The 55,395-nt window shown below is 67.6% G+C and carries 51 protein-coding genes (1 of these 51 only partly in view); 23 read left to right on the top strand and 28 right to left on the bottom strand.

The genetic code is table 11. The features are described from left to right. Window positions 1-267, bottom strand: the 5' portion of a protein-coding gene (locus AC3FJ6_RS11160) for an MFS transporter (RefSeq protein ID WP_488771917.1). Its footprint begins 966 nt before the window's first position; the window shows 267 of its 1,233 coding nt (coding positions 1-267); the start codon lies at window positions 265-267; its stop codon lies beyond the left edge, outside the window. A gap of 128 nt (window positions 268-395) precedes the next feature. On the opposite strand from AC3FJ6_RS11160, the gene AC3FJ6_RS11155 reads away from it, so the two are divergent. Continuing rightward, entirely contained in the window at window positions 396-1,325 is a 930-nt protein-coding gene (locus AC3FJ6_RS11155) for a LysR family transcriptional regulator (RefSeq protein ID WP_488771916.1), read from the top strand. A gap of 267 nt (window positions 1,326-1,592) precedes the next feature. Then, complete coding sequence (locus AC3FJ6_RS11150; protein WP_488771915.1) at window positions 1,593-2,162, top strand: hypothetical protein; 570 nt, start codon at window positions 1,593-1,595, stop codon at window positions 2,160-2,162. Window positions 2,163-2,190: 28 nt separating this feature from the next. Here AC3FJ6_RS11150 and AC3FJ6_RS11145 read toward each other — a convergent pair whose 3' ends face one another. Together AC3FJ6_RS11145 and AC3FJ6_RS11140 are read right to left on the bottom strand one after the other, a co-directional pair. Further along, window positions 2,191-2,505 carry an H-NS histone family protein gene (locus AC3FJ6_RS11145; RefSeq protein WP_092598452.1) on the bottom strand — a complete coding sequence of 105 codons (315 nt, stop codon included), beginning with the start codon at window positions 2,503-2,505 and terminating at the stop codon, window positions 2,191-2,193. Window positions 2,506-3,078: 573 nt separating this feature from the next. After that, window positions 3,079-4,461, bottom strand: a complete 1,383-nt coding sequence (locus AC3FJ6_RS11140; RefSeq protein ID WP_488771914.1) for an NCS2 family permease — start codon at window positions 4,459-4,461, stop codon at window positions 3,079-3,081. A 479-nt stretch (window positions 4,462-4,940) separates the two neighbouring features. On the opposite strand from AC3FJ6_RS11140, the gene AC3FJ6_RS11135 reads away from it, so the two are divergent. Then, window positions 4,941-5,903, top strand: a complete 963-nt coding sequence (locus AC3FJ6_RS11135; RefSeq protein ID WP_400394102.1) for a chemotaxis protein — start codon at window positions 4,941-4,943, stop codon at window positions 5,901-5,903. Window positions 5,904-6,257: 354 nt separating this feature from the next. Here AC3FJ6_RS11135 and AC3FJ6_RS11130 read toward each other — a convergent pair whose 3' ends face one another. The 5 genes from AC3FJ6_RS11130 to AC3FJ6_RS11110 all read right to left on the bottom strand — a co-directional run bounded on the left by AC3FJ6_RS11130 (window position 6,258) and on the right by AC3FJ6_RS11110 (window position 11,446). Then, window positions 6,258-6,914, bottom strand: a complete 657-nt coding sequence (locus AC3FJ6_RS11130; protein ID WP_153946026.1) for a peroxiredoxin — start codon at window positions 6,912-6,914, stop codon at window positions 6,258-6,260. A gap of 155 nt (window positions 6,915-7,069) precedes the next feature. After that, on the bottom strand, window positions 7,070-8,203 hold the full coding sequence (locus AC3FJ6_RS11125) for a dihydrolipoamide acetyltransferase family protein (RefSeq protein ID WP_488771913.1): 1,134 nt from the start codon (window positions 8,201-8,203) through the stop codon (window positions 7,070-7,072). 23 nt (window positions 8,204-8,226) lie between these two features. Continuing rightward, the gene (locus tag AC3FJ6_RS11120) at window positions 8,227-9,207 is read right to left on the bottom strand and encodes an alpha-ketoacid dehydrogenase subunit beta (protein ID WP_488771912.1); all 981 of its coding nucleotides are present in this window, start codon (window positions 9,205-9,207) and stop codon (window positions 8,227-8,229) included. After that, window positions 9,200-10,291 carry a pyruvate dehydrogenase (acetyl-transferring) E1 component subunit alpha gene (pdhA, locus tag AC3FJ6_RS11115; protein WP_488771910.1) on the bottom strand — a complete coding sequence of 364 codons (1,092 nt, stop codon included), beginning with the start codon at window positions 10,289-10,291 and terminating at the stop codon, window positions 9,200-9,202. Before pdhA ends, AC3FJ6_RS11120 begins: the two co-directional genes overlap by 8 nt. A 171-nt stretch (window positions 10,292-10,462) precedes the next feature. Next, window positions 10,463-11,446, bottom strand: a complete 984-nt coding sequence (locus AC3FJ6_RS11110) for an aliphatic sulfonate ABC transporter substrate-binding protein (protein WP_488771909.1) — start codon at window positions 11,444-11,446, stop codon at window positions 10,463-10,465. A 210-nt stretch (window positions 11,447-11,656) separates the two neighbouring features. Between AC3FJ6_RS11110 and AC3FJ6_RS11105 the strand changes: the two genes are divergently transcribed. From AC3FJ6_RS11105 to AC3FJ6_RS11085, 5 genes are all read left to right on the top strand, one after another. Beyond that, window positions 11,657-12,535 (top strand): TauD/TfdA dioxygenase family protein, encoded by an 879-nt coding sequence (locus AC3FJ6_RS11105; protein WP_153946031.1) that lies wholly within the window; start codon window positions 11,657-11,659, stop codon window positions 12,533-12,535. Between the two features lie 42 nt (window positions 12,536-12,577). Further along, window positions 12,578-13,603 carry an ABC transporter substrate-binding protein gene (locus tag AC3FJ6_RS11100; protein ID WP_488771908.1) on the top strand — a complete coding sequence of 342 codons (1,026 nt, stop codon included), beginning with the start codon at window positions 12,578-12,580 and terminating at the stop codon, window positions 13,601-13,603. 1 nt (window position 13,604) lies between these two features. After that, the gene (locus tag AC3FJ6_RS11095; protein WP_488771907.1) at window positions 13,605-14,477 is read left to right on the top strand and encodes an ABC transporter ATP-binding protein; all 873 of its coding nucleotides are present in this window, start codon (window positions 13,605-13,607) and stop codon (window positions 14,475-14,477) included. Between the two features lie 19 nt (window positions 14,478-14,496). Next, window positions 14,497-15,366 carry an ABC transporter permease gene (locus AC3FJ6_RS11090; RefSeq protein ID WP_400394455.1) on the top strand — a complete coding sequence of 290 codons (870 nt, stop codon included), beginning with the start codon at window positions 14,497-14,499 and terminating at the stop codon, window positions 15,364-15,366. Between the two features lie 67 nt (window positions 15,367-15,433). Then, window positions 15,434-16,201 carry a class I SAM-dependent methyltransferase gene (locus AC3FJ6_RS11085; protein WP_488771906.1) on the top strand — a complete coding sequence of 256 codons (768 nt, stop codon included), beginning with the start codon at window positions 15,434-15,436 and terminating at the stop codon, window positions 16,199-16,201. Here the strand turns inward: AC3FJ6_RS11085 and AC3FJ6_RS11080 are convergent, their stop codons facing one another. Continuing rightward, complete coding sequence (locus AC3FJ6_RS11080; protein WP_488771905.1) at window positions 16,202-17,428, bottom strand: MFS transporter; 1,227 nt, start codon at window positions 17,426-17,428, stop codon at window positions 16,202-16,204. It lies immediately after the preceding gene. Window positions 17,429-17,620: 192 nt separating this feature from the next. Between AC3FJ6_RS11080 and AC3FJ6_RS11075 the strand changes: the two genes are divergently transcribed. The 3 genes from AC3FJ6_RS11075 (at window position 17,621) to AC3FJ6_RS11065 (ending at window position 20,465) form a co-directional block, all read left to right on the top strand. Then, window positions 17,621-18,394: an IclR family transcriptional regulator gene (locus tag AC3FJ6_RS11075; protein ID WP_488771904.1), complete on the top strand. Its 774-nt coding sequence runs from the start codon at window positions 17,621-17,623 to the stop codon at window positions 18,392-18,394. A 235-nt stretch (window positions 18,395-18,629) separates the two neighbouring features. Beyond that, window positions 18,630-19,871, top strand: a complete 1,242-nt coding sequence (locus AC3FJ6_RS11070; protein WP_488771903.1) for a GGDEF domain-containing protein — start codon at window positions 18,630-18,632, stop codon at window positions 19,869-19,871. A 120-nt stretch (window positions 19,872-19,991) separates the two neighbouring features. Continuing rightward, the gene (locus tag AC3FJ6_RS11065; protein WP_249641023.1) at window positions 19,992-20,465 is read left to right on the top strand and encodes a PaaI family thioesterase; all 474 of its coding nucleotides are present in this window, start codon (window positions 19,992-19,994) and stop codon (window positions 20,463-20,465) included. Window positions 20,466-20,486: 21 nt separating this feature from the next. Here the strand turns inward: AC3FJ6_RS11065 and AC3FJ6_RS11060 are convergent, their stop codons facing one another. Genes AC3FJ6_RS11060 through AC3FJ6_RS11045 form a run of 4 tightly spaced genes read right to left on the bottom strand, consistent with a single transcriptional unit; the run spans window position 20,487 to window position 24,500 of the window. Then, the gene (locus tag AC3FJ6_RS11060; RefSeq protein ID WP_488771902.1) at window positions 20,487-21,560 is read right to left on the bottom strand and encodes a VWA domain-containing protein; all 1,074 of its coding nucleotides are present in this window, start codon (window positions 21,558-21,560) and stop codon (window positions 20,487-20,489) included. Beyond that, window positions 21,557-22,555 carry a DUF58 domain-containing protein gene (locus tag AC3FJ6_RS11055; protein ID WP_488771901.1) on the bottom strand — a complete coding sequence of 333 codons (999 nt, stop codon included), beginning with the start codon at window positions 22,553-22,555 and terminating at the stop codon, window positions 21,557-21,559. Before AC3FJ6_RS11055 ends, AC3FJ6_RS11060 begins: the two co-directional genes overlap by 4 nt. Continuing rightward, complete coding sequence (locus AC3FJ6_RS11050; protein ID WP_488771900.1) at window positions 22,533-23,546, bottom strand: AAA family ATPase; 1,014 nt, start codon at window positions 23,544-23,546, stop codon at window positions 22,533-22,535. The genes AC3FJ6_RS11055 and AC3FJ6_RS11050 overlap by 23 nt, the downstream gene beginning before the upstream one ends. Window positions 23,547-23,558: 12 nt before the next feature. Next, the gene (locus AC3FJ6_RS11045; RefSeq protein WP_488771899.1) at window positions 23,559-24,500 is read right to left on the bottom strand and encodes a S1C family serine protease; all 942 of its coding nucleotides are present in this window, start codon (window positions 24,498-24,500) and stop codon (window positions 23,559-23,561) included. 72 nt (window positions 24,501-24,572) lie between these two features. Here AC3FJ6_RS11045 and AC3FJ6_RS11040 point away from each other — a divergent pair, with 72 nt between their 5' ends. Both AC3FJ6_RS11040 and AC3FJ6_RS11035 read left to right on the top strand, forming a co-directional pair. Next, entirely contained in the window at window positions 24,573-25,637 is a 1,065-nt protein-coding gene (locus tag AC3FJ6_RS11040; RefSeq protein ID WP_488771898.1) for a VWA domain-containing protein, read from the top strand. Window positions 25,638-25,852: 215 nt separating this feature from the next. After that, window positions 25,853-26,854 (top strand): class I SAM-dependent methyltransferase, encoded by a 1,002-nt coding sequence (locus AC3FJ6_RS11035; RefSeq protein WP_488771897.1) that lies wholly within the window; start codon window positions 25,853-25,855, stop codon window positions 26,852-26,854. 49 nt (window positions 26,855-26,903) lie between these two features. Here AC3FJ6_RS11035 and AC3FJ6_RS11030 read toward each other — a convergent pair whose 3' ends face one another. After that, window positions 26,904-29,267 carry a cytochrome P450/oxidoreductase gene (locus tag AC3FJ6_RS11030; RefSeq protein WP_488771896.1) on the bottom strand — a complete coding sequence of 788 codons (2,364 nt, stop codon included), beginning with the start codon at window positions 29,265-29,267 and terminating at the stop codon, window positions 26,904-26,906. Window positions 29,268-29,296: 29 nt separating this feature from the next. Then, window positions 29,297-30,268 carry a Bug family tripartite tricarboxylate transporter substrate binding protein gene (locus AC3FJ6_RS11025; RefSeq protein WP_488771895.1) on the bottom strand — a complete coding sequence of 324 codons (972 nt, stop codon included), beginning with the start codon at window positions 30,266-30,268 and terminating at the stop codon, window positions 29,297-29,299. Between the two features lie 100 nt (window positions 30,269-30,368). Here AC3FJ6_RS11025 and AC3FJ6_RS11020 point away from each other — a divergent pair, with 100 nt between their 5' ends. Then, entirely contained in the window at window positions 30,369-31,187 is an 819-nt protein-coding gene (locus AC3FJ6_RS11020; protein ID WP_488771894.1) for an IclR family transcriptional regulator, read from the top strand. Window positions 31,188-31,222: 35 nt separating this feature from the next. Here the strand turns inward: AC3FJ6_RS11020 and AC3FJ6_RS11015 are convergent, their stop codons facing one another. Further along, a complete protein-coding gene (locus AC3FJ6_RS11015) occupies window positions 31,223-31,930 on the bottom strand; it encodes a glutathione S-transferase N-terminal domain-containing protein (RefSeq protein ID WP_488771893.1) in 708 nt (235 codons plus the stop codon). 244 nt (window positions 31,931-32,174) lie between these two features. On the opposite strand from AC3FJ6_RS11015, the gene AC3FJ6_RS11010 reads away from it, so the two are divergent. Then, entirely contained in the window at window positions 32,175-33,179 is a 1,005-nt protein-coding gene (locus AC3FJ6_RS11010) for a hypothetical protein (RefSeq protein WP_488771892.1), read from the top strand. A gap of 32 nt (window positions 33,180-33,211) precedes the next feature. Here the strand turns inward: AC3FJ6_RS11010 and AC3FJ6_RS11005 are convergent, their stop codons facing one another. From AC3FJ6_RS11005 to AC3FJ6_RS10995, 3 genes are all read right to left on the bottom strand, one after another. Continuing rightward, complete coding sequence (locus tag AC3FJ6_RS11005) at window positions 33,212-34,180, bottom strand: glycosyl hydrolase (protein ID WP_488771891.1); 969 nt, start codon at window positions 34,178-34,180, stop codon at window positions 33,212-33,214. Between the two features lie 29 nt (window positions 34,181-34,209). Beyond that, the gene (locus tag AC3FJ6_RS11000; RefSeq protein WP_488771890.1) at window positions 34,210-36,333 is read right to left on the bottom strand and encodes a di-heme oxidoreductase family protein; all 2,124 of its coding nucleotides are present in this window, start codon (window positions 36,331-36,333) and stop codon (window positions 34,210-34,212) included. Window positions 36,334-36,794: 461 nt separating this feature from the next. Then, the gene (locus AC3FJ6_RS10995; RefSeq protein ID WP_488771889.1) at window positions 36,795-39,113 is read right to left on the bottom strand and encodes an FdhF/YdeP family oxidoreductase; all 2,319 of its coding nucleotides are present in this window, start codon (window positions 39,111-39,113) and stop codon (window positions 36,795-36,797) included. Between the two features lie 295 nt (window positions 39,114-39,408). On the opposite strand from AC3FJ6_RS10995, the gene AC3FJ6_RS10990 reads away from it, so the two are divergent. Further along, entirely contained in the window at window positions 39,409-39,672 is a 264-nt protein-coding gene (locus tag AC3FJ6_RS10990) for a hypothetical protein (protein ID WP_488771888.1), read from the top strand. 8 nt (window positions 39,673-39,680) lie between these two features. Continuing rightward, window positions 39,681-39,818: a hypothetical protein gene (locus AC3FJ6_RS10985; RefSeq protein ID WP_488771887.1), complete on the top strand. Its 138-nt coding sequence runs from the start codon at window positions 39,681-39,683 to the stop codon at window positions 39,816-39,818. Between the two features lie 87 nt (window positions 39,819-39,905). On the opposite strand, the gene AC3FJ6_RS10980 is transcribed toward AC3FJ6_RS10985, so the two are convergent. Continuing rightward, window positions 39,906-41,432 carry a sensor histidine kinase gene (locus AC3FJ6_RS10980; protein ID WP_488771886.1) on the bottom strand — a complete coding sequence of 509 codons (1,527 nt, stop codon included), beginning with the start codon at window positions 41,430-41,432 and terminating at the stop codon, window positions 39,906-39,908. A 244-nt stretch (window positions 41,433-41,676) separates the two neighbouring features. On the opposite strand from AC3FJ6_RS10980, the gene AC3FJ6_RS10975 reads away from it, so the two are divergent. Beyond that, entirely contained in the window at window positions 41,677-42,150 is a 474-nt protein-coding gene (locus AC3FJ6_RS10975) for a Dps family protein (protein ID WP_488771885.1), read from the top strand. 77 nt (window positions 42,151-42,227) lie between these two features. Here AC3FJ6_RS10975 and AC3FJ6_RS10970 read toward each other — a convergent pair whose 3' ends face one another. The 5 genes from AC3FJ6_RS10970 to AC3FJ6_RS10950 form a co-directional block, all read right to left on the bottom strand. After that, window positions 42,228-43,199: a cytochrome d ubiquinol oxidase subunit II gene (locus AC3FJ6_RS10970; protein ID WP_488771884.1), complete on the bottom strand. Its 972-nt coding sequence runs from the start codon at window positions 43,197-43,199 to the stop codon at window positions 42,228-42,230. Between the two features lie 16 nt (window positions 43,200-43,215). Continuing rightward, entirely contained in the window at window positions 43,216-44,616 is a 1,401-nt protein-coding gene (locus AC3FJ6_RS10965) for a cytochrome ubiquinol oxidase subunit I (protein WP_488771883.1), read from the bottom strand. A 6-nt stretch (window positions 44,617-44,622) separates the two neighbouring features. Continuing rightward, entirely contained in the window at window positions 44,623-45,099 is a 477-nt protein-coding gene (locus AC3FJ6_RS10960; RefSeq protein ID WP_488771882.1) for a DUF3331 domain-containing protein, read from the bottom strand. Beyond that, on the bottom strand, window positions 45,092-46,102 hold the full coding sequence (locus AC3FJ6_RS10955) for a helix-turn-helix transcriptional regulator (protein ID WP_488771881.1): 1,011 nt from the start codon (window positions 46,100-46,102) through the stop codon (window positions 45,092-45,094). The genes AC3FJ6_RS10960 and AC3FJ6_RS10955 overlap by 8 nt, the downstream gene beginning before the upstream one ends. A gap of 151 nt (window positions 46,103-46,253) precedes the next feature. Then, window positions 46,254-46,409, bottom strand: coding sequence for a hypothetical protein (locus AC3FJ6_RS10950; RefSeq protein ID WP_488771880.1), 156 nt, complete (start codon window positions 46,407-46,409; stop codon window positions 46,254-46,256). A gap of 265 nt (window positions 46,410-46,674) precedes the next feature. Here AC3FJ6_RS10950 and AC3FJ6_RS10945 point away from each other — a divergent pair, with 265 nt between their 5' ends. Next, complete coding sequence (locus tag AC3FJ6_RS10945) at window positions 46,675-48,174, top strand: efflux transporter outer membrane subunit (protein WP_488771879.1); 1,500 nt, start codon at window positions 46,675-46,677, stop codon at window positions 48,172-48,174. Continuing rightward, window positions 48,171-49,349 (top strand): EmrA/EmrK family multidrug efflux transporter periplasmic adaptor subunit, encoded by a 1,179-nt coding sequence (locus tag AC3FJ6_RS10940; protein ID WP_488771877.1) that lies wholly within the window; start codon window positions 48,171-48,173, stop codon window positions 49,347-49,349. Before AC3FJ6_RS10945 ends, AC3FJ6_RS10940 begins: the two co-directional genes overlap by 4 nt. A gap of 69 nt (window positions 49,350-49,418) precedes the next feature. Here the strand turns inward: AC3FJ6_RS10940 and AC3FJ6_RS10935 are convergent, their stop codons facing one another. Genes AC3FJ6_RS10935 through AC3FJ6_RS10925 form a run of 3 tightly spaced genes read right to left on the bottom strand, consistent with a single transcriptional unit; the run spans window position 49,419 to window position 51,972 of the window. After that, window positions 49,419-50,930, bottom strand: a complete 1,512-nt coding sequence (locus AC3FJ6_RS10935) for an MFS transporter (RefSeq protein ID WP_488771876.1) — start codon at window positions 50,928-50,930, stop codon at window positions 49,419-49,421. Beyond that, complete coding sequence (locus tag AC3FJ6_RS10930; RefSeq protein ID WP_488771875.1) at window positions 50,912-51,121, bottom strand: hypothetical protein; 210 nt, start codon at window positions 51,119-51,121, stop codon at window positions 50,912-50,914. Before AC3FJ6_RS10930 ends, AC3FJ6_RS10935 begins: the two co-directional genes overlap by 19 nt. A gap of 29 nt (window positions 51,122-51,150) precedes the next feature. After that, on the bottom strand, window positions 51,151-51,972 hold the full coding sequence (locus tag AC3FJ6_RS10925) for an alpha/beta fold hydrolase (protein ID WP_488771874.1): 822 nt from the start codon (window positions 51,970-51,972) through the stop codon (window positions 51,151-51,153). A gap of 292 nt (window positions 51,973-52,264) precedes the next feature. On the opposite strand from AC3FJ6_RS10925, the gene AC3FJ6_RS10920 reads away from it, so the two are divergent. From AC3FJ6_RS10920 to AC3FJ6_RS10910, 3 genes are all read left to right on the top strand, one after another. After that, a complete protein-coding gene (locus AC3FJ6_RS10920) occupies window positions 52,265-52,681 on the top strand; it encodes a response regulator transcription factor (RefSeq protein ID WP_488771873.1) in 417 nt (138 codons plus the stop codon). Continuing rightward, window positions 52,678-53,331, top strand: coding sequence for a response regulator transcription factor (locus tag AC3FJ6_RS10915; protein WP_153946069.1), 654 nt, complete (start codon window positions 52,678-52,680; stop codon window positions 53,329-53,331). The genes AC3FJ6_RS10920 and AC3FJ6_RS10915 overlap by 4 nt, the downstream gene beginning before the upstream one ends. Window positions 53,332-53,627: 296 nt before the next feature. Next, on the top strand, window positions 53,628-55,395 hold a 1,768-nt coding region (locus AC3FJ6_RS10910), incomplete at its 3' end, for a chitinase (RefSeq protein ID WP_488771872.1).

Here is a 55,395-nt window from a genome sequence, read left to right as displayed (position 1 = left end):
CAGCGCCATCAGCACGGCCTTGCGCGGCATGCGGCGGGTGAGCAGCGTCAGGACAGGCGCGCCGGCAAATACGCCCAGCGCGTAGCCCGACACCAGCATGCCGGCCGCGGCGATGGTCACGCCCAGGTCGGCCGACACCTGCAGCAGCAGGCCCATGATGACGAACTCCGCGCAGCCGATGCCGAACGATCCGGCCGTCAGCGCATACAGGGCGGCGGGCATCCGCGTGCGCGGGCCGGCGGAGGGGGAAGAGGGGGACGCAGCCATGGAAATCTCCATTGGAAGCCGGCGGGGGGCCGACGGTGGGATGGCGGGGAAGGCAGCAGTGTCGGCCTTTCCCATCTTCTTAAAAACAGGCAATATCGATAATCACTTTCAAGATTTCATTGAGAATCATGGATCGCATTGCGGACATCGGGCTTTTTCTGCGGGTTCTGGATCAGGGATCGATCAGTGCGGCGGCGCGCAGCCTGGACATCTCGGTGGCCGTGGCCAGCCAGCGCCTGCAGCGGCTGGAGCGCGATCTCGGGGTGCGCCTGCTGCATCGCACCACGCGGCGCTTGCATGCCACGCCAGAGGGGGCGGTCCTGGCGGACCAGGGGCGGGCGCTGGTGGAAGACCTGGAGGCGTTGTCCGGTTCGCTGCGGCAGTCGGGGTCCGGCATCACGGGCACGCTGCGCGTGACCACCTCGGCCTCGTTCGGGCGCCAATACGTTTCGCCGCTGCTGACCGCGTTCCTGCGGCGATATCCCGGGGTCAACGTCAGCGTCCACCTGACCGACCATGTGCTGGATCTGGTCAGCAGCGGCTTCGACCTGGCGATCCGGATCGGGTCGCTGGAGGATTCCACGCTGGTGGCACGCAAGCTGGCGGACAATCAGCGGCTGCTATGCGCGTCGCCCGATTACCTGCGCGACCACGGCTGGCCCCAGACGCCACAGGATCTGGCCCGGCACCAGTGCCTGGTGCTGGTGGGGGCGCAGGGACGCGCGGATGTCTGGCGGTTCGACGACGGCAAGGGCGGCGAGATCGCGGTGCGAGTGCGCGGCAGGGTCGAAGCCAATACGGGCGAGCTGCTGGCCGACGCGGCGCTGGCGGGGTTCGGCATCGCCATGCATTCCACCTGGCATGTCTGCGACGACCTGCGGGCAGGCCGGCTGGTGCAGGTGCTGCCCGACCATCCCATCGCGGTCACCGGCATCTACGCGGTCATGCCGCAGCGCCGGCTGGTGCCGCCGCGCGTGCGCGCGTTCGTGGACTTCCTGGCCGAACATTGGAGCGTGGCGCCGCCGGGCATGCCCGACTTGGGTTCGGGCCGAACCTGACCTACATTCATTCGTTGCGGGCCGTTTGGGGGGGGGGCGGCAGACCGTCGTCGAGCGCCCCGGTTGCCTATTTCTTGAGCAGTCCGGTGCGATACCGCACAGACTGGGCCCCGCCGGGGCGACATGGCAGGATATCCACAGAAACTGTGGATATCCTCAACGTGGTCCGGCCCACGTCGGCAATACCGCTGAAAAGCTATGCTCTGGCACCAACCTCGGTCAACTGTCAGCTTCGCGCCCGCTATGTGCAGGATTCCGATTGCCGCCGTGTCTGTTGTCGTCGCCCTGGCCTTGCCACTCGGGGGCTGCGTGTCATATTACCGCGTTCCGTCGGACGTGCCCTACGCCAGCGTACGCCTGCTGACCAGTACCGACGACCGGACGACATTCAACGTCCTGGACCCCGCCCGGTGTCCGTCGCCGCGTCCGCAGGTGCTGGCCGGAATGGGGCGCCAACTGGCCTCGATGGGACGCGATTCGACGCTGGACATGGCGGGCATGCCGCCCGAGCCACCGTCGCGCACGCGCGAGCGCAAGGTGCTGCCGGGCAAGCGGATCTATGTCGCCGTGACGTCGTACGCCGCGCCGCCGGCCGACGAGGCGCGCTGCGCCGCCGGGGTGTCGTTCGTCCCCCAGGTCAGTGGCCAATATGAAATCCGGTATATGCGGGACGAGGCCGCGACGCACTGCACGGCGCGCGTGCTGCGGCTGCAGCCCGATGCACAGGGCGGTGCAACGGTGGTCCAGGAGCCCACGCAGCAAGGGTTCAGGGCGCTGCGGCCGGAATACCTGTGCGAGGCCGGGGCGGACGTGAAGGCGGGGGCGGGGACGCGCTAGATGGCACGTCCCGCGAATCGGTGGAAGATCAGGCCTGTTCGATCAGGAATCGCTCGGGACGCTTGCCAAGCCATGCCGGTGCGCGGCCACGACCGGACCACGTCTTGCCGGTCTTCGGATCGCGATACTTGGGCGGCAGTGCCGCGGCGGCCTTGTGTGCCGCGCCGCTGCCGGCCGGACGTCCGCGACGGCGTTTCGGGGCGATGTCTTCGACGGTCAGATCATAATCGGCCATCAACTGGCGAATCTGTTCGATCACGCTGGCCACTTCATTGGCGCGCACTTCGCTGAGCTTTGCTTCCAGTGCTTCTTTTTCAGCCAGCAGTTGCTTGTAAGTTGGCATTTTTGGATCCCCGTTCAGATTGGCGGTGCATTGCGTAGGGCTGCAAAACGATCCGCATAACAAAAATATTACAAGAATTATCCGGAAAAGCACGATTCAAACGCGAATTCCAACGTGAATCGTGAAAACATTCGTCACAGTCCGGGCGTCAAATCGGATTGCCCTGGCTTTTATCGGAATGTTCCGGAATCTATTTGGCGGTCAATGGCGCCGGTCTGCATCCTAACCAGAATTGGTAATGCGAGGCAACCGCAAGCGCGGGATATTCATGTAGGCGCCGGCTGCGATCCCGGCAAATCGATGTCGATTTTTATCCAGCGAAGGCCGTTGCTTTCGTTGGCCTTTCATTCGCGGGGCGGGCAGCCGCCTGCAATGATTGTCAGTATTGGTATTTTTGTCAGGCGGGCGAATGGCCGGATGTGGATATAAAAAAAGGCCCCGGGGGAAAGTCCCGAGGGCCTGGAAATCCACCGGTCATCCCAGGTGGAGGAGACGCCGTTGCCTGCACCGTGGCCAATCGATGGCCATCGATCGCCACGGCGGAATTCTTCTGATGTTCCGGGAAGGCGCTTGTCAGATGGCCCAGCCGCCGGCGTAAAACGCGGCAAGCGCCACCGCAATGGCCACCGTGCCGACATTGAGCTTGCGCCATTCGCCGGCAACGATGCGGCCAATGACCAGCGTGCAGAAGCCGAGCATGATGCCGGTGACGATATTGCAGGTCAGCACGATAAATACGGCGCAGACCAGGCCGGCCAGTGAATCGACCATATCGTCCATATGCAGGCGCGATACGCTGGACAGCATCAGCAGGCCCACGTACATCAGCGCGGGCGCCGTGGCGTACGACGGCACCAGGCCGGCCAGCGGCGAGAAGAACATCACGGCCAGGAACAGCAGGCCGACGGTGACGGCGGCCAGGCCGGTGCGCGCGCCGGCGGCCACGCCTACGGTCGATTCGATATAGGCCGCGGCCGGTGCGCCACCGAAGAACGCCGAGAAGATCGAGCTGACGGAGTCGGCGGTCAGTGCCCGGCCGCCATTGTGGATGCGGCCCGTGGCGTCGAGCTGGTTGGCCTGGCCGGCCACGGCGCGGATCGTGCCGGTGGCGTCGAAGACCGCCGTCATCACCAGCGCCAGCACGCTGGGCAGCACGGCCGCCGACAGGGCACCGCGAATGTCCATCGCGCCGATCAGCGACGCGTGGCCCGGTGCGGACAGCGACGGCAGCGCAAACACGCCGGTGTACTTCACGGCCGGGTCGAACATCAGCCCCAGCGCGGAGATCGCGACGATCACCAGCAGGATGCCGCCCGGCACGCGGCGGCGTTCCAGGCCGAAGATCGCGGCCAGGCCCAGCACCGACATCATCACGGGGAACGCCGTGATGTGGCCCAGCGCCACCGGCAGTCCGGGGCCGGGGTTCTTGACCACCAGGCCCACGTCGTTGGAGGCGATCAGCAGCAGGAACAGCCCGATGCCGATGCCCGCGCCGTGCGCCACGCCCGCGGGCAGGTTGCGCAGAATCCACGAGCGCACGCCCGTGACCGAGATGGCCGTGAACACCACGCCCATCAGGAATACCGCGCCCAGCGCCACGGCAGGCGACAGCTTCTGGCCCAGCACCAGGCCAAAGGCCATGAACGCGGTCAGCGAAATGGCGCAGCCGATGGCAATCGGCAGCCTGGCCCACAGTCCCATCAGCAGCGAGCCGAACGCCGTGGTCAGGCAGACGGCCACGAATACGGCGCTGGTGTCGAAGCCGGCCTTGCCCAGCATGCCGGGCACGACGAACACGGCATACACCATCGCCATGAAAGTGGTCACGCCGGCCAGCACTTCGCGCCGCTGGGTGCTGCCGCGTGAACTGATCTCGAAATACTGGTCGAGCTTGCCGCCGGCCTGCGGCGGTGCAGCGTCCACGTCCGTCACGGACGGATACGGCTGTTCGATCATGGTCTGTCTCCTTGCTGGGGCGCTGCGCGCGTCCGCGTACGGATCGGGCGTCAGCCTCGTCTCACGTGGTTCCGGGGGTGCGAGGGCGGAGTTGCCGCTGGCATCGGGCAAGGGGTGCGGGCGTCTCGTTCCTCGGTGTCCGACCACTTGGGCCGGGTGCCGGTCCGATGCCTCTGGCGGGCGGGATCCGGCGAGGCTCAAAGGTAGGCGAGCCATCCGCCAGGTTCATCATTGGCGCCGCATGCGGAACATGCCGTCGCCTGAATAACCACGGCCGGGCGGTGCCTGGGACGGCTCAGGGATTTCCCGCAATCGCCGCCGTCCGCGGTGCCGAGGCCTGGAAGTGCCGGGAAAGGGGCCACCGATGCGTCACACCCGGTCGCCGTGGCGCATGTCGGGCTAAAGGTCACGGCAGGGGCGCCGATAGCCCCTTGGCAACACCCATATCCACACATACCGAGCCGAAGCGGAGCCACAGCATGACCAGCGCGATGAGAGACATCGACGAGCGCACCAACCTGACCAACAACAACCAGTTCGAGTTGCTGTTGTTCCGACTTGGCGATGCGACGCATAGCGGACAGTCCGAACTGTTCGGCATCAACGTTTTCAAGGTCAGGGAAATCCTGGTCATGCCGCCGGTCACCACGGTGGTGGGCGCCGAGCCTTCGATCCTGGGCATGGCCGATATCCGCGGCCAGGTGATTCCGGTCATCGACCTGCCCCGCCTGCTGGAATGCAAGCCGAAGTCGGGCCTGAACATCATGCTGGTGACCGAGTACGCACGTTCGACGCAAGGCTTTGCGGTCGAGGCTGTCGAAGAGATCGTACGACTGGACTGGAGCCAGGTGATTTCGGCCGAGAACAGCGTCAAGGGCGGGCTGGTGACCAGCATCGCCAAGCTCGATGTCGGCGGCGACAACCCCCGCCTTGTGCAGGTGCTGGACGTCGAGCAGATCCTGCGCGACGTACTGCCGACCCGCCAGCCTGACGTGGACCCCGCCACGGTGGGCCCGCAACTGAACCTGCGCCCGGGCAGCAAGATCCTGTGCGCCGACGACTCGGCGCTGGCGCGCGGGCTGATCGAGAACGGCCTCAAGGCCATGGGCGTGCAGGTGGTGATGACCAAGACCGGTCAGGAAGCCTGGGAGATGCTGGGCCAGATCGCCGAACTGACCGCCACCCAGGGCCGTCCGATCCGCGACGAAGTGGCGCTGGTACTGACCGATCTGGAAATGCCGGAGATGGACGGCTTCACGCTGACCCGCAAGATCAAGGCCGATGCACGGCTGAAGTCGCTGCCCGTCATCATCCATTCGTCGCTGTCGGGCGAGGCCAGCGAAGAGCACGTGCGCAAGGTGGGCGCCGACGCCTACGTGTCGAAGTTCCTGGCCAAGGACCTGGCCGATACGATCCGCGGCGTGCTGGCGCGGCATCCGTAAGCGAATAATCGAAAACAAGCCGGAAATACCGAGCCGGAAATACCGCAGCCGGAAATACCGCAGCCGGAAATACCGGAAACTTGCGCCCCTCTCCCGTCATGCGGGCGAGGGGCGCGTCGTTTTGGGGTTCGGGGGCGCCCTGCATAAATCGCCGTCGAAGGCAATAAAACCCCCGCAACGGCGTTTGCCCAAAAAAAAGGCAGTCCAGCTCATCTCAAGGCTGGCGCGGGTTTGCGGGCTGTCAAGAGGGCGATTATCCACGCAACCTGTGGATAGTTCCACAGGCCAGATGGACTAACTCAAACAGGTATACCGGACCATTGGCTCATCCCATCGAGTGACCCCGGCCGCGGGTTACTTTGGTTGGGCCACCGTACGCAGATACGGCTTCAGCGTCTTGAATCCGTCCGGATATTTCTTCTTTGCGTCCTCGTCGGAAACTGAAGTCGGGATAATCACGTCGTCGCCCGGTTTCCAGTTCACGGGCGTGGCCACCGTGTGCTTGGCGTTGAGCTGCAGCGAATCCAGCAGGCGTAGCACTTCGTCGAAATTGCGGCCGGCGCTCATCGGATAGACCAGCATGGCCTTGATCTTCTTGTCCGGGCCGATCCAGAACACCGAGCGGATCGTGGCGTTGTCGACGGCGGTGCGCGGGCCGCCGCCGCTGGCCTCCGGATGGATCATGTCGTAGAGCTTGGCCACGGTCAGGTCGGGGTCGCCGATCATCGGGAAGTTCACGGCGGTGCCCTGCGTTTCCTCGATGTCCTTGGCCCAGCGCGAATGGTCGCCCACGGGGTCGATCGACAGGCCGATGATCTTTGTATTGCGCTTGTCGAATTCGGGCTTCAGCTTGGCCATGTAGCCCAGTTCGGTGGTGCAGACCGGCGTGAAGTCCTTGGGGTGCGAGAACAGGATGGCCCAGCTGTCGCCGATCCATTCGTGGAAATTGATCTTGCCCTCGGTGGTCTCTGCGGTGAAGTCCGGGGCGGTCTCGCCAATGCGGATGGCCATGGTCTGGCTCCTTCAGGTGGTATGCAGTTGTCGGATGCGATGTCCGGCACGCGCGGCAGTCGCCATGGCCGGGGCTATCCAGTATAGGAAGCCGGCGTGCGAATGCCCTCGTTCCGATGGCGGAATTTTCCCGGTAACGCGGGCGTCACACGGCCCTAGTCCGGGCGTTCCAGGTCGGTGATTACCGCGCGCAGGAAGCGCGCCGCCTCGCCACCGGTGACCACGCGGTGGTCGAACGTCAGCGACAGCGGCATCACGCGATGCACGGCCGGCTGCCCGCCGGCGGCCACCACTTCGTCCCGGATGCGCCCGGCACCGAGGATCGCCACCGTGGGCGGCACCACGATCGGCGCCGCATAGCGGCCCGCGATCATGCCGAAGTTCGACAGCGTGATGGTATTGCCGCGCATTTCCTCCGGGGCGATAGTACGGGCCTTGATGTCGGCCCGCATCCGGTCGAGCCCGTGGCGCAGGTCGGCCGCATCGCGCTTGCCCACATTGCGCAGGACCGGCACGAACAGCCCCTCGGGCAGGTCCGCCGCAATGCCCACATCGATGCGTTCAAGCAGATGGCGGCGGCCTGTGTGGCCCTCGTACCAGGCGTTGAGCGCGGGCTCGGCGCGTACCCCGGCCACCAGCGCCCGCACCAGGCGGATCGTGACGTCATGCCCGGCGGCCGTGCTGCCCACGGTCTGCCACGCGTGCAGGTCGGCATCGTCCATGACGGTGGCGGCGGCCACCTCGCTTTGCGCGCGCGCCATGTTCTGGGCCATGGCGCGCCGCACACCGCGCACCACCTCCGCCGGGCCGACTTCGGCCAGCGTGGTGGCCACCCGCTGCACGTCGGTGGCGGTGATCACCCCGTCGCGGCCCGAGGGCGTCACCATGGCCAGGTCCACCGACAGCTTGCGCGCCAGCGCGCGCACCGCAGGCGTGGCCTTGAGGCCGTGGCCGCCCTGGATGCCGGCGGCGCCCACGCGTGTTTCGCCTTCGCGCACCACGTGCGTGCCCACCTTGACGTTGCCCACCACGGTACCTGCATCGTCGGCCGCGCCCGCGCCTTCGAAGCCCACCAGCGGGGCGCCCAGGTGGACGATGTCGCCGGGCTGCGCGTACAGCCTGGCCACCTGGCCGGCGAACGGCGACGGAATCTCGACGATCGCCTTGGCGGTTTCCACCGCCAGCAGCGGCTGGTCGGCCTGTACGGTGTCGCCGGGCTTGACGTGCCACGTCACGATCTCGGCTTCCTGCAGGCCTTCGCCCAGGTCGGGCAGCTTGAAGATCCGCATCGTTGTCTCCTGATGGGCGGTGCCTAGCCGGCGTCCAGTGCGCGCCGTGCCGCGTCCACGATCTGCGCCACCGACGGCAGGTAGCTATGCTCCAGCCGCGCCAGCGGCACCACGGTGTCGTAGCCGGTTACGCGCTGCACCGGCGCGCTGAGCGAATAAAGCCCGGCATCGGCCAGGTTCGCCGCGATCTCGGCGCCGACGCCGGCCGTGCGCGGCGCCTCGTGCACGATCACGCAGCGGCCGCTTTGCGCCACCGATTCCAGGATCGTCTCCATGTCCAGCGGCTTGATCGTGGCCACGTCGATCACGGCGGCAGCGATGCCCTCGTCGGCCAGCAGGTCGGCGGCGGCCAGCGTTTCCTGGACCATTGCGCCCCAGCTGACCAGCGTAATGTCGGTGCCGTCGCGAAGCGTGAAGCAGGCATCGAGCGGCAGCGCCTCGCCGGTGTCCTCCACCTCCTGCCGGAACAGGCGATAGAGCCGGGTCGGCTCGAAGAAGATCACCGGGTCGGGGTCGCGGATCGCGGCCAGCAGCAGGCCGTAGGCGCGGGCCGGCGACGACGGCATGACCACGCGCAGGCCCGGGATATGTGCGAACAGCGCCTCCGGGCTTTCGGAGTGGTGCTCTGGCGCGTGGATGCCGGCCCCGCTGGGCGCGCGCACCACCAGCGGACAGCTGAGCCGGCCGCGCGTGCGGTGCCGCAGGTGACCGGCGTGGTTCAGGATGTTGTCGATGGCCGGATAGATGAAGCCCGCGAACTGGATCTCCGCTACGGGCTTGAGGCCCATCGCCGCCATGCCGATGGCCGCGCCGACGATGCCGCCTTCCGCCAGCGGCGTGTCGATGACGCGCGCATCGCCAAAACGCTGCTGCAGGCCGACCGTCGAGCGGAACACGCCGCCGTTGACGCCGATGTCCTCGCCCAGCAGTACCACGTCGGGGTCGTGTTCCAGCGCGTGGGCCAGCGCCAGGTTGACCGCTTCCACCATATGCAGTTCAGCCATGATGGGTCTCCTGGTCCTGCGCGGCGTAGCGTTGCGCGGTGTCGAGCTGGTCGGCCATCGCGGCCGGCAGCGTCTCGTAGAGGCAATCGAACATCGCCGAGACATCGGGGTGGGGCAGTTGCAGATAGGCTTCCACGGCGGCGGCCACGGCCTGCTGGCATTCGCGGACCAGCGCCTCTTCCTGCCCGGCATCCCAGGCACCCACGCTGGCCAGGTAGTCACGCATGCGCTTGATGGGCTCGTGCAGCCAGGCGTCCTTGACCGTGGCGTCGTCGCGATAACGCGAGGCATCGTCGGCCGTGGTGTGGTCGCCCAGCCGGTACGTGACGGCCTCGATCAGCGCCGGGCCCGCCCCGTCGCGCGCCCGTTCGATGGCGTCGCCCACGCGTTCGCGCACGGCAATGACGTCATTGCCATCCACCTGCTCGCCCGGGATGCCTGCCGCAATGGCCTTCTGCGCCAGCGTGGCCGCCGCTGTCTGTTTGGCCCGCGGCATCGAGATGGCCCACTGGTTGTTGTTGATGACGATGACCAGCGGCACCTGCCACGCGCCGGCCATGTTCATGCCTTCGTAGAACGCCCCGTTGGACGTGCCGCCGTCGCCGATGATGCAGACCGCCACGCGCGGCTGGCGGCGCAACCGGAACGCGTAGGCCACGCCGGCCGCATGGCCGACCTGGGTGCCGATCGGTACGCAATTGCCAAAGTCGTGCGGCACTGCCGCAAATCCGCTGCCCCGTTCGTCGCCGCCCCAATACAGCAGGCTCTCCGTCATGGTGACGCCCCGCACAAATTGCGCGGCATGGTCACGGTAGGAGGGGATCAGTACGTCGTCCGCCCGCATGGCCGTGGCCACGCCCACGCCGATGGCCTCCTGGCCCAGCGCCGACGCGAACGTACCGATCTGGCCCGTGCGCTGCATGGCGATGGCCTTGAGGTCGAACTGCCGGGTGAGCACCATGGCGCGATACAGCGGCAGCAGGGCGGCGGGGTCGCGGGCGAAGGCGGGAAGGTCCGGGGCGGGCGCGCCCTCGGGCAAAAGATAGCGGGTAAAGCCGATGTCAAAGCGCGCAACAGTGCCCATGTGGTGGTCCCCTTGTGGTTCGCTGTGTCCTGTGCGGCGCAGCATCTTGTGGACGCTGCTGCCTTCGACTATAGGGCACGGAACAGGGGACGGGGCGTGCGGTGGCGCACGGCAAGACGTACCGGGCGTTCAACCGCTCCCGTGGCGGGCGCGCTCAGGTATCGGGCATGTTCACGCGGGCTTCCACACCGGCGAAGCGGCCACGGTGACCTTGCGCGGCAGGATGGCCTGGGCGGCGAAGGCGTCGGCGATGCGCTGCTGCTCGTCGAGCGCGGCGCCGTCCACGGGCTGTACCTGGTAGGTGCGCCGCGCGTTGGCGGCTTCGACGGTGGCGGCGTCCAGCCCGATCAGCGGTGCGTGCCATGCGGCGGCCTCGGCGGGGTTGGCCTTGATCCATTCGCCGGCGCGCCGCAGTTCGCCATAGACCGTGGCCAGCACGTCGGGCCGGCGCTTTGCATACGGCGTGGCGGCCAGGTAAAAGCGCCGGTAGCTCGACAGCTTCACGCCGTCACGCAGGATGCGCGCGTTGGCCTGGCGCTGCACCGCCGCCAGGAACGGGTCCCAGATCACCCAGGCGGCCACGCTGCCGCGCTCGAACGCCGCGCGGGCATCGGCCGGCGTCAGGTATGCGGGTTCGATGTCGCGCATCGACAGGCCTGCTTCGTTCAAAGCCTCCAGCAGCAGGTAGTGCGCGCCGGCACCCTTGGAGAACGCGACGCGCTGCCCCTTGAGCTGGGCCACCGACCGGATCGGCGAGTCGCTGCGCACCACGATAGCCTGCGCCGTGGGTGACGGCGATTCGATGGCGTAGTACGTCATGCTGGCGCCAGCGGCCAGTGCGAACGGCGGCACGGCATCGGCCACGTCGGCGGTCAGGTCGAGGTTGCCCACGTTGAGCGATTCCAGCAGCGGCAGCCCCGAGGTGAACTCGTGCCACTGCACGCTGACCTTGCGCGGCGCCAGCGCCTGTTCCAGAGCCTGCCGCGACTTCAGCCAGATCATCAGCGTCGACGACTTCTGGTAGCCGATACGCAGCGTCTCGGGCGCGTCGGCGGCCAGCGCCGCCGTGGACCAGATGGCGGGCGCGACGACGGCGCCCAGGCCGGCCATGCCGGCCAGCACGACGCGCCGGCGGGTGGGGTTGGGGGATGACATTGCGGCAATCCTTCGAAAGAACCAACCGGTGAGCGTACGGAGCGCGGTGCGGCACGGGAACGAAGGAAAGTGCGTTTGCTTATGCGCCGGCCGCACATCGACGCGCCATATGCGCTGGCCGCATAACGGCGCGCGATTTGATTCGTTGTGTGCGGCGTCGTGGCTCCCTAGAGTGCAAGGCTTGTGCTTCCCCCAAGGCCAAGAATTGCCATGACCATTGCCGATGTAGATACCGTGCAGGATTTCGAGATCCGCCCGCTGAATGCCGCCCTCGGTGCGGAAGTGATCGGGCTCGACCTCGATCGGCCGCTTTCCGCCGAAGATTTCCGGCGCATCCATCGCGCCCACCTGGACCACCACGTGGTGGTGTTCCGCGACCAGCGCATCACGCCGGCCCAGCAGATCGCGTTCAGCCGCCGCTTTGGCCCGCTGCAGATCCATGTGCTGCACCAGTTCCAGCTGGCCGATCATCCCGAGATCCTGATCGTGTCCAACGTGCTGAAGGACGGCAAGCCGATCGGGCTGGGCGACGCAGGCCATTTCTGGCATTCGGACCTGTCGTACAAGGAAACGCCCAGCCTGGGCTCGCTGCTCCATGCCATCGAACTGCCGGCCGAGGGCGGCGACACGCTCTTCGCCAACATGCACGCCGCATATGATGGCCTGCCGGCGGCGCTGAAGCAGAAGATCGACGGGCTGACCGCCGAACACACCTACCTGGCGCGCTACGCCGAGCTGCAGAAGCGCAGCCCCTGGCGGCCGAACCTGACGCCCGAGCAGATCGCGCAGGTCAAGCCCGTGGTGCATCCGGTGGTGCGCACCCATCCGGAGACCGGCCGCCGCGCGCTGTTCGTCAGCGAGCATTTCACGACGAAGATCGTCGGCCTGCCCGACGACGAAAGCCGCGCGCTGCTCGACGAACTGTTCGCGCACAGCGTGCGGCCCGAGTACGTCTACCGCCACCAGTGGCGCGAGCACGACCTGGTGTTCTGGGACAACCGCTCGCTGCTGCACCTGGCGGCCGGCACGCCTGACCACCTGCGCCGCGTGATGTTCCGCACCACGATCGAAGGCGATACGCCGTTCTGAGCCTCACCCACATTCCATCCAAGCGTCCCCGGAGCCTTACGCATGTCAGTATTTTCGTTTGCCACCCCCTTCGCCCGCCGTGCCACGCTGGCCGTCCTGACCGCCGGGCTGGCATTGACCGGCACCGCGCATGCGGAGGGCAAGATCCGCATTGCCGAGCAGTTCGGCGTGGTCTACCTGCTGCTGAACGTGGCGCGTGACCAGCAGCTGATCGAGAAGCACGGCAAGCAGCAGGGTGTCGACGTCAAGGTGGAATGGACGCAGCTGTCAGGCGGATCGGCCGTGAACGACGCGCTGCTGTCGGGCGCCATCGACATCGCCGGTGCCGGCGTGGGCCCGCTGCTGACGCTGTGGGACCGCACGCACGGCCGCCAGAACGTCAAGGGCGTGGCGTCGCTGGGCAACTTCCCGTACTACCTGGTTTCGAACAATCCCAAGGTGAAGTCGATTGCGGACTTCTCGGACAAGGACCGCATCGCGCTGCCGGCGGTGACCGTATCGGTGCAGTCGCGCGTGCTGCAACTGGCCGCCGCCAAGCAGTGGGGCGACAAGGAGTTCAACCGCCTGGACAAATGGACCGTGGCCGTGCCGCACCCCGATGCCGCCGCCGCGATCATTGCGGGCGGCACCGAAATCACGGGCCACTTCGGCAATCCGCCGTTCCAGGAGCAGGAACTGGCCGGCAACCCGAACGCGCGCATCGTGCTGAGCTCGTACGACGTGCTCGGCGGCCCCAGTTCGGCCACGGTGCTGTACGCCACCGAGAAATTCCGCAACGAGAACCCCAAGACCTATCGCGCGTTTGTCGATGCGCTGGGCGAGGCCGCCGCGTTTGCGACGAAGAACCCCGAGGCGGCCGCCGACCTCTACATCCGGGTGAACAAGGCCAAGATCGACCGCGCGCTGCTGGTGAAGATCCTCAAGAACCCGCAGGTGCAGTTCAAGGTGGCGCCGCAGAACACCTATCCGCTTGCCGATTTCATGCATCGCGTGGGCGCCATCAAGAACCGTCCGGCGTCCTGGCAGGACTATTTCTTCCAGGACCCGGCCACCGCGCAGGGGAGCTGACATGGCAGACGGATATCACGGCAGCCACGGCAATCACGGCAACCCTCACCTTCGCGTGGTGCCCCATCCGCAGCCGCTGCTGCAGGTGGATGGCGTGTCGCTCGAATACCGCACGCCGACGCGCGTGGTGCGTGCCACGCACCGCGTGAGCTTCGACGTGCACGCGTCGGACCGCTTCGTGCTGCTGGGGCCGTCCGGTTGCGGCAAGTCGACGCTGCTCAAGGCCGTGGCCGGCTTCGTGCCGCCCGCCGAGGGCGAGATCCGGCTCGAAGGGCAGCGCGTGCAGGCACCGGGCCCGGACCGCATCGTCGTGTTCCAGGAATTCGACCAGCTGCCGCCGTGGAAGACCGTCAGGCAGAACGTGATGTTCCCGCTGCGCCAGGCGCGCGGCCTGTCGAAGGCCGAGGCCAGCGACGTGGCCATGCATTTCCTGGACAAGGTTGGCCTGGCGGCCTTTGCCGATGCCTATCCGCACACGCTGTCCGGCGGCATGAAGCAGCGCGTGGCGATTGCCCGTGCGCTGGCCACGCGGCCCAAGGTGCTGCTGATGGACGAACCGTTCGCCGCGCTGGACGCGCTGACGCGCCGGCGCATGCAGGAAGAACTGCTGGCGCTGTGGGACGAGGCCGCCTTTACGCTGCTGTTCGTGACCCATTCGATCGAAGAGGCGCTGGTGGTGGGCAGCCGCATCCTGCTGCTGTCGCCGCATCCGGGCCGCGTTCGTGCCGAACTGAACAGCCACCAGTTTTCGCTGGCCAGCCAGGGCAGCGCGGAATTCCAGCAGGCTGCCCAACGCATCCACGCGATGCTGTTCGACACGCCGGCCGGGGCCGATTCCGCTTCGGGCCGCCCCCGCCACGCTGCCACGCACTGAACGCTCCCACTGCCACATCATGTCGACGATCCTCCCCACGCTGCGCCCCGAATACGAGCGCGAACTCGAACCCTTCACGGCCGTGCCGCTGTCCCGTGCGCTGCCGTGGTACCGGCAGCTGTGGCAGCAGGGCTGGCTGCGCAAGGCCTTGATCCTGCTGGTGCTGGCCGTTGCCTGGGAAGCCATCGCCCGCGTGCAGGACAACGACCTGTTGCTGCCGACCTTCCTGGCCACGGCGCGCGCGTTCGTGGCGGCCATCGCCAGCGGCGAGCTGCCGGGCAAGGCCGTGGTGTCGCTGTCGATCCTGTTGCAGGGCTACGCGGCCGGCATCGTGCTGGCGTTTGCGCTGACCACCGTGGCGGTGTCGACGCGCATCGGGCGCGATCTGCTCGATACGCTGACGGCCATGTTCAATCCGCTGCCGGCCATCGCGTTGCTGCCGCTGGCGCTGCTGTGGTTCGGGCTGGGTACGGGCAGCCTGGTGTTCGTGCTGATCCATTCGGTGCTGTGGCCGCTGGCGCTGAATACCTACGCGGGGTTTCGCGGCGTGCCCGAAACGCTGCGCATGGCGGGCCGCAACTATGGGCTGCGCGGCCTGCGCTATGTGGTGCTGATCCTCGTGCCGGCGGCGCTGCCGGCCATCCTGTCGGGCCTCAAGATCGGCTGGGCGTTTGCCTGGCGCACGCTGATCGCGGCCGAACTGGTGTTTGGCGCGTCGTCGGGCAAGGGCGGGCTGGGCTGGTACATCTTCCAGAACCGCAACGAGCTTTACACCGACCGCGTCTTCGCCGGGCTGGCCACGGTGATCCTGATCGGGCTAGCGGTGGAAGGGCTGGTTTTCACGACGCTGGAACGCCTGACGGTACGCCGCTGGGGCCTGCAGCACTGAAAGAAGCCGCGCCGCCCGCGGCGGTGCGACTTGTCGATGTCACGCCGCCGGCGTATCGTGCGGGGTCATGACGACAATCCATCATGCCGCCGCCCAGGGCTTCTCGTCCCAGGCCGATACCTACGCCCGCGGGCGTCCCGATTATCCCGCCGAACTCACCGCCTGGCTGCGCGACACGCTGGGCCTGGCACCCGGCAAGACCGTGGTCGACCTGGGCGCCGGCACCGGCAAGTTCACGCGCCTGCTGCTGCCCACCGGCGCCAGCGTCATTGCCGTGGAACCGGTCGATGCCATGCGGGCCCAGCTTTCGGGCAGGTTGCCGGCGGTGCGCGCCGTGCAGGGCAGCGCGGAATCGATGCCGCTGCCCGACGCCAGCGTGGATGCCGTGGTCTGCGCGCAGGCCTTTCACTGGTTTGCCAATGCCGCCGCCATGCGCGAAATCGGCCGTGTGCTGAAGCCGGGCGGCCGGCTCGGGCTGGTCTGGAATGTGCGCGACGAATCGGTGGGCTGGGTGGCCAGGCTGACCGAAATCATGACGCCCTACGAGGGCGATGCGCCGCGCTTCTACAAGGGCGACTGGAAGAAGGTCTTCCCGGCCGATGGCTTCGGGCCGCTTGGCCTGACGCGCTTTCCCTATACGCATACCGGCGCGCCGGAGCAGGTGATCGTCGACCGCGTGATGTCGGTCAGCTTTATCGCGTCGCTGCCGCAGCCGGAGCAGGACGCCGTGCGTGCGCGCCTGCATGCGGTGATCGACGGCGATCCCGCGCTGCAGGGCCGCGACCAGGTGTCGTTTCCCTACAGTACCGAAGCGTATTGCTGCGAACGTCTGTAATCAGGTGGCAGGGGCGAGCTGGCCGCGATACCGCGCGGCCAGCAGCTGGCTCAGCACCAGCGCCAGCACGGCACTCAGCGCGGCAAACAGGTAGACGCCCGGGTAGTTGCCCTGGGCGGCGATCCAGCCGGCCACCGGGCCGGTCAGGCCCAGCGCGAAATCGAGGAACAGCGCGTAGGCGCCCAGCGCCGAGCCACGATTGGTGGCCGGCACGCGCTTGACCGCTTCCATGCCCAGCGCGGGGAACACCAGCGAAAAGCCGAAGCCCACCACGGCCGCGCCCGCCAGCGCCTGCCACGGCGCGTGGGCCATCCAGATGATGCCCAGGCCAGCGGCTTCTACGGCAAACGACACCAGCGCCACGGCATAGCCGCCGAACCGTGCGATGGCGTCGGCCATCACCAGGCGCGTCAGCACGAAGCAGGTGCCGAGCGCCGTCAGCGCCAGCGCGGCGTGGTCCCAGCCCTTGCTGTTGTAGTAGAGCGTGATGAACGCCGTGATCACGCCAAAGCCAACCGAGCCCAGCGCCAGGCACAGGCCGAACGGCGTCATGGCGCGGAAGACGCGGCGGAACGGCAGACGGTCGCCCTTGAGCACCGGCACCGGCGGGCGGCGTCGCGCCAGCAGCAGCGACGCGCCGGCAATCAGCGTGGTGACCACGCCAATCGTGCCCAGCCCGCCCCATTTGGCCAGGACCACGCCTGCCGGCGCGCCCACGGCCAGCGCGCCATACGTGGTGATACCGTTCCACGAGATCACCTTGGCGGTGTGCCGCGCGCCGGCGCTCCCGATGCCCCAGGCGATGGTGCCCGTGGTGACCAGGCTTTCGCCCGCGCCCAGCATCAGGCGTCCCGCCAGCAGCCAGGCCAGCCCCAGCCAGTCGCTTCCGGCGAACAGCGAAGCCACCAGAGTCAGCACGCCGCTGCCGGTGACCAGCGCCAGGCCGGTCAGCACGGAGCGTTGCGGGCCTTGCGTGTCGCACAGCGTGCCGGCCCAGGGGCGGCTCATCAGCGTGGCCAGGTACTGGATGCTCACCGCCAGGCCAGCCAGGACGGCGCTGTAGCCCAGGTCGCCGTGGACGAAGCCCGGCACCACGGCAATCGGCAGGCCAACTGCCAGATAGGCGATGAAGTTGAAAAAGACGACGGCAAGGATGCGGCGGGTCACATCGCCGGCGGTGCATTCGCCATGCGGTGGCGTGATCGATGGATGACTCGGGGCGGACATGGGTGATTCAGGAGGCGCGGGTGGGCCGGGCTGCGGATCGCCTGGTACGACGACCTAGGGAAAACCCGGAAGGCGCCATCATACCGGCATTGCGGCCATCGCGCCGGCCATTGATGCGCCCGTGTGGTTGCATTGACAACAGCCGGGCCGTTCTATACGGTGGACGCCCGTTCCAATGTGTCCTGCCTGCCCATGCCACGCAAAGCCGCCCAGCTGTCCGAAGCCGACAAGAACGCCGCCGATGGCGGTGCGATTGCCGTCGATCGGGCGCTCTTCGTGCTGTCGGTCTTCCGTGAGGGCGACACGTCGCTGGGCCTGGCCGAATTGGCGCAGCGCAGCGGCCTGTACAAGAGCACGCTGCTGCGGTTGCTGGCTTCGCTGGAACATGCACGGCTGATCCAGCGCCTACCCGACGGCCGCTACGCGCTTGGCTCCGAAGTGGCACGGCTCAACGCGGTCTACGCGGCGTCGTTCTCGCTGGAGGGGGTGGTGATGCCGGCCCTGCGCGAACTGGTGCGCGTGACCCGGGAATCGGCCGCGTTCCACGTCGAGCAGGGCGAGCACCGCCTGTGCCTGTATCGCGTCGATTCGCCGCAGCCGGTGCGCGACCATATCCGCGCCGGCGACCTGCTGCCGCGTAACCGCGGCGCGGGCGGACGCGTGCTGCGGGCCTTTGCCGGGGCGCGTGGCGAGATCTACCAGCGGATTCGCGACGAAGGCGTGATCGCCATGGTGGGCGACCGCAGCCCCGATATCGCCGGCGTGTCCTCGCCGGTGTTCGGCCCCGGTGGCGAACTCAAGGGGGCGCTGACCCTCACCTGCCCGACGCCGCGTTTCAGCGAGGCCTTCCGCGATCAGGTGCTGGATGCCGCCCGCGCATTGACGCTGGCACTCGGCGGCACGTTCCCGGAGGTCAGGCCGGCCAGCGCCGGATCGTTGACGACCACCCCGCCGCAGGACGACTGAGCATTCCGCCCAGCGCGATCCACAGGGTGCAAACCATTGCAAAAATGCGACGGGTACCCGGCTTGCCGGGGGTGCGCCCCGGCCGGTGAGCGGGCTATGATGCGTGCTTTCGCCGCTTCTTGTGCTGTCCATTCGCGGCGTTCCCATTCGCTGTTCTTCACGTCCGGTCACCCAGCAAGGGTTAACGTGCATAACGGCAGCCGCCCCCGGTAGCTTTAAGAGGAAACGGATTCCCGTGCACCTGGCTCAGCAGACGATTCTGGTCGTCATGATGGTGGTGTTTTCCAGCACGCTGGTCATGGCCGCGGGGCTGGTGCTCGCGTTGCGCGCCAGCGAGGCAGGGCGCCTGTGGGCGGTCGGGCATGTGGTGGCATCGGGCGCCGGTCTGGTGGTGGCCGCCAGCGTCGCCGGCGAATCGCTGCAGCTATCGGCGCTGGGCGCCGGGGCCTATCTGATTGGCCGGCTGACCATCTATCGTGGCGTGCGTGTCTATTACGGACTGGCGGACCGTGCGCTGCCGTTGCGCATCGTCGGCCTGATCACGCTGGTGCTGCTGGTGCTGATGTCCGGCCTGTCGGACGGCCGCGTGCTGCTGCACGGCGTGGCCTACGGCATGCTGGCCATGATCTCGTTCAGTACCATCGTCACGATGTTGCGCAGCCGCCGCGGCCGCACCAGCATCGGCGGGCCGCTGGTGCTGGCATCGCACCTTGTGCTGCTTGGATCGCAGGTGGCGGCGCTCAGCTACGGCGCCGCGTTCAAGGGGCTGGCCATCACGCCGTTCTTCCTGCAGACCAGTGCGTCGATCTGGCCACTGGCGCCGCTGGTGGCCGTGCTGCTGGGCCTGTTCGGCTTCAGCCTGATGGCGATGGAACAGATCATCGCCCGTAACGAAAGCGGCGCGCGCCTCGATGCGCTGACCGGCCTGCTCAATCGCGGCGCGCTGGACATGACCGCGATGGGTTTGGTGGCGCGCTGGCAGCGCGACGGCGACCCGCTGTCGTGCCTGGTGATCGACGTCGACCATTTCAAGCGTGTCAACGACCGGCACGGCCACCACGCCGGCGACCAGGTGCTGCGCGACATCGCCGCCGCGCTCGACAACTCGCGGCGCGCGTCGGACATTGCCGCGCGCTACGGCGGCGAGGAATTCTGCATCCTCTGCCCGCATACCGACGAGCATCAGGCCACGGCCCTGGCCAACCGTATCCTGCGCAAGGTCAGGGCGATTGCGTTGCCCGATGGCGACGGCCCCGGCTGCGGCCATGCCAGCGTCAGCATCGGCGTGGCACAGCTGCATGGCGGACCGTCGAGCCGCGACGGCCTGTGGCGCAGCCTGTTCGCCGAAGCAGACCGTGCGCTCTACATGGCCAAGCAGCGCGGCCGCGACCAGTTCGTGCTGGCCTCCAGCATGCGGCCCGACGACCCCCCCGAGCCCGCCGTCCCGGCCGGGCAGGACTGCGTCACCGCGGCGTGATGGCGGCCTGACGCCACGCCGACTCCACGTCCTCCGCCGGCAGCTGCCGGGATATTGGGATAAGCTTGCCCGCTACGCTGCAAACATCCTGATCCCCCCCACAAGAATACGGAGACGTGCGTGACCGATTATCACTATGGCGTGGCGAACCCCGCCGACATCGCGGGCATGACGGGCAAGGCCGTGCTGGAGGCCATCGTCGAAGGCCGGCTGCCGCAGCCGCCGATTGGCCAGGCGCTGGGTTTCTGGCTGGTCGAAGTGGGCGACGGGTTTGCCGCGTTCGAGGGCGATCCGGGTGTGCATCTTCTCAATCCGATGGGCACCGTGCATGGCGGCTGGGCGCTGACGCTTATCGACAGCGCCACAGGGTGCGCGGCCAATTCCGTACTGCCTGCGGGCACCGGCTACACCACAGTGGAAACCCGCGGCAATTTCTCGCGCGCCATCAAGCCCGATACCGGGCGCGTGCGTGCCGAAGGGCGGGTCATCACGCAGGGCCGCCAGATCATCACCGCGGACTGCCGCGTGACCGATACCTCGGGCCGCGTGCTCGCGCACGGCACATCCACACTGCTGGTGCTGCAGCCGCGCTAGCGGGTCCGGGACGGTCTGACGCTACAGCACGCGCCCGAACCACCATAGCGACAGCAGCCCCGCGCACGTTGCCAGCAAGGCGCCCAGCGCGGCAAAGAACGCGGTGACCTCGATCTGGTCGCGCTTGCCATGGGCCAGCCGGGCGTTGATGGCGCGGTACACGGTCTTGAGCCGCGACGCGTCTTCCAGCCGGAAGTACTCGGCACCGGTGGCGTCGGCCACCTGCTTCAGCACCTGTTCGTCGAGTTTGACCCGGGCCGACATGCCGTCGGCCTTGAGCACCACGCCTTCGACGGTGCCCACGCCCACCGTGTAGATGCGCACGCCGTGGGCGGCAGCCAGCTGGGCGGCCTGCATTGCGGCCGGGCCGGCATTGCTCTCGCCGTCGGAGAACAGCACGATCGCACCGGCCGCGTAGGAGCCCGGCGCGACGGGCTCGTCCGTATCGACCGGCCCTGATTTCGGAATGGGGCCGTCCTCGTTCATCAGCCGCGCCGCGTCTTCCGTCAGTTGCGGCATCAACGTCGTCAGCGCAATCAGCAGCCCGTTGCCCAGCGCCGTGCCGCCCTGTGGCTGCAGCTTGTCGATGGCGGCGGCCACGTCGTCCTTGCGGCGGCTGGGCGCCTGCGCCACGGCCGCGGTGCCCGCCATCGCCACCACGCCCGTACTGACGCCGGACGGCTGCGCATCGAGCAGCACCTTGGCCGCGCCCTGCGCGGCGCGCAGGCGGCTGGGCTTGACGTCCTGCGCGCGCATGCTGCCCGACAGGTCAATCACCAGCACGACCGTCTCGATCCGTGATGGCAAAACCATCACCGCCTGAGGGCGGGCGATGGCCACTACCAGTGCGGTCAGCGCCAGCAGCGCGAATACGGGCGCCACATGCCGGCGCCAGTTCGCCGGAGCCTTGCCGGTGGTGTGGGCCGCGCCTGCCATGCCGGCGACGCGCAAGGCCGGGTATTGCGCGGCAGCGCGGCGCCGGCGAGCATCGAGCCACAGGTAGCCCGCGCCCAGCAGCAGCACGAGCGCCAGCAGCCACAGCATGGCCGGCCACAGGAAGCTCAGCACCGGCATCCGGTTCAGCGCATCGATCATGCGATGCCCCTGACGGCGTCGCGCGCGGCGCCAGGCCGGCGGCTGCGCTGGCGCGCGAACTGCAGCAGTGCCAGGTCCAGGCGGGTGTCGGTGGACAGGGTCAGGCAGTCCACGCCGGCACGGGCAAAGCCCAGGCGCAGTTCGGCCTCCCGGGCCTCGGCGATCGCCGCGAAACGCTTGCGAAAGCCCTTGTCGTGGGTATCCACCACCATCTGCTCGCCGGTTTCGGCGTCCTGCATCACCACCACGCCCAGGTCGGGCAGTGCCAGCTCCAGCGGATCGACCAGCCGCACGGCTACCACTTCGTGGCGCCGCGCCAGCATCGCCAGCGATGCCTGCCAGCCGGGCGCGCTGATGAAGTCCGAGACGACAAACATCACCGAGCGGCGCTTCGCGACGGCGCGGGCACGCTCCAGCAGGTCGCGCAGGCGGGTGTCGCCCGGCGATGCGGCTGGCGTGGCGTGCATGCGGTGCAGCAGATGCATCAGGTGGCGGCGGCCGGCGCGCGCCGGCACCACCGCTGCAGAGGCATCGGCCGCGCCGCCGTACAGCACGGTGCCAACGCGATTGCCGTAGCGGGTCAGCAGCAGTGCCATGACGGTGGAAAAATCGGCCAGCAGGTCGCGCTTGCGCACCGTGCCGGACCCGAAATCGACCGATGCGCTGAGGTCCAGCAGAAACCAGGCCGCCACCTCGCGATCCTCTTGGTACTCGCGCACATGCGGCGTCTGCAGCCGGGCCGTGACGTTCCAGTCGATATGGCGCACATCGTCGCCGGGGTGGTACTCGCGCAGGTCCGCCAGATCGAGCCCGAAGCCGCGAAACAGCGTGCGGTAGTCGCCCTGCAGCAGGCCGTCGAGCCGCCGGACCACGGTCCATTCCAGCCGGCGCAGCAGCGCGTCGGTCTGGCTGGCACCCACGCGCGCCACGCCGTCTCCGGCGACGACGCCTGTCGGGCCGCTTTGGCGCCGCCTAGCGCCCAGCCGCCCGAACATGGGATTCCATGGGCCGTTCCGGCACCGGCAGCGCCTTCAGGATGCGGGCAATCAGCTGGTCGGCCGTCACCGCATCGGAGATCGCCTCGTACGACAGCACGATGCGATGGCGCAGTACGTCGGGCACCAGGTCGGTCACGTCCTCGGGCAGGGCATAGTCGCGGCCGCGCAGGTACGCCAGCGCGCGCGCCCCTTCGATAAGGCCGATCGTGGCGCGCGGGCTGGCCCCGAACGACACGTAACGCTCCAGATCGTCCAGGCCATGGCTGGCGGGTTTGCGCGTGGCGGCCACCACGCGCACCGCGTACTGGATCAGGCCCGGGTCCACGTACACCTTGCGGCACTCTTCCTGCAGTCCGGCCAGGTGCTCGGGCGTGGCGATCGCGTTCACGCCGATGCGCGGGCCGGTCACGCGGTTGACGATCACGACCTCTTCTTCCTCGGTGGGATAGCCCACCAGCACCTTCATCATGAAGCGGTCCACCTGGGCCTCGGGCAGCGGGTAGGTGCCCTCGGTCTCGATCGGGTTCTGCGTGGCCATGACCAGGAACGGTGCCGGCACCGGATGCGATTCGCCGGCAATGGTCACCTGTTTCTCCTGCATCACTTCCAGCAGTGCACTCTGTACCTTGGCCGGCGCGCGGTTGATTTCGTCGGCCAGCAGCAGGTGGGCGAACACCGGCCCGCGCACCGTGGAGAACTCGCCGGTGCCCTGGTTGTACATGCGGGTGCCGATCAGGTCGGCGGGCAGCAGGTCGGGCGTGAACTGGATGCGCTTGAACGATCCGCTCATGGTCCGTGCCAGCGTGTTGACCGTCAGCGTCTTGGCCAGGCCGGGCACGCCTTCCACCAGCAGGTGCCCGCCGGCCAGCATGGCCACCAGCACCCGTTCCAGGAAGTGGTCCTGTCCCACCACCACGCGCTTCACCTCGTACAGCAGGCGTTCCATCAGGTTGGCGCTGTCGATGGCGCCGCGGGCTGGGTCGTTCATGGGCCTCCGCGTCTAGAAGGGAGATGATCCAAGGGCCATGCCGGCACTTTCGATCGTGATGGCAAAGCCGATACCGAGAAAGGTGCCGCTCGGGTTGGGGTTGAGGATGGCGGTGACGATGCCCACCACCTCGCCATTCATGTTCACCAGCGGCCCCCCCGAATTGCCGGGATTGGCCGCCGCATCGAACTGGATCAGCTTGTCGAGCTTCTGCTTGCGGTCCGGCGACACGAACTGCCGGTCAAGCCCGGAGATCACGCCGGCGGACACCGACGGGCCGATGCCGAACGGAAAGCCCACCGCCACCACCTCCATGCCCGGCGCCAGATTCTGGCTGGACCCGAGCGTGGCGGCCGGCAGGTCGTCGGGGATCGATTTCGGCTGCACGATGGCCAGGTCCTTCTCGGGCATCGCCTGCAGCAGCGAGGCTTCCGATGTCTGGCCGTTGTGGAAGGTGACCTCCAGCCGGCTGGCGTCGGCCACCACGTGGTAGTTCGTGATGATCGTGCCGGTTTCGGTGACGACCACGCCGGACCCGATGTGGCGGGCTTCGGACCGGGCTTCGGGCTGCTCGCTGCGCCGGGGTGGATCGGTCGCGGCGGCTTCATCGCGCTGCGGGCTGGCGTTCGGGGCCGCCTTCGGCGCGGCCTTCTGGGCGGCTTTCGATCTGGCGTCGGGCGGATCGCGCTTTGCCTTGGCGGCGGGCGGCGGGTCGGGTGCCTTGTCGGGCGCGTAGCTGCGGATCTCGACCACCGATTCGCGGATGGATTCGGCGGCCCGGGCGGCCTGGGATGGCAGCGTCTTGGTCTGCAGCGTGTGCAGCACGGCGGCGTCGATGTCGGCCTGCGTGAGCTTGCGCGGCGGCGGCTGAGCCAGCCACGAAACCGATGCGCCTGCGGCAAATATCAGGACGACGGCCACTGAAACCAACCCGTAGATCGTCACCCGTTTCATCGCAGCCCCCGGTTCCGTCGCGCCTTAAAAAATACAGTACCATCCTCTTACTCACGCGCCAAGGAGCAGGGCATGCAGTTTCTCTGGCCGCAAATGCTCTGGCTGCTGCTTTTGCTCCCACTGCTGGCAGCCGCCTACGTGTATCTGATCGCACGGCGCAAGAAGGCAGCCCTGCTTTATGCCAGCCTTGCATTGCCGCGCGCCGCGCTGGGGCCCGGCCAACGCCTGAGGCGCCACATTCCCCCCGTTCTGTTCCTGCTGGCACTCGGTGCCGCCTTGCTGGCCTGCGCGCGGCCCAGCGCCACCATCACGCTGCCTTCCGACACCATCACGCTGGTGCTGGCGATGGATGTGTCGCGCAGCATGGAGGCCACCGACGTGGCGCCCACGCGCATCGCCGCCGCCCAGCAGGCCGCGCGTGACCTGGTGGTGGGGCTGCCGTCGAGTGTTCGGCTGGGCATTGTCTCGTTCGCCGCCACCGCCGCGGAAGTGCTGGCCCCGACCGATAACCGCCAGGACATGCTCGACGCGCTCGACCGCTTTCAGCTGCAGCGCGGCACGGCCACCGGCAGCGGCCTGATACAGGCCCTGGCCGTATTGTTTCCCAATGATAGCATCGACCTCGAAGCCGTCCTGTTCAACGACGGCGCACCATTGCTGGGCAGGCCCGCCCCGTCACTTGACGAAGCCGCTGCGGCAGACGCCGCGCGCAAGCGGGCGAAGGAGCGCGCGCCGGTGCAGCCGGGCTCGTACCGGCACGGCGCGGTCATCCTGCTCAGCGACGGCCGCCGTACCACCGGCCCGGACCCGCTCGACGCTGCGCGCATGGCCGCCCAGCGGGGCGTACGCGTGTACACCGTGGGCTTTGGATCGGCGCAGGGCGGCGTCGCCGGCGAGCCGGTGCTGTCCTACTTCATGCAGCTCGACGAGCCCTCCTTGCGCGCCGTCGCCAATATCACCGGCGGCGAATATTTCCAGGCCGGCTCGGCGGCCGACCTGAGCCGCGTGTACCGCCAGCTCAGCGCACGTTTTGCGCTGGAGCGCAGGGAGACCGAAGTCGGCGCGCTGTTCGCGGCGGTCGCCGGCCTTCTGCTGGTGGCGGCATGTGCGCTTTCCATCCTCTGGTTCCGGCGCTGACCCGCGTTATGTGGGCTACCGCACCAACTGCGCACAAATGGCGGCTTTTCGGACAGTGCTGCATTGCGGCATGACTGCTTAACTTTACCGAAATGTGTCAAACGGCTGTGCCGCAGAGCACTTGCCGACCCAGTCCCATACCCGGAATTTTCCGCCGACGATCGCGCAGCCGCGCGACGCCGGGAATGTTCTTTTTTTGCCTTGGTGGGGGAGACATGGAGCAGTCCGATACGCTTGCGGCAGCCGGGCCGGAACCTGTAACGGCGGCCCGCTCGCCGATGGCCACGCCACGGCGGCATCCCGAAGCGCGGGATGGTCGTGGCCACGACTACCTGCAACGCCTCCGGCCCTATCTGAAGGCGGGGGCTTGCGTGCAGGATGGCTGGCTTCCCCGGGCGCCGATCCGCTATACGCGCGGCATGCTCGCCAATGCACACTACTTCAGCCATCCCAGATGGATGGACGACTGGCTAGCCAATGTCCATCGCTATCCGCAATGGCGCGAACGCTGGCATGCCGTGACGGGACCGCTCGACGGCAAGGTACTGGTGGACGTGGGTTGCGGCCCCGGCAATGTGCTGGCCACGCTGGGCGGCGCGCCGCGCGTGGCCATTGGCGTCGACGTCGCGGAGGGCAGCCTGCAGCGCGCAGCCGGCGTTGGCTATGTCCCGCTGCAAGCCGATGCGCACGACATGCCGCTGGCCACGGGCATTGCCGACATCGTGGCCATCAACGGGTCGCTGCACCACTGCGACGACATGGCCGCCGTGCTGGTCGAAGCCGCGCGGCTGGTCAAGCCGGGCGGGGTGCTGATCACCGACCATGATCCCCAGTTCACCGCGTGGAACTTCCGCGGCCTAGCCATGCTGATGTGGCGGCTGCGCGTGCCGATCTACCGCTGGCTCAAGCGCGGCGGTCACGCGGCCGCCGATAACGAGCAGTACTGGGCGTTGGCAACCGAGTTGCATCACCGCCCCGGCGATGGTGTGACCGAGACCTTTCTGCGCGGCGTGCTGGAGCCACGCGGATGGCAGGTGAGGGTGCTTCCGCACAATCACATGGTGGGGGCCGAAGTATTCGACGGGCAGATCGGCCCGTCGCCGTGGAAGATTCGCATGGCGCAGCGCCTGTCAGGCATCAGGCCGGGCACACCGCAGGCGGCGATGAGCCTGTTCTGCGTCGCGCGGGCACCTTCTTCCACGCCGATGCGGAGGTAGCATTTCGGCCGCTGTGATGGGGCAGACCATCAAGGGATGGCTGGGCTGGTCATAGCGCAAGCACGATCTTCCCGCCGCGCGCGGCACGCGAGCAGCACGACATCATCCGGTTGTTCGCGTCGCGCTCGGTGCGGGTGAGCACGACGTCGCGGTGGTCGATGTCGCCATCCAGCACGCGTACCTCGCACGATCCGCACAGGCCTTCCTCGCAGTCGCTCTGCACGTCGATATTGGCGCGGCGCAGCGCGGTGAGCAGGGTCTGGTCGGCCGGAACGTCGAGCGTGAGGCCCGAATCCTTGAGCTCGACGGTGAAAGGCTGTTCTTTCGATGGGTCCAGCGTGCCGAGTGTGGAGCTGAAGTGTTCGACGCGCAGCGTGTCCTCGGGCCAGTTGGCGCAGCAGGTTTCCAGTGCCTCGATCATCCGCGCCGGGCCGCAGGCATAGACCTGCGTGCTGGCGTCCGGGCTCCCGAGCAGCCGGGCAAAGTCGGCGCGGTGGCCTTCATCGGCCGCATGGACGTGCAGGCGGTCGCCGTGCAGCGCGGCCAGTTCATCAAGCAGGGCCATGGCCTGGCGCGACCGGCCGCAGTAGTGGAATACGTAGTCGATGCCGAGTTCGCGCGCGCGCCGCGCCATGGCGCTGACCGGCGTCACGCCGATGCCGCCGGCCACGAAGATGGCCTTGCGGCAGCTTTCGTCGAGCCGGAAGTGGTTGCGCGGGCCGCGCACCTTGAGCTTGTCGCCGACGCGCAGGTTGGCGTGGATCCAGGCCGAGCCGCCACGGCTTTCCGTCTCGCGCAGCACGGCGATCTCGAACACATTGGCATTGGCCGGGTCGCCGCACAGCGAATACTGGCGCGAGATGCCGGTGTGGCCGCATTCGACGTCGATATGCGCGCCGGGCGTCCAGCGCGGCAGGGGACGCCCGTCCTGCGACGCCAGCCGGATACGCAGCACGTCCTGCGCAGCCGGCTCCACAGCCTCGACCACCAGCGTGCGGCCGATATTGCCGGTGGGCTCGCCGATGCGCACCGCGTCGCGGGGTGCCAGCACGGCGGGGTCGGTGCGTTCCGGATTTTGCGCCGGGTCCCATTCCACCCACAGGTGCTCGGGGCCGCGGAACGACGTGTTGGGCACGTAGGTGAAGTGCTGGTCGGCCAGACGCAGGTGCGGCAGGCGGCTGGTCAGCTCTTCGAGGAAGATCTGCATCTCCATGCGCGCCAGATTCTTGCCCATGCACTGGTGCGCACCGTACCCGAAGGTGAGCTGGTCGCTGGCGTTGTCGCGGTGGATGTCGAACAGGTCGGCATCGGAAAAGTGCCGCTCGTCATGGTTGGCCGACGATGTCACGATCAGCAGTTTGCTGCCGGCCGCCAGCGGGATGCCGCCCACCTCGGTGTCCCGCGTCACCACCCGGCGCCACGCGGCCACCGATCCGTTGTGCCGCAGGCATTCCTCGACGGCGTTGGGAATCAGCGCCGGGTCTTCGCAGATCTCGCGCCAGACGTCGGGGTGCTGCAGCAGCAGCTTGATCGCATTGGCCGATGCATTGGCCGTGGTCTCGTGCGCGGCCACGATGCCGGCCATCATCATCGAGTGCAGGTACGAATCGGTGACGACCTCGGGCAGTTCCTTCTGCTTGCGGATGCCGTACTGCATCCAGCCCGCCCCCGACGGGTCTGCACGCATCTTGTCGAGGATGCGGCCCGCCAGCTGCCAGAAGTTGCCCACGGCATGGGCCACGGCCACCTGTTCCTCGGGCTTTGGCCGGCCCCAGGTGTTCACCGTGTGGGCGATCGAATACTGGCGCAGCAGGTCCATGTCTTCCTCGGGCACGCCGAGGAAGTGCAGGGCGACGGTCAGCGGCACTTCCCAGAGCATCTGGTCCACCAGATCGGCGCGGCCATCGTCGATGAAGCGGTCGACGTATTCGCGCGCCAGCCGGCGCACCAGCGGTTCATGGTGCATCAGTTCCGCCGGGGTGAACGGCTCCATCAGCGCGCGGCGGCGCGGCATGTGGGCCGGTTCGTCCTCGTTGACCAGCGTCCGGTTCATCGCATAGCCATACGACGCCAGCACGGCGTTGGCTTCGTCGCCGGTGGGCGTGATCTTCTCCAGCGCGATGGCCGGGCTGAACGTGAGGTGGTCGCGGAAGATCGCCTTGATGTCGTCGAAGCGGGTCACCACCCAGTAGCCCAGTTTCGGGCTGTAGAACACGGGTTCCTGCTCGCGCGACCAGCGCACGTAGTCGGGCGGATCCTGCTGGTAGCCGTCCTCGAACGGATCGAACGCCGCGGCGTTGTGGCTGACCGGGCAGCCGTTCGGCGCCAGAACAGGGGATGCGCCGGCGGCGCGCAGTGCGGTGTGGTCGATCGGGCAACCCGCGCCGTGCGCGGGTGGGGTGGACTGCGTCATGCGGAACTCCAGCTACGGGCGGTGGTGCGTCAGTCGAGCGAAATCTTCAGATCCTGGATCAGCCGGGTCCAGCGCGCGGTCTCGCTGCGCAGCAGGTCGCCAAACTGGGCCGGGGTGTTGCCAACGGGCTCCACGCCGAAGTCGACCAGCTTCTTGTGGATGGCGGGGTCTTTCACGGACGCCACGACTTGCCGGTTCAGCGTGTTGATGACCTCGGGCGGGGTGGCGGCCGGCACCACCATGCCGACCAGCGCGGCGGCTTCCACGTTCTTGTAGCCGAGTTCGGCGAAGGTCGGCACGTCGGGCAACTGGGGCAGGCGCGTGGCGTTGGCCACCGCCAGCGGGCGCACCTTTCCGCCCTTGATAAAGCCCGCACCGGCGGCGTAGTCGACCATCATCGCGGGAATCTGGCCGGCGGCCACGTCGGACAAGGCCGGCGCCGCACCGCGATACGGCGCGTGGGTCATGGTCAGGTGTGCTTCGGTCTTGAGCAGCTCCATCGCCAGATGGTGCGGGCTGCCGGCGCCGGCCGATCCGTAGTTCACGCCGCCCGGCGTCGCCTTGACCTGGGCGATGAAGTCCTGCGCGGTCTTGGCCTGGGTGCCGGGGCCGACCACCAGGATCATGGGAAAACGGCCCAGCAGCGTCACGGGCGCCAGGTCGCGCGTGGGGTTGTACGAAAGCGTCTTGTACAGCGCCGGATTGAACACCAGCGTGCCGTTGTCGGCCGACAGCACCGTGTAGCCGTCGGGCGCCGAGCGGGCGGTCTCGGACGCGCCAATCGCGGTATTGCCGCCCGGCTTGTTGTCCACCACCACCGGCTGGCCGACGCGGGCGGACAGCCCCTGTCCGATGGTGCGCGCCAGGAAATCCGATCCGCCGCCGGCCGGGTAGGGCACGATCCACCGGATCGGCTTGGCAGGCCACGCGTCGGCGGCATGTGCGCCGGTGACCACTGCAAAGGACAGCGCAAGCAGCGCGATGGGGCGGAATCGGGGCATCGGTCGTCTCCTCGGTATTTGGCCGGATAGTGGTGGGCCTGTTTTGCGTAAATCATATACGCATTGCGTAATCAATGAATGAGGGTTAACCTCGGGCGCCATGACTTCCGCTACCGAACGCACTCCGGACCCCAGCCCCCGTCCGCGCGAACGCCGCCAGCGCGTGCAGGCGGCCGAAACCGGCATGGCCGTACTCAAGACGCTGGCCCGCCTGGGCGGGCGCGCCAGCCTGACGGCCATCGCGGGGCAGATCGGCGAAAGCCCGGCCAAGGTGCACCGCTATCTGGTGAGCCTGATGGAGGAAGGATTCGTCGCACAGGAAGCCAACACCCAGCAGTACCACCTGGGCATCGAGGCGCTACAGATCGGACTGGCCGCGATGCGTCAGGCCGACCCGATCCGGCTGTCCGAAGCCTCGCTGGTGCGGCTGCGCGAGCGGCTGGAAGTGACGTGCTTTATCGCGGTGATGGGCAACAAGGGGCCCACCATCGTACGGATCGAGGAGCCGGGCCTGCCGGTGACGGTGAACGTGCGGGTGGGGTCGGTGATGCCGCTGCTGTGGTCAGCCACGGGCCGCGTGTTCCTGGGCATGCTCGACGATTCGAACGTGCAGGCGCTGGCGCGCGCGGAACTCGATGCGCTGACGCCGGGGCAGCGCGCCGACCTGGATGCGAAGAACCCGCTGGGGGCGTTGCGCGACCCGGTGCGGGCGCAAGGCTGCGCGGCGGTGCGCGATACCAACCTCAAAGGTATCAGCGCGGTGGCGGCGCCGGTGCGCGATTACACCGGCCGCGTTTGCGCGGTACTGACCGCGCTGGGCGCCACCGGCGGCTTCGATCCGTCGATCGACGGACCAATCGGCCGCGCGGTGCGCGAGGAAGCCGCGGCCATCAGCGTCTTGCTGGGGTTCGCGGGCTGATCCCGGGGGGGGGGGGCGGCCCGATGCCGCCCGCGTCAGTCCGGCCGCTTCGGAATATCGACCGCGCGCTGCACGGCCGGCCGCGCCACAAAGGCCGCCAGCACCCGCGACACTTCCGGAAAGTCCTGGATGCCGACCAGGTCGCCTGCCTGGTAGAAGCCCAGCAGATTGCGCACCCACGGGAACGTGGCGATGTCGGCAACGGAGTAGTCGTCGCCCATGATCCACTGGCGGCCCTTGAGGCGTTCGTTCAGCACGTTCAGCAGCCGCTTCGATTCGGCCACATAGCGGTCGCGCGGACGCTTGTCCTCGTAGTCCTTGCCCGCGAACTTGTGGAAAAAGCCCACCTGGCCAAACATCGGGCCGATGCCGCCCATCTGCCACATGACCCACTGCAGGGTCTCGTAGCGCAGCGCGGGGTCGGCCGGCATGAACTTGCCGGTCTTGTCGGCCAGGTACACCAGGATCGCGCCCGATTCCCACAGCGCCAGCGGCTGGCCGCCGGGGCCGTTGGGGTCGATGATCGCCGGGATCTTGTTGTTCGGGTTCAACGACAGGAATTCGGGCGAGGTCTGGTCGTGCTTGTCGAAGCGCACCAGGTGCGGCTCGTAGGGCAGGCCGGTTTCTTCCAGCATCAGCGATACCTTGATGCCGTTAGGGGTATTGAGCGAATACAGCTGCAGGCGGTCGGGATGTTGTGCCGGCCATTTGCCGGTGATCGGAAAGTCGGACAGAACGGTCATCGTGATGAGCTTTGTTGTTTTGTGGGCGAAAACGGCCATGGTAATGGCTTTGGCGCAATTTCGCCTGGCAGCAGGTAAATACCCCTGACACCGCGGGGCCACGCCGGACTGTTGCGCTTGCCTGACACGCACTGGCATCGATGCGCCCCGATGACTACTCTCCATTTGGCTGTTCAGTCATCTGGATGGTATCCGCCGCGCACGGGCGGGCCATATCCTCTAGCTTCTTTCAAGGGAGGGCAGCATGAGGACCTTCTTGGGACTCGCTGCCGGCTGCATGCTCGCCGCCGGCTGCACATCGACACCGAAAGCGCCACCGGTATCGGCCTTCAAGGCCGACGACCTCAGTGGCAGACCGAAGCGCGCGGCGCAGGCCTGGGTGGCCGCCGGCAAGGACTGGTCGGCGGACAAGGATCTGGGGACCCTGCTGGCCCTGCCCGAAAACCGCGAAATCAGGGACCTGCTGGCGTCGTCGCAGTGCGCCGAGCCCCCGTCGAAATCTTCCTCGAACGCATCGGCTTCACCCGCCCGGGCCGCCACCGCAGCCGGCACCGCGTTCGTGGCCAGCGGTACGCGGCTCGTGGCAGACCTCTACGCCGACAAGGACCAGGGCAGCCCTGAACAACTGAAGCGCGAAGCGATCGACGCCAGCACTGTCGATGTGAGCATCTCGGCGGCCGGATTCCGTGGGGTCCGCTGCGCGGTGTTCGCACGCTATGCGTTGGCCGATGCGCCGTCGCGCCCCGGGCTGGTGGCCGTGCTGGCCATCGAACAACGGCTGCAGGACGGCAAGTTCACCGACTACTTCCGCTTCCGTCCGCTCTATATCCGGGCTGCGAACACGATTTCGAAGACGGCCGCGGGCAACGGGGGGCAACCGGCGCAGATCGCGGTGTCGTTCGCGCTGGTGACCCGCCAGCTCGTGGTCAATGGCGAAGGCGCGGCAACGTTTGCCGAACTGGGTTCGGCGGCCACCACCGTCGCCCGGGTGCCGCTGGGCGGCGACGGCATGCCATGCATTACGGCGCAATGCAGCGGCATGTCGCCGCCGGTGCCGGTGCCGGTGGCGCGGGGCACCGTGGTCCTGGCGATGGGTGTCAGCGAGGCGGGCGACGTGGGTGCCGAGATCGACCAGATCCGCGTGGAGCGCGAAGCGGTGGCTGCGGCGCGCGTGCCCGGGATGCCAACCCTGACGGCACCGGCCGTGACGCCGCCGGCCCATGGATCGGAGCGCCACCTGTCCCGCTAGTTGCGGCAGTCCAACCCAATCCGGGCCTGTTGTCAGAACGGCAGGCCCAGGTAATAGCGGCCCAGTTCCGACAGCTCGCCATCGGCGCCCAGCAGGCTGGTGAAATGCGGATCGGGGTTCCAGCGGCCCGTGAACCATGCGTAGCGGAAGACATCGGTGCGCTGCTCGCAGGTGGCCACCATGTCGCGCATCTGCGTCTTCTGCTTTTCCAGCGTATCGACCTGCGTGCCGTCGGCATTGCTGTGCCAGTTGGCGAATTCGGTGACCCAGAACGGTTTGCCATACTTGGCCAGGCGGTCGAGTTGCCCGCCCAGGCCATAGTCGTACCAGTGGAAGGCCAGGTAATCGATCTGGGGATTGCGGTTGCCGTTGGCGGCGCGATACGCGTTGTAGAACCCGTCGAGCCAGACCACGGGATCGCTGTAGCCCGGCATGGTGCCCCACGTGATGGCCGGGCCGACCAGCTTGACGCCGGTACGGCCGGCGATGGCCTCGAACTGCGGCCATGCGGCGGCGGCCGCGGCAGGCGACAGGTTGGCCTGGTCCGTCAGGTTCGGCTCGTTGATCAGCAGCAGGTACTTGACCTCCGGGTGGTCCTTCAGCCAGGTTTCCACCGTGGCGGCATCGAAGGCGTAGTCGTTCCAGAGCATTGGCACGAAGTCCATGCCATAGGCGGCGCGCGGGTCGGCGGGTGCCGATGCGCTGGGCCTGGGCGACCAGTTGTACCACCACGATACCCCGGGGGCCAGCGCCGCCAGGTCGGCCTTGCTGGCCAGGTCGTAGGCGATGCCGCGCTTGGCGCTCTTGGTCACGCCGGGCGTGGCGGACGGCGGCGTGGTGGGCGCGGCGGGCGTGCTTGGCGAGAGGTGGCCGCCGGCGCCGCCGGAGCTGCCGTTCGCGGACGCCGGGGTGCCGCCGTCGCCGCCGCCACCGCAGGCGGCCAGCGCGAAAGCCATCAGCAGCGGCGCCATGGCACGGCTGCGTAGGGTGTGCATCAGCATGTGAGTTTCCATGTTCTGGCGTCTGCGCGCTACAGCGATTGCAGGAACGCCGTGATCGCGTCGCGGTCGGCCTTCGGCAGGGCTTCGTAGCGCTTGCGGCTGTCGGTGGCCTCGCCGCCATGCCAGAGCACGGCTTCCGGGATGGTGCGGGCGCGGCCGTCATGCAGCAGGCGCACGCTGGCGTCGCCACCCTGCACGAAGCGCAGCGAGCCAAGGCCCCACAGCGGCGCCGTGCGCCACTGGCTCGGATACGCGCGGCCCTCGGACAGCGTGTCGGCCAGGTCGGGCCCCATGTCGTGCAGCAGCAGGTCGGTGTACGGATGGATGATCTGCTCGCGAAGCTCGGCAAATGGGTGCGTGGCGCCGGTCTTCAACGTTGGCGTATGGCAGGCCGCGCAGCGCACCTGCGCGAACAGGTCGGTGCCGCGCGCGATTTGGGCCGGATCCACATCATGCTCGGGCGACACACGGACGCCGTCGGGGAAGCCGCTGCGCAGCTTGCGCTGGGCCGGCACGGCGATCAGCGACAGGTAGTGCGTCATGCGCTGCAGTTCGTTCTCGCTGACGGACGTCGGCGTGGTGACCGTGTGGCAGTTCGCAGCCCCACGCTGACAGCCGTAGTCGGGGAACACGGGCGACGTCACGCCGAGGTCCTTGATCAGCGCGTCGGCCACCTGCTGGCGGATGCTGCCCTTCGATGCCTTCCAGCCAAAGCGGCCTACGTGGGTCTTGCCCGTCTGCGGATCCACCACGAGGTTGGCCACGCCACGGATGCCGTCGCCATTGGCGTCATCGGGATCGGCCAGGCCCAGGATGGTGGACTCGGGAATGGCCTCCAGCAGCCCCATGCCGATCACCTGCGCGGCCTGGCGCGCCGAGTAGCGTCCCGGAGCCGGGCCCTTGAACGCGAAGACCGGCTTGACCAGTTCCACCTTCTCGCCATCGGGCAACGTGCGCACGGTGGTGTCGAACGACTGCACGGTGACATCGTAGGCGGCCGCCTTGGCATCCTGCGCGTGCTGCTGCACGTTGTGGCCGTAGACTGGGTCGGGGCCGGTGCCGTCGCCGCTGGCGGTCAGGAACGACATCGTATCCAGCTTCGCGCCAAGCGCCAGCGGCTTGCTGCGGCCGTTGTTGGTGTGGCATTCGATGCAGCGCGGCTGGTTGTAGCGCGCGCCGAGCTGGCCGATATGGGCCGCGAACACGGGGTTGTCGCGATCGTGCTCGGAGTGCGTGCCGTCGGCGAACGATGTGTGGAACAGCCGGCGTCCTTCCACGAATCGCTGCGTATTGGTGATGCCGATGTTGTTGGCCATCTGCTGGAAGACCCGCATCGGTTCTTCCGAGTAGTTGTACGACAGGCTGGCCTGGCCGCCCAGCAGGGCGTCGTCGGGCAGCGGTTCGGAATCGAGGTTCGGGGCGATGCCGTACCACGGGCGCATGCCCACGCCAACGATGTAGAGCTGCTCGAACGAGTAGTAGCGGCTGCCGCCGCCATCCACCACCGGGTCGCGCTTGAGCCGCGGCGCCGGGGCCAGTTCGACCTTGTCGCCGATCTTCAGCGGGCTGTGCGGGTCGGTGCGCCAGTTCGAATCGAAGGTCATCATGCAGTCTTCGCGCGGCTGGTTCTCGCGGCAGATCGGCAGGCCGCCTTCCTTCGGATTGTTGAAACCGTAGTTCAGCGACCAGCCATAGTCGCGCACGGTGGGATCGAGCACATTGCGGAACAGGCTGAACGTGGTGCCATCGAAGATGCCCTGGTTCACGCGCAGATAGACCTCGATCAGCTGCTTGCCGGCGGGTACGTGGTCGCGGATTTCCAGGCCGAACGTGCGGTTCTGGAAGTAGAACGTGGGGAAGGTCAGGTAGCGGCCCGGACCCGCGTCCGGGGCGTCCCAGGCTTCGCCGCGCTCGCGCGCGTGGCGCTCGGTCGGGCGCGAGCCCATCATCGTGACCAGCGTGCCGTCGGGCTCCCGGTACTGGATCTGTTCCATGACCGGCGTATCGGCACCGTACAGCGGTTCGTAGAGCGATGGCGTGACAGTCGGCGCAGGCGCCGGACTGCCGTCACCGCCCCCTCCGCCGCACGCAGCGGCCATGAATACGGCGGCCAGCAGCAGTGCCGGCCCACGATGGTGAGCGATTTTTCTCATTGTATTGACCCTTCGTTCTTATCCGAGCCGCGCCGGGCTCCGTTCTCGATTTTTTTATTCCCGGCTTTGGCACGGACATCTGCCATGCGCCGCGAAACGGCCCATTCCCTGTAGCCGCGGCGATTATCGTGAGCCGGTTAAATAGATGTCAATTGTCATTATCTGGCGCACCGGGTGACAAAAATTGCGCCTTGCGGTGACGAGGATCGTCACCGCTTGACGGGACGCCGGATACAGCCGGGTCGATGACCTGTACATGACGGAAACCGGAGGTTTTCTGCCGGTGGACGGCGCTTCCGGTCTTGCAGGGTGCGTGCCGCGTGGGCCAATCTGGTGCAGATTTCGTTGCGCAAAAGCCGCAGACATTGCCACGGCGGCGGCGATGAAAAGGGGCCACTTGCCAGCGGATGGCAGTGGCCGGGGCCAGGCGTCGAGATATCAGGCGCCCAATGCGTTGACGCTCAAAGAGATACGGTAGGCGCGCTGGCCCGATGCAGCAGCACCGGTACCGATTTTGAAGTCGGTGTATTGCAGAGGTCGGCAACGCTATCCAGCGGCACCAGGGGGTTGGTCTCGGGGTAATAGGCCGCCACGCAACCGCGTGGAATGTCGTAGGCAACCAGCCGGAACCCGTCGGCGCGCCGCTCGATATCGTCGTGCCAGACCGTGGTCATGTCGACCCATTCCCCGTCGCGCAGGCCCAGCATCTGCAGGTCCGCCGGATGGATGAACACCACGCGGCGCTGGCCGAAGACGCCGCGGTAGCGGTCGTCCAGCGCGTAGATCGTGGTGTTGTACTGGTCGTGCGAACGCGTGGTCATCAGCGTCATCACGCGTTCGCCGTGGCGGGCGCGGGCCTGGGCGATCGGCGTGTCGGGGGTCAGCGCGTTGACCAGGAACTCGGCTCTGCCGGACGGCGTGTGCCATTGCCGCTCGCGCGCGGGCACATAAAGGTGAAAGCCGCCCGGTACCGCCACGCGGGCGTTGTAGTGCTCGAATCCGTCGACGACCTCGGCGATCTTGTCGCGAATGCGCGCGTAGTCCTGCGCGTACCAGCGCCAGTCAACGGTGGCGCTGCCCAGCGTGGCATGGGCCAGGCCGGCGATGATCGCGGTCTCGGACATCAGGTCTGGCGACGCGGGCGTATTCATCCCGAACGAGATATGCACCTTCGAGACCGAGTCTTCCACCGTTACGCCCTGCGGCACGCCGTCCTGCAGGTCGATCTCGCTGCGGCCAAGCGTGGGCAGGATCAGCGCCTCCTTGCCGTGGACCAGATGGCTGCGGTTGAGCTTCGTCGAGATATGCACGGTCAGGTTGCACGCGCGCAGCGCGTCCCACGTGCGAGCCGTGTCCGGCGTAGCCGCCGCGAAGTTGCCGCCCAGCGCCACGAAGATCTTCACGTCGCCGCGCAGCATGGCTTCGATGCTCTCCACCACGTCGTAGCCATGCTCGCGTGGCGGTGTGAAGCGGAACGCCGCGCCCAGCTTGTCGAGGAAAGCTCCCGTCGGTTGTTCCTCGATGCCGACCGTCCGGTTGCCCTGCACGTTCGAGTGGCCCCGCACGGGACACAGGCCCGCGCCTTCGCGCCCGATATTGCCGCGCAGCATCATGAGGTTGGTCAGCATCTGGATGGTCTGCACCGAATGCTTGTGCTGGGTCAGCCCCATACCCCAGGTGCAGATCACGCGCTGGCCACGCGCGTAGATCGCGGCCAGACCTTCGATGTCCTCGCGCGGCACGCCCGATTCCTGCTCGATGACGGTCCACGATTCGGCACGCAGGTCCGCCGCGAAGGCGTCGAAGCCGTGCGTGTGTTCGCCGATGAACGCGGTGTCAAGCACGCGGGCCGCACCCGTGGCCTGCGCCTCGTCGTCCAGTTCCAGCACGCGCTTGGCCACGCCCTTGATCAGCGCGTAGTCGCCGCCCAGCGTAGGGCGCACGAACACCGAGCAGATCTTCGTGTCGGACATGGTCAGCATTTCCACCGGGCTCTGCGGACTGGTGAATCGTTCCAGCCCACGTTCGCGCAGCGGGTTGATCGACACCAGCGTGGCACCTCGCCGGGCACAGTCGCGCAGTTCGGCCAGCATGCGCGGGTGGTTGGTGGCCGGGTTCTGGCCGAACAGCAGCACGGTGTCGCAGGTCTCGAAATCCTCCAGCGTCACGGTGCCCTTGCCGACACCCACCGTATGGGGCATGCCGCGACTGGTGGCCTCGTGGCACATGTTCGAGCAGTCAGGGAAGTTGTTGGTGCCGACCATGCGCGCGAACAACTGGTACAGGAACGCGGCCTCGTTGCTGGCGCGGCCCGAGGTGTAGAAGGCCGCCTGGTTCGGATCGGGCAGCGCGCGCAGGCGGGTGCCGATCAGCGCGAATGCGTCCTGCCAGGAGATCGCCCGGTACGTGTCCGTCAGGCCGTCGTAGATCACGGGCTCGGTCAGGCGGCCGTGCTGCTCCAGTTCGTAGTCGGTCTGCGCCATCAGGGCCGTCACCGTGTGTTGCGCCAGAAATGCGGCTGTCACGCGCTTGCCGGTGGATTCCGCGGCCACGGCCTTCACGCCGTTTTCGCAGAACTCGAACGTCGAGGCGTGTTCGCGGTCTGGCCAGGCGCAGCCGGGGCAGTCGAAGCCGTCCGCCTTGTTCTGCCGGAACAGCATCGCGTAGTCGCGGCCGGGCACGCGCTCCTTGATCAGGTTGATGGCCACGTACTTCAGCGCACCCCATCCGGCGGCGGCATGGGGATAGGGTTCGATGCGTGGCTTTGTCTTGAAGGCCATGGCGGGGGCTCCTGCCTGAAGGGAATCGATACGTCGGGATGGCCCGAGCGTATCGGCGGCAGGGTGGCGGGCGTTGCCGCTGGCGGCAGGGGTTTCGGTTTTGCACGCCCGGCGATGCGCCATGCAAACCAAAGGATGATGGTGCTCTACAAATTGACTAGCGCGAGGCAACCCACGTACGAATGCGCCGCACGGCGGTGCCGCCTACGATGGATTCACGGGCATGCGACGCAGGCCCTGGCGGGGAACCGGAGAGTTTTCCCCGTCTGCAACGCAAGTCAACCAGGAGTCCATCATGATTCGCAAGCACATCCTTCCCGTTCTCGTGGCATGCGGCGTGGCCGCCGTCAGCGCCCTTGGCACCGGCATGGCCAATGCCGCCGAGACCGGCAGGCACCCGGCCAAGCAGTCGCATCCGCAGTACAACATCGACCAGCCGCGTGACGTCTACACGCAGGGCGCGCGCTTCAATGTGTCGCCGGCCGACCAGGGCCGCTTTATCCAGGTTGGCCAGGACCTGACCGGCGTATCGGCGCCTCCGGGCAACACGCCTGCCTGAGCGCCGGCATGATCGCCAATGTCGAAATCGACGGCCGGGCCGCCAGCGCGGCCGTCGGTGGTGTCACGCTGGCGCTGGCATGGCTGGGCGTCTGTGCCGCCAGTTGCGGCATGGCGCTGGTCACGGCGCTCTGGGCAGGCGTCTGAGGTGCCGCCCAAGCGCCGTTTTTTTACGCTCGATCGGGGTTCAGAGCGCTACGCAACGTTCGCCCAAGGTCCGCCCCAGGGCCGCGATCAGGCCGCTTCCTCGGTCGCCTGCCCGCCATCGGCCATCCGTTGCGGCAGCCGTACCATCATCTTCGCACCGCCTTCGGGCAACGATTCCGCCGCGATGCTACCGCCATGGGATTCCACGATGTTCCGGCAAATGGACAGCCCCATGCCCATGCCGTCCGGCTTGGTCGTGTAGAACGCGTTGAACAGGCGGTCCATGTCCTTGTCGGGAATGCCCGGACCCGTATCGCTGACCACCAGCAGCACCGTATGGTCTGGCATGACGCGGCTGGCCAGCGTGAGCCGGCGCCGGCCGGACACGTGCGACATGGCCTGCGCGGCGTTCACCATCAGGTTCACCAGCACCTGCTGCAGTTGCGTCCAGTCGCCATGAATCCGCACGCCGTCGGCATCCAGGTCCAGGTCGGCCGATACCTGATGGTCCTGCAACTCGCGCCGCACCAGTTCCAGCGAAGCCGTCACCAGGTGGTCGACGCCGATATCCACGTATTTGGGCTCCGACTTCTGCGCCATGGCGCGAATCTGCCGGATGATGTCGTTGGCGCGGCTGGCGTCGCGAATCACTTGTTCGATGGATTCGGTGGCTTCCGCGATCTCGGGCTCGTCGCGCTGCAGCCAGCGCAGTGCCGAGCTGCCGCAGGTGACGATGGCGGCCATCGGCTGCGTCACCTCGTGTGCGATCGACGCGGCCAGCTGGCCCAGCGTGGTCACACGCGACACATGCGCCAGTTCGGTCATGGTCCGATGCAATGCCTGCTGCGTCTCGATGGCGTCGGTGGTATCCATCAGGGCGCCCACGTATTCGTGCTGGTCGCCGGCCGTGGCGCTGCGGCGCGCCACCAGATGCACGTGACGGATCGCGCCACCGGGCAGCAGTAGCCGGTGCCGCAGATCCACGCTCTCCACGCCGCCGAGCATGGCCGCATGCACGCGCTGCACTTCGACCAGATCGTCGGGATGCACGCGGGTGAGCACCATGCCGAAATGCGGTGCCTCGCCCCGCGGGTAGCCGAGGATACGGAACGCCTCGTCCGACCACGTCATCGTGTTGGCCGGCAGCCGCAGCGCGATACTGCCGGTCTTGCTGAGCCGCTGGGCTTCGGCCAGGAATGCTTCGCTGCGCGCCAGGGCGGCTTCGGTACGGCGCCGCCGCGCCATGTCGGCCAGGTTGCGCAGCGCCAGCAGCGTAGTGGTGCCGATGGCCAGCAGGGCAAAGACGAAGCGTGCCAGCTGGCCGTGATCGGGGTCGGGGTTCTGCGAAAACGCAAAGGCCGCCACTGTGAGCACCAGCGCCGTGGCAGCGGTGACCCGGGTGGCGCGGATCGATCCGGTCAGCGCCACCAGCAGGATGACAAGCACATAGACCACCGCGATGGCGAAATCGAGTGGCGTCAGGGCGTCGATCGCGAAGACACACAGGCCCAGCAGGCCTGCCGCGCCCATCAACAGCCGGTTCGTGGTGGTGTTGTACATCCTGTCGCCCGTATTGCTGGTTGTCGGTATGCCCATGCCCACGGCCGGCAGCATGGCCCGACGCTGATATTAGTCCTGAATGACTGGTCGAGGAATCATATGAAGGTATAGGAGATGTCCATGCATTCGTCGCCCTTCGGGAACCTTGGGTGCGTTTTTGCAAGCGGTTGATCTGGGGACAATCCGCGTCAGCGCCGCAGGTGCACAGTCGAGATGGACACCCGCCCGCGCCGCTGGCGCCCGCGAGTGCACAGAATCGGGGCGCATAGCCCTTTGGTATGCCTTACTGGAGCCCATCATGACCCTTACCCAGCTTGACGATCCCGGCCTGGCCGTCACCGAAATCTCGGATCACCTGAACCGGCTGCTGGCCGACGTCTTCGCGCTGTACCTGAAGACCAAGAACTTCCACTGGCACATGTCCGGCCCGCACTTCCGCGACTACCACCTGATGCTGGACGAGCAGGCCACCCAGATCTTCGCGATGACCGACGACGTGGCCGAGCGCGTGCGCAAGCTCGGCGGCACGACGCTGCGCTCGATCGGCGCCATCGCACGACTCCAGCGCGTGCGCGACAACGACGCCGAGGACGTCTCGCCCAAGGCCATGCTGCGCGAGCTGCATGCCGACAACCTCACGCTGGTCCAAGCCATGCTCGATGCCCACGCGGTCTGCGACGACCACGCCGACGTGGCCACGGCCAGCCTGCTCGAAAACTGGATCGACGAAGCGCAGCGCCGCGCGTGGTTCCTGGCAGAGTCGGTCAGGTAACGTCGCCGACGCCCAACGCCAAAGCCCTCTCCGTTGGAGAGGGCTCTTTTTTTTCGAGAGCCGGCGCCGCATGCAGCTCAGACGGCCACCTTGCCGCGGAACACGTGATACTGGTACAGGTTGTAGCCCAGCATGACCGGCAGCAGCACGCCAATGCCGATCAGCATGAATACCAGCGTCCGGTCGTCGGAGGCGGCATCGATCAGCGACAGCCGCCCCGGCACCACGTTCGGGAACAGGCTGACGGCCAGTCCGCCGAACGACACCAGGAACAACAGCATGGCTGCGCGGAACGGAGCGCGGCGGCGGCCGGTCCAGGTCGACCCGGCAATCCAGGAGACCGCCAGTGCGGCCATCACACCCAGCGCCAGCAGCACGGCCAGCACGCCATGCTGGTGCCAGCGGTGGGTGCCGATCAGGCTCAGCCGCAGCGTGGCGCCGTGCAGCACCAGCGCACTGACGACGGTGATCGGCAGCGTTGCCAGTGTCCACTTGCGCGCCGAAGCGTCGACCGGATACGACGTCTTCTTGATCAGGTAGGTGGCGCCCAGCAGCGCGTAACCGGCGGCCACGCCCACGGCGGCAACCAGCGTGAACACGGCGTTCCATGCGCCCGGATCCAGCCCGGTGATGATGCGTCCGAGGATCACGCCCTGGGCCACGGCGGCCAGCAGGCTACCGACGCCGAAGACCCGGTCCCAGAACGGGCCGCGATGGGTGGCGTGGCGGAACTCGATGGCCGCGCCGCGCATGATCAGCCCGGCGATCAACGCCATCAGCGGCAGGTACAGCTGGGGCAGCAGCATGGCGTAGGCGGCCGGGAAGGCGCCAAACAGTCCGCCCCCAAGCACCACGAGCCAGGTTTCATTGGCATCCCAGACGTGGATGATCGATTCGACCATCACGTCGCGCCGTTCGCGCTCGGGCTCGAACAGGCTCAGGATGCCGATGCCAAGATCAAAGCCGTCCGTGACGACATAGGCGGCCAGCATCAGGCCCAGGATGCAGAACCAGAGCGATACCAGCAGGGTATGGGCGTTGGTTTCCATGGCGAGTCTCCGGTGGTCAGTAGGTGCTGCGCTCGACGGCCGCCGGCAGGGCCGCCGGGGCGGTTGCCGGGGGGCTGAGCGACAGGTCCGGCCCCTGGCGCAGCCAGCGCGCGGCGAGCCAGGCGAAGGTCACCAGCAGCACTGCGTAGAAGGCGCCGAACATCGCGATGCTGCCGGTGACGTCGGCGGGGGAAATGGCGGTCGAGACCCCTTGCGGGGTGCGCAACAGGCCATAGACCAGCCATGGCTGGCGACCCACCTCACGCACGATCCAGCCGCACTCGACGGCCAGGTACGGCAAAGGAATGGCGACGATCCACGCCAGCAGCAGCGCCCGATGCTGGCTCAGGCTGGCGGGCTGTTGGCGCGTGCGGCGCAGCACCCGTGCCGTCCACAGCGCCAGCGCCACGAACAGCACGCCGATGCCGGCCATCACCCGAAACGCGTAGTAGAGCAGCGGCAGCATCGGGGGCTGGTCGGCGCGCGGAATATCGACCAGGCCCGTGACGGTGCCATGTACCTTGTGCGTCGCCAGCAGGCTCAGCATGCCGGGCACCTCGATGGCCCAGTCATTGCGCTGGGCGGCCTGGTTGGGCCAGGCCAGCAGCGACCACGACGCGGCCGTGCCCGGCGCATTGGTCTGCCAGTGGCCTTCAATGGCGGCGCCCTTGGCGGGTTGCGTCTCGAAGACGTCCACGCCGCTGCCGTCGCCCAGCCATACCTGCAACGGCGCCACGATTACCAGCAGCACCATGGCCAGACGGAACGAGCGTGCGAAGAACGCGGGCTGGCGCCGCTTCAGCAGGTACCAGGCCGAGATGCCGGCCACCACCACCAGCCCGGTTTCCAGCGCGGCCGTCCACATGTGGCTGATGCCCCAGAGCGCATCGGGATTGAAGATCGCGCGCAGGTAATCGGTGACGACGATCTTGCCGTCCTTCACCGCCACGCCGGCTGGGGTCTGCATCCACGAATTGGCCACCATGATCCAGAAGGCCGACAGCGACGAGCCCAGCGCCACCATGCCAGTGGCAAACAGGTGCACGCCGCGCGGCACACGCTCCCAGCCGAACATCATGATGCCGACAAAGCCGGCTTCGAGCATGAAGGCCATGGCGCCCTCGAAGCCGAGGATGTTGCCGAAGAACTGCCCGGTGAACTGCGAGAACGCGCTCCAGTTGGTGCCGAATTCGAACTCCATCGGGATGCCGCTGACCACGCCGACGGCAAAGTTCAGCAGCAGCAGCTTGCTCCAGAACCGCGCGTGGCGATACCACGCCACGTCGTTGGTGCGAATCCAGAGCACTTCGACGATGAACAGGAAGGCCGACAGGCTGATGGTCAGGATCGGCCAGAGGATATGAAAGATCGCGGTGAAGGCGAACTGCAGCCGAGACAGGTCGGTGACGTCGTGCATGGCGCGTTACCTGGCGTTCGACCGGTAGGCGATGGTGGGTTGCGCGTCGTCCAGCGCGGGCGCAAGGGCCACGCCGGCGCTGTCCATGGCGGAGGCCAGGATCATCGCGTCGGCGTTGAGCGCGGGCGGACGCGAACGCTGCGGGCGAAACACCAGGTCGCTCTTGTCGATGGGCTGGCCGGACAACGCGCAGACGCCGCTGTCGCGGGCCGGGCCGATGGTCCATACCTGCGCCCCGTAGCGGCAGTGCGTGGCGTCGCGCCAGCTCACGACGGCCATGGCACTGCTGAGCCGTTCGATGATGCTGACGATGGGGGCATGGGCGCGCAGTGCGTTGTCCTCGGCGGTGTAGGTCAGGGACGCCAGCGTCTGGCGCTTCGGATCCAGCAGCGCGATGGTGCGCAGCCACGTGTCGCAGGCGCTGTCGCGCACGTCCACCAGATCGCGGGTGTCGACGGATGCGGGGTACAGGGTTTCAGCCATGGGAGCTCCCGGAAGTAGAGGTGACCTTGACGCGCCAGCAGTGCGGCGTGTCGCCGACGAATCGCTTGAAGACGGTGGTGAAATGGGCTTGCGACCGGAATCCGCAGCGCATGGCCACTTCCAGCACGCTGCCGTCGCCGCCGCGCAGCAGGTCCTGTGCGTGTTCGATACGGCGGCGCACCAGGTATTCGTGCGGGCGCATGCCCGTGGTACGCCGGAACTGGGCGGCAAAGTACATGCGCGTGAGCCCGGTGCTGCGCGCGATATCAGCCAGCCCGATGGGCGCGGACAGGTTCGCGTCCATGAACGCGATGGCGCGGCGCAGACGCCACTGGGGCAGCGTGGTCACCGCACGCGTGTTCGACGCAATGCGCTGGAAATGATTGGCCACCACGCGCGCCACGATGGCCAGGGCCACGCTGTCGGCAAAGATGCGGCCCAGGCCCGGGTCCTGCGAATGCGCCACGGCCAGGGCCTGGCCAAGGCGTTCCAGTGCCGGGTCGGCATGGAAGAACGGATCTTCGAGCCGCAATTCGCCGTCGTGGTCGTGGCCGAACTGGTCGGCATAGCAGGCCGCCAGCACCGATTGGGGTACGAACAGATGAAGCACGTCAGTGGCTGAAGCGTACACGGCGCTGGTGGCGGTGCCCGGCGCGGTCACGTGGACCGCACCGGCACCCAGTCGTCCGTCAAACACCGGCATGCCGCCGCACAGGAAGCGGATCGAGCTGGACCGCAGGTTGATGGCGATGCAGTGCCGGGTGGGGTCGCCTGCGTGCGACACCGTGTCAGGCGGCTCGCCGTCGCAAGTCCAGCGCGACACCACGATGGCGTCACGGTGGCCGGGCGTGACCACCGCCTCGGGGGCGTGTCGCCAGCGGGTTTCTCGCTGGACGAAGCCGGGCGCCTGCGCGGCGGCCACGCGAAGCTGGGGCGCTGCCCTGGCAGGTGCGGCGCCAGAGGCGTCAGGGGCGTTGAGGACGATGGTTGCTACATCTTTCATGGTGGGGCTCCGGGATGCGGTATCGGTGCGGCGGCGGGCGTTCAACCGGCGTACTGGAGGTACGCGACGGCAATCAAAATCAGGTTCAGCACGGCGAGGACGATCCAGCCGTACATCAGCAACAGGCTTTCCTGGTCGGACATGACGGCGCTCACAAGTGGTGGTGCGACAGCACGGCGTGCGCTGCGGCGTGAACTGGCTCGATGGCCTGTTGCCACATGCCGTAAACCACGGCGCCAGCCACGCCGACCGTAGCGAAGGCGAGGGTGATGGCGATGATCGGCATCCAGAGCTTCTGAAGTGTCATGGTGCGGCTCCCGTGGAAGCAGTCGGTGGTTGACTGGAATGCTAGGAGCCGGGTACGGATGCCCACAATTGCCGCGTAGGTGGTGCGGTGTTAAACGAAGGTATAGGCCGCGCCAACGCAATGCACCGGAAAGGGGCGAAATCGCGCGGATAGCGGCGGTCCCGCCACCCGGTAGTGCCATCCCGAAATAACTTGGCGTTGGCAACCACGGCCTTGCGCGCCAGCGGCCATCATTCCCGGCATCAACCATCGGAGTGAGGCCGTGATGCATGCCGCGACCGGATGGCGGCACCTGCCCGTGGCTGCCGCCGTGCTGACTACCCTGGCGCTGACGGGCTGCGCCGCGTTCGACCACAGCCGCCCCACGCAGACGCCGGCGGTGGTTACCGGCATCGCGCAGAGTCTGCCCGCCCAGCATGGCCAGTGGCCGCCGCAGGACTGGATCGACCGCTTTGGCGACCTCCAGCTTGGCGCACTGGCCCGCGAGGCCGTTGCCGGCAGTCCGACGCTGCAGGCCGCGCGGGCGCGCGTGGAGGCAGCCCGCGCCGTGGCCGAGGGCGCGCGCAGCGGCCTGTATCCCGACATCGATATCCGCGGCGGTGTGTCGCGCCAGCGCATTTCCGAGACCGACCTGCTGGGCGCCACGCCGCTGTCGGGCCGCTGGATCAACCAGGTGCAGCTGTCCAGCGGCCTGACGTATGACCTGGACTTCTGGGGCCGGCACCGTAGCGCGCTGCGGGCCGCGATCTCCGGCGTGCGCGAAGCCGAAGCCGAAGGCCAGGCTGCGCAGTTGCTGCTGACCACGGGCGTGGCACGCGTCTACGCGCGGCTGGCCACGCTTTACGTGCTGCGCGACATCACCACGCAAACGATTGCCCAGCGCCGCGAACTGTCCGCGCTGGGCAAGGCCCGGCTGGTGGCTGGCCTCGATACCCAGGTGGGCATCACGCTGCAGGACGCCGACCTGGCCAGTGCCGAGGCGGATCTGACGCATATCGACGACACCATCACCGTGACGCGCCACCAGATTGCCGCGCTGCTGGGCAAGGGCCCCGACCGCGGACTGGCGATCACCCGGCCGGTGCTGCTGAACGGCTCGGGTGGTCATCCGCCGGCCGGATTGCCCGACGACGCGCGCATCGGGCTGCTGTCGCGCCGCCCGGACCTGGTGGCCGCGCGCTGGCGCGTGGAGGCTGCCTCCAAGGACATCGACGTGGCGCGTGCGGAATTCCTGCCCGACGTCACGTTGTCCGCCATGGCCGGCCTGACCACGATCACGCCGTCCGATTTCCTGCTTGGTGCTAGCCGGGCCTTTGCCTTTGGCCCGTCGCTGCGGCTGCCGGTGTTCGAAGGGGGCCGCCTGCGCGCCAACCTGCACGCGCGCTACGCCGACTACGACGCAGCCGTGGCCGACTACAACCAGACGCTGGCCGATGCATTGCGCGAAACGGCCGATGCCGTCGGCAGCCTGCAAGCCGTGGCCGCCGAAACTGCGCAGCGGCAGCGGGCACAGGCGCTGGCCGAGCGTGCCTATGCGCTGGCTTCCGGCCGCTGGCAGGCCGGCCTGGCCAACCAGCTGGCCGTCCTGACGGCGCAGGACAGCGTCCTGGCGCAGCAACGCCAGGTGGCCCAGCTCCAGGGGCAGCAACTCGATCTCCAGTTTCAGCTGGTCTGGACGCTGGGCGGCGGCTACGTCGGGCAGTTGCCGGAACATGCCGCAACCCAGTCCGCCGCATCACCCAATCCCACCACGACCTCACCATGAACACACCCGCCCCGCCCGCTGCTCCCGCCGCGCCCGCACCGTCGGCCGAAATGCGCCCCGTACCGCGCCGCCGCCTGATCACCGTGGCCGCCCTGATCGCCGTGGCGGGCATTGGCGCCGGCGCGTACTGGTGGACCATCGCCCGGCACTTCGCGTCCACCGATGACGCCTATGTGTCCGGCAACGTGGTGCAGGTGACGTCGCTGGTGCCGGGCACGGTCGTATCGATCGCGGCAGACGACACCCAGCGCGTGACGATGGGCCAGCCGCTGGTGGGGCTGGACCCCACCGACAGCGAGGTGGCGCTGCAGCAGGCGGCCGCGCAACTGGCCGAAACGGTGCGCCAGGTGCGCACGCTTTATGTCGGCAACGGCACGCTGCAGGCGAACATCGCGCAGCGCCAGGCCACCGTGGAGAACGCCCGTGACGATCTACGCAGGCGCATGTCGGTCGACGGGACCGGCGCCGTATCGAAAGAGGATGTCGACCACGCCCGGTCAACGCTCAAGGAAGCGCACGCGGCGTTGCGTGCCGCGCAGGAACAGCTGGCATCGAACCTGGCCCTGACGCACAACACCAGCATCGCGCAGCATCCCGACGTGGCGCGCGCCGCCGCAAGCTATCGCGCCGCCTACCTGGCCCACGCGCGTTCGACACTGCCGGCGCCAGTCACCGGCTTCGTGGCGCGCCGCGCGGTGCAGGTGGGCCTGCGCGTGGCGCCCGGTGTGCCGCTGATGGGCGTGGTGCCGCTGGACCAGGTCTGGGTGGACGCGAACTTCAAGGAAAACCAGATGAAGGACATGCGCGTGGGCCAGCCGGTGTCGCTGGTGGCCGATTTCTACGGCGCCCAGGTGCGCTACGACGGCAAGGTGGCCGGCTTTGCGGCCGGCACGGGCGCTGCGTTCTCGGTGCTTCCCGCGCAGAACGCCACTGGCAACTGGATCAAGGTGGTGCAGCGGCTGCCGGTGCGGATCACGCTCGATCCCGCCCAGCTGGCGGCGCATCCGCTGCGCATCGGCCTGTCGATGCAGGTGACCGTGGATGTTCACCAGCACGACGGCGCCAGCCTCAACACGCTGCCGACCGTGACGCCGCTGTCCACGGACGTCTACGCACTGGTGGGTCGCGACGCCGACGCGAACATCGCGAAGATCATCGCGGCCAACGAGCGTTGAGCGCGCGGTGGATGCTGCGCCGCGCTCCCGCAAGCGGGAGGGAGGAGGCCGCAAACGGTCATGGGGAACTCACCGCAGCCACCGCTGCCAGAGCGCAAAGCCGGCCACCAGCAGGCAGCCGGGCGCCACGATGGCCAGCAGGTTGGCGCCGGCCAGCAACACCGCCTGCTGGTCGATCTGTTGCGACAGGCCGATCAGTGCGGCGCCATGCGGCAGCGGTGCGATGCCGAACCGGTCGACGCGTGCCACCAGGTGCGTGCGCGCCAGCGCCTCGCCGTACTGCAGGCATTGGGCGGCGGTGCCCGTGCCGGCGGCCGATGCCACCTGGCGCACGATGTTCTTGAACTGGTAGGTGTGCGAGAAATCGTCGAGCGGTGTGTCCAGGAACGTCAACTTGGCCACGACGATCAGGCTGAACGGCAGCGCCGCGCTCTGCAGCAGCAGTGCCGGCACCACGCGGCCCAGCGACAGGTCCGTCATCAGGCGCGTGGCCAGCATCCACGCCGCGCCGGCCAGCAAGACATAGCCCAGCGCCAGCCAGCGTCGCGACCCCGGCAGGCGCGCGCCATACAGCACGAACACGATGGCTGCCACCACGCCCGCCGTGGCGGTCAGCGTCGTTACCATGCCGGTGGTCTCGAACGAGAAGCCCAGGCCGAGCTGCAGCACGATCGGGATCAGGTAGTTCCAGAGCCCGGCCACGAACGAGTAGGTGGCGTAGAAGCCCAGGCCGGTCAGATAGCGTTTCCCGCCCAGCCGGCGCGTATTCAGCCACGGGTCGGGATGCCGGTGCAGCCGGAGGAAGGCCAGCGTCATCAGGGCGGCACCCGCCAGCGGGCGGACCATCACGATGGGCGTGCTGGCTGCGGTGTAGAGCCGCAGATCGGCCAGGCCATGCACCAGCACCAGTGCCCCCAGACCCAGCAGCAGCACGGTGTACCAGTCCATCGCGGCAAGGGTGTCGATGTCAGGCGAGCGGGGCGGGGTGACGCGGTGCGGATAGGTGACCGACACCAGCAACAGCGTGGCGGCGGCGCCGATGGCCTGCACCACGAAGATCAGGCGCCAGCTGGCATCAAGGATCAGCGTGGCGGTGATCCACGGCGCCGCGGCCAGCATGCCGATGGCGCCCAGCACGAACGGCCACAGCAGGCGAGGGCGCTCCTGCGGGGCGGCGATCATCTGGATCAGCGTGCGCGCGGCAGCGAACAGGCCGCCCGCACCAAGCCCCTGCACGGCCAGCGCCACCGAGAGCTGCACGATGTTGTTCGATGCCGCGCACAGCAGGGCGCCCGCGATGGCCACCAGCAGGCCCAGCATCGTGAAGCCCCGGTAGCTGACCAGGTCCGCGATGCGCCGCAGCATCAGGTTGGCGACGATGGCGGCCGCGGCATAGGACGTAAAGCACCAGAGAAAGTCGTCGGGCGTGGCGTAGACGCCGGCGCGGATCTGCACCGCGCCGGTGGCCAGCATCGACGTGGCCACGAAGTCGACCCCCGTGGCGCACCCCAGGGCCAGCCCCATCAGCAGCACACCGCCGCGCGTGACGCGCGGCAGGGCGCCTAACGCGACGGATGGCATGCCGCCTTGCCGTCGTGGCACCTGGCCGGGGTCTGGGGCGCGGTCTTGGCCCCGGCCTTGGCGGCCGGCAGCACGCTGTAGTCGTAGCGGTCGGCGGCAAACGGGCTGGTGGCCGGATCGGTGGCGTGGGCGGCCACGGCGCCCAGCAGACAGGTGGCGGCAAGGATGGCTCGAACCAGAATCGGACGCATGTCGGTTCTCCGGTTGGTGCGGCGATGGATCAGCGGTTCAGGAAGGCCAGCAGGTCGGCGTTGACCTCGTCGGCTCGCGTGACGCACATGCCGTGCGGAGCGCCGGCGTACACCTTGAGGGTCGCGCCCTTGACGATGCTGGCCGACAGGCGGCCGGCATCGTCGATCGGCACGATCTGGTCGTCGTCGCCATGCAGGACCAGCGTGGGCACGTCGATCTTCTTCAGGTCTTCGGTGTAGTCCACCTCCGAGAACTCCTTCACGCACAGGTATTGGCCCAGCACGCCGCCGGCCATGCCCTGCTGCCAGAAGTTGTCGATGGTGCCCTGCGCCACCTTGGCGCCCGGACGGTTGAAGCCGAAGAAAGGCAGCGCCAGGTCCTTGTAGAACTGCGAGCGGTTGTCGGCCACTCCCTGGCGGATGCCGTCGAAGACTTCCATCGGCAGGCCGCCGGGATTGGCCTCGGTCTTGAGCATGATCGGCGGCACGGCGCCGATCAGCACCGCCCCGGCCACGCGCTTCGAGCCATGCCGGCCGATGTAGTGCGCCACTTCGCCTCCGCCGGTGGAATGGCCAACCAGCGTGGCGCCCTGGATGTCGAGGGCGTCGAGCACGGCGGCCAGGTCGTCGGCATAGGTGTCCATGTCGTTGCCGTGCGCGGGCTGGTCCGAGCGGCCGTGGCCGCGACGGTCGTGGGCAATCACGCGAAAGCCGTGCTGCACCAGGAACAGCATCTGGGCGTCCCAGGCGTCGGCATGCAGCGGCCAGCCGTGCGAGAAGACCACGGGGCGGCCGGTGCCCCAGTCCTTGTAGAAGATGCGGGTCCCGTCCTGGGTGGTGATGTAGCTCATGTCGGTCTTCCTGAGGAGAGAGTGAGGCTTGAGGCTACCGCCGGCGCGGGGCGGACCGTTCCGCGTGATCGGCGCTGCTTTCGCATATGCACGTCCGGGCGCCGGATTCGGCGCAGACCGTCCGGCGCGGGCTTTCAAAGGGCTTGCAGCGGGCTTTCGGAGGGTGCTGGCAGGGCTGGCCGAACGTCCGGGCGCCGTGTCGCGGCGGGCCGACGCCTATACGAAGGCATAGTGTTGGCCATCGATGCGGGCCGCTACCATTGCGCCATAAGATTGTTGTGAGGTACCGGCCTTGGCCAAGAAACTGGTTGTCGCCATCATTGACGACGACGAATCCATTCGCGCGGCGACTTCCCGGCTGGTCCGTTCGCTGGGTTGGGAGGCGCGCACTTACGCATCGGCTCAGGTCTTTCTGGAGGCTGCCGGGACGGCCGAGGCGCATTGCATCCTGTCCGATGTCCAGATGCCAAAGATCAGCGGGCTGGAGATGCTGCGCACCCTGAACGCGCAGGGCAGCCAGGTTCCGGTAATATTCATCACCGCGTTCTGCACCGATGCCATCCGCCGCGAAGCCTTGCGTGCCGGCGCGCAGGCATGTCTGTGCAAACCTGTCGATGGCGCGGCCGTCCAGCGATTCCTGGAAGATGTGGCGTCCGGCGCGCTTGCGCCGCGCCCCGAGACCGCGCCCGGAACGAAAGTGAATCCATGAATACAGCGATCCCGTCCGGAGAAGGGGTGTCGGTGGTCTACGTGGTGGACGACGACGAGTCCATGCGCCGTGCGGTGTCGATGCTGCTGCGCTCGGTCGGCTACCAGGTCGAGACCTTCGCCTCGGCCACCGATTTCCTCGCGGCGCCCCGGCCAGATATCCCCAGCTGCCTGATCCTCGACGTCCGGCTGAAGGGCCAGAGCGGCCTGGCGGTGCAGGAACAGTTCGCCGCCAGCAAGATGCCAATCCCGATCATCTTCATGACGGCCCACGGCGACATCGCCATGTCGGTCAAGGCCATGAAGGCCGGCGCAATGGATTTCCTGGCCAAACCGTTCCGCGACCAGGACATGCTGGACGCCGTCGAAAGCGCCCTGACGCGCGACGCCGCCCGACGCCAGACCGACACGCGCGACGCCGGCCTGCGCCAACGCTACGACGAACTGACCCCCCGCGAAAAAGAGGTCATGGCCTACGTGGTACGCGGCCTGCTGAACAAGCAGATTGCCGCCGAACTGACGCTCAGCGAAATCACCATCAAGATCCACCGCGCCCAGGCCATGAAGAAAATGGGCGCCCGCTCGCTGGCCGACTTCGTGCTCAAGGCCGAGGCGCTAGGCATCATCGATTCGGCGCGGAACGGGGTATAGGCAGATGCTCTGTGCGCCAGGCGATGCGCTTAGCGCACCATTCGCTCCTGTCGAACATCGGTAATCCACGATCTTTCGAGAAAACTGGCGATCATTTGCGATACGCCAGATGGGGTGGTTTTTTCTGTTTTGCGAAGAGACGAACACGGGTAGCGTGCGACGCACAGTAACGTGCGTTGCAACGATCCCATGTCAGCAAACGAATTCGAGGCCGAGCGTCCCGGCCCGGCAGGGCTTTTGATCGGCCTTTGCGTCTGTTGTCCAGTATTGCGCAGTGTGTGGCGGAGCCGGCGGCCATGAAGTCGACCGCCGTACCCAACAAGCCGCCGCCCCCACTGAAACCCCTCCGCTTCACCTTTCCCCTGCGAAAAAAGGCTGCAAAGGAAGGCGCGCCCGGCGTCGAGGTCACCGACGAGCACGAGTTCCACCGCCTGCTCCGACTCGAGCCGGGCGGCGCCTTTGCCGTCAGCGCCCACGGCATGTGGCACGGCGGCATCCATATCAGCGAAGCTGGCGCTGGCCAGTTCCTCGACCTGACCGGTGGCGTGCTGGCGATGGCCGACGGCGAGGTCGTCGCGTGGCGACTGGATCGAACCTGTCCGGTTACCGAGCTTCCCGGCAACGGCCAGCAGCCCGCCATCCAGGCTTGCTACAGCACGGGTTTCGCCCTGGTGCGCCACAAGATGGAGTTTCCACGCGGGACCTGGCTGACCTTCTACAGCCTGTACATGCACCTGCAGGACCTGGCTGGCTACGAGGACAGGAAGACGTTGCCCCGCCCGGCCCATTGGTCACCGGAGTTCAAGGTCACGACGTTCGCCCGGGATCAGCCACGCGCCAGGCCGGGCCTGCGCGCTGCGCCCGCCAAGCAGAAGGGGCTGCGCGTGCGGTCAGCACGGGCCGGCGGCACGGCGCTTGGCATCCTGCCGCAGGGCACACAGTTCAGTATCAGCGAGCGCACTGGCAACTGGGGAAAGATCGCACGCAGCGGCCCGCCGATTCCGGCCAGCGTTGGAGACTTCGTGGCGCCCGATGCTGCGGTCGGCGGCTGGGTATTCCTTGGGCGCGAGCATGGTGGACAGGTGGTCGAGGAATTCATACCCGACACCGCGCTCGACTGCATAGTCGTTCCTCCAAAACCGATCAAGGTCAAAGCGGGCCAGTTGCTCGGCCACCTTGGCCGGTACGACTCGCTCAATCATTCGGCGCCCACCCGCATGGTTCACATCGAGTTCTTCTGCGGCGAAGACATCAAGACCTTTCTTCAGACGAGCCGAGCCTGGATCCAGGAACACTCGCCGTATCCCGCGCGCTGGAAGGCGTTGGGGTTACCCGGCGAAGCCACGCTGCTGCGTATCGACAGGCGAACAAAGCTCTATAAGGCGGCCCATCAGGAGGGAAAGGACGCTCCGCGCACCGATGTCGTCCTAATGCTGTCGTTAGCGGAACTGGGCCGGCGAAAGGAACACAAGTTCAAAGAGACAAGCCCAGGCGCGGACAACCTGAAGCTCAACTGGTGGAAAGTGCACAGCGCCAATATGCTTGGCAACGAAATCAGTGGCTGGGTACGAGAACAGAATTTCGCGGGCGGTCGCGTCACGCGCGAGTATCCGCAGGGGTGGGTGGACTTCCAGACCATCGAGGGCGCGCATGACTCCGCCCATACGCTATGCGCCAAATCAGAAGCGTACGTCGACTATGCCTGCGACAAGGACATGCCGGCCACCGCTGCGCTGGACAAACTTAGTCCGCTAATGAAAAGCGTCTATCAGGCAATTTGCCCCGGCAGTAACGGCGACCGTGCCATCGACGAGCTATGCGTGGCCGCGAAAGACAGATGGCAGTCGCTGCGCGCGTCGCGCCTGATTATTCGGCACGAAAGCGAATGGGCCAACCCGTCCAAATGGAAATCGCTGACTGCGGAACTCGAAAAGGAAACGGGTGCAAATGCCCAGTACGCAGCCGAGCAACGGCGTATCGAGAAACTGGTGTGGTGGGAAGAGGTCAAGGCGAGACTGCCTGATTTACCTGGTCCGGCGGTGTTTCATATGCATCCGGTGGGGG

This window comes from Cupriavidus sp. 94F1 (assembly GCF_057798875.1).
This window is presented reverse-complemented; position numbering and strand designations above follow the sequence as displayed.

Excerpts from the sequence above, each read along its gene's own strand:
- AC3FJ6_RS11045 (WP_488771899.1), bottom strand. The coding sequence starts at position 24,500 with ATGAAACGGGTGACGATCTACGGGTTGGTTTCAGTGGCCGTCGTCCTG.
- AC3FJ6_RS11105 (WP_153946031.1), top strand. The coding sequence starts at position 11,657 with ATGACCATTGCCGATGTAGATACCGTGCAGGATTTCGAGATCCGCCCG.
- AC3FJ6_RS11080 (WP_488771905.1), bottom strand. The coding sequence starts at position 17,428 with ATGTCCGCCCCGAGTCATCCATCGATCACGCCACCGCATGGCGAATGC.
- pdhA (WP_488771910.1), bottom strand. The coding sequence starts at position 10,291 with ATGGGCACTGTTGCGCGCTTTGACATCGGCTTTACCCGCTATCTTTTG.
- AC3FJ6_RS10960 (WP_488771882.1), bottom strand. The coding sequence starts at position 45,099 with ATGGCTGAAACCCTGTACCCCGCATCCGTCGACACCCGCGATCTGGTG.
- AC3FJ6_RS10930 (WP_488771875.1), bottom strand. The coding sequence starts at position 51,121 with ATGCGTCCGATTCTGGTTCGAGCCATCCTTGCCGCCACCTGTCTGCTG.
- AC3FJ6_RS10935 (WP_488771876.1), bottom strand. The coding sequence starts at position 50,930 with ATGCCATCCGTCGCGTTAGGCGCCCTGCCGCGCGTCACGCGCGGCGGT.
- AC3FJ6_RS11015 (WP_488771893.1), bottom strand. The coding sequence starts at position 31,930 with ATGACCGTTCTGTCCGACTTTCCGATCACCGGCAAATGGCCGGCACAA.
- AC3FJ6_RS11005 (WP_488771891.1), bottom strand. The coding sequence starts at position 34,180 with ATGCTGATGCACACCCTACGCAGCCGTGCCATGGCGCCGCTGCTGATG.
- AC3FJ6_RS10980 (WP_488771886.1), bottom strand. The coding sequence starts at position 41,432 with ATGCTGCCGGCCGTGGGCATGGGCATACCGACAACCAGCAATACGGGC.
- AC3FJ6_RS10915 (WP_153946069.1), top strand. The coding sequence starts at position 52,678 with ATGAATACAGCGATCCCGTCCGGAGAAGGGGTGTCGGTGGTCTACGTG.
- AC3FJ6_RS11085 (WP_488771906.1), top strand. The coding sequence starts at position 15,434 with ATGACGACAATCCATCATGCCGCCGCCCAGGGCTTCTCGTCCCAGGCC.
- AC3FJ6_RS11060 (WP_488771902.1), bottom strand. The coding sequence starts at position 21,560 with ATGATCGATGCGCTGAACCGGATGCCGGTGCTGAGCTTCCTGTGGCCG.
- AC3FJ6_RS11120 (WP_488771912.1), bottom strand. The coding sequence starts at position 9,207 with ATGGCTGAACTGCATATGGTGGAAGCGGTCAACCTGGCGCTGGCCCAC.
- AC3FJ6_RS11130 (WP_153946026.1), bottom strand. The coding sequence starts at position 6,914 with ATGGCCATCCGCATTGGCGAGACCGCCCCGGACTTCACCGCAGAGACC.
- AC3FJ6_RS11140 (WP_488771914.1), bottom strand. The coding sequence starts at position 4,461 with ATGATCGAACAGCCGTATCCGTCCGTGACGGACGTGGACGCTGCACCG.
- AC3FJ6_RS11135 (WP_400394102.1), top strand. The coding sequence starts at position 4,941 with ATGACCAGCGCGATGAGAGACATCGACGAGCGCACCAACCTGACCAAC.
- AC3FJ6_RS10995 (WP_488771889.1), bottom strand. The coding sequence starts at position 39,113 with ATGGCCTTCAAGACAAAGCCACGCATCGAACCCTATCCCCATGCCGCC.
- AC3FJ6_RS11000 (WP_488771890.1), bottom strand. The coding sequence starts at position 36,333 with ATGAGAAAAATCGCTCACCATCGTGGGCCGGCACTGCTGCTGGCCGCC.
- AC3FJ6_RS10940 (WP_488771877.1), top strand. The coding sequence starts at position 48,171 with ATGAACACACCCGCCCCGCCCGCTGCTCCCGCCGCGCCCGCACCGTCG.
- AC3FJ6_RS10985 (WP_488771887.1), top strand. The coding sequence starts at position 39,681 with ATGATCGCCAATGTCGAAATCGACGGCCGGGCCGCCAGCGCGGCCGTC.
- AC3FJ6_RS11125 (WP_488771913.1), bottom strand. The coding sequence starts at position 8,203 with ATGCGGATCTTCAAGCTGCCCGACCTGGGCGAAGGCCTGCAGGAAGCC.
- AC3FJ6_RS11030 (WP_488771896.1), bottom strand. The coding sequence starts at position 29,267 with ATGACGCAGTCCACCCCACCCGCGCACGGCGCGGGTTGCCCGATCGAC.
- AC3FJ6_RS11155 (WP_488771916.1), top strand. The coding sequence starts at position 396 with ATGGATCGCATTGCGGACATCGGGCTTTTTCTGCGGGTTCTGGATCAG.
- AC3FJ6_RS10975 (WP_488771885.1), top strand. The coding sequence starts at position 41,677 with ATGACCCTTACCCAGCTTGACGATCCCGGCCTGGCCGTCACCGAAATC.
- AC3FJ6_RS11110 (WP_488771909.1), bottom strand. The coding sequence starts at position 11,446 with ATGTCATCCCCCAACCCCACCCGCCGGCGCGTCGTGCTGGCCGGCATG.
- AC3FJ6_RS11075 (WP_488771904.1), top strand. The coding sequence starts at position 17,621 with ATGCCACGCAAAGCCGCCCAGCTGTCCGAAGCCGACAAGAACGCCGCC.
- AC3FJ6_RS10950 (WP_488771880.1), bottom strand. The coding sequence starts at position 46,409 with ATGACACTTCAGAAGCTCTGGATGCCGATCATCGCCATCACCCTCGCC.
- AC3FJ6_RS11055 (WP_488771901.1), bottom strand. The coding sequence starts at position 22,555 with ATGTTCGGGCGGCTGGGCGCTAGGCGGCGCCAAAGCGGCCCGACAGGC.
- AC3FJ6_RS10970 (WP_488771884.1), bottom strand. The coding sequence starts at position 43,199 with ATGGAAACCAACGCCCATACCCTGCTGGTATCGCTCTGGTTCTGCATC.
- AC3FJ6_RS11020 (WP_488771894.1), top strand. The coding sequence starts at position 30,369 with ATGACTTCCGCTACCGAACGCACTCCGGACCCCAGCCCCCGTCCGCGC.
- AC3FJ6_RS11050 (WP_488771900.1), bottom strand. The coding sequence starts at position 23,546 with ATGAACGACCCAGCCCGCGGCGCCATCGACAGCGCCAACCTGATGGAA.
- AC3FJ6_RS11145 (WP_092598452.1), bottom strand. The coding sequence starts at position 2,505 with ATGCCAACTTACAAGCAACTGCTGGCTGAAAAAGAAGCACTGGAAGCA.
- AC3FJ6_RS11100 (WP_488771908.1), top strand. The coding sequence starts at position 12,578 with ATGTCAGTATTTTCGTTTGCCACCCCCTTCGCCCGCCGTGCCACGCTG.
- AC3FJ6_RS10945 (WP_488771879.1), top strand. The coding sequence starts at position 46,675 with ATGCATGCCGCGACCGGATGGCGGCACCTGCCCGTGGCTGCCGCCGTG.
- AC3FJ6_RS11035 (WP_488771897.1), top strand. The coding sequence starts at position 25,853 with ATGGAGCAGTCCGATACGCTTGCGGCAGCCGGGCCGGAACCTGTAACG.
- AC3FJ6_RS11040 (WP_488771898.1), top strand. The coding sequence starts at position 24,573 with ATGCAGTTTCTCTGGCCGCAAATGCTCTGGCTGCTGCTTTTGCTCCCA.
- AC3FJ6_RS10925 (WP_488771874.1), bottom strand. The coding sequence starts at position 51,972 with ATGAGCTACATCACCACCCAGGACGGGACCCGCATCTTCTACAAGGAC.
- AC3FJ6_RS11010 (WP_488771892.1), top strand. The coding sequence starts at position 32,175 with ATGAGGACCTTCTTGGGACTCGCTGCCGGCTGCATGCTCGCCGCCGGC.
- AC3FJ6_RS11095 (WP_488771907.1), top strand. The coding sequence starts at position 13,605 with ATGGCAGACGGATATCACGGCAGCCACGGCAATCACGGCAACCCTCAC.
- AC3FJ6_RS10955 (WP_488771881.1), bottom strand. The coding sequence starts at position 46,102 with ATGAAAGATGTAGCAACCATCGTCCTCAACGCCCCTGACGCCTCTGGC.
- AC3FJ6_RS11090 (WP_400394455.1), top strand. The coding sequence starts at position 14,497 with ATGTCGACGATCCTCCCCACGCTGCGCCCCGAATACGAGCGCGAACTC.
- AC3FJ6_RS10965 (WP_488771883.1), bottom strand. The coding sequence starts at position 44,616 with ATGCACGACGTCACCGACCTGTCTCGGCTGCAGTTCGCCTTCACCGCG.
- AC3FJ6_RS11025 (WP_488771895.1), bottom strand. The coding sequence starts at position 30,268 with ATGCCCCGATTCCGCCCCATCGCGCTGCTTGCGCTGTCCTTTGCAGTG.
- AC3FJ6_RS10990 (WP_488771888.1), top strand. The coding sequence starts at position 39,409 with ATGATTCGCAAGCACATCCTTCCCGTTCTCGTGGCATGCGGCGTGGCC.